The sequence below is a fragment of the Kitasatospora sp. NPDC017646 genome, from assembly GCF_044329365.1.
In the GTDB taxonomy this organism is placed as follows: Bacteria; Actinomycetota; Actinomycetes; order Streptomycetales; family Streptomycetaceae; genus Kitasatospora.
In genome coordinates, this window is record NZ_JBIRJC010000034.1 from 1 (window position 1) to 55782 (window position 55782).

Sequence of the window (55782 nt, forward strand, 5' to 3'; positions counted from 1 at the left end):
ACATTCCGAACCCGGAAGCTAAGCCTCACAGCGCCGATGGTACTGCAGGGGGGACCCTGTGGGAGAGTAGGACGCCGCCGAACAATCATTCAGAAAAGCCCCCGATCCATCGGATCGGGGGCTTTTCGCATTTCCGTTGACGTATCGTCGGTACATGGACGATCAGACAGCGGTCATTGCGAGCAACGTGCTCCGCCCCGAGCAGCGCGACGGCGCCCTGCGTGTTCTGGCGGAGGCCCAGGCGGTCGACGGCCGGGCCGCCGTGTCCGAGCAAGGCCGGCTCAGGCTGCGTAACGCCGAGACGCCCCGCCCCGGCGTCACCCACGTGATCGGGAGCGAGGGGGGCTCCGTCGTCGGCTACGGACAGCTCGAAGTCCCGGGGGCCCCGACCGCCGACCCCGCCGCCGAACTGGTGGTGGACCCGGCCGCACGCGGCCGTGGCCTGGCCCGTCCGCTGGTCGACGCGGTTCTGGCGCAGGCCCACCAGTCCGGCCGGGACGAGGTGGACTTCTGGGTGCACGGTGGCCACCCGGCGGCCCGGCACCTGGCTGAGGCGTACGGTGCCGAGCTGGTCCGGGAGCTGCGGCAGATGCGCCGCACCGGCGCGCAGACCGGGACCGTGCCCGTCCCCGAGGGCATCGAGCTCCGGACCTTCCGCCCGGGGGAGGACGACGCCGAGTGGCTGCGGCTGAACGCCCTGGCCTTCGCCCACCACCCGGAGCAGGGCTCCTGGACCGAGCAGGACCTGGCCGAGCGGATGGCCGAGCCCTGGTTCGACCCGGCGGGCTTCTTCCTCGCCACCCGGGGCGGCAAGGTGGTCGGCTTCCACTGGACGAAGGTGCACCCGGCCACCGCCACCGAGCCGGAGCTCGGCGAGGTGTACGTCGTCGGGGTGGACCCGGCCGAGCAGGGCAGCGGCCTCGGCCGCGCGCTGACCGCGGCGGGCCTGCGCCACCTGACCGGGGCAGGCGCCGGTGAGCGCGGACTGGCGACCGTCCTCCTCTACGTCGACGCCGACAACCCGGCCGCCGTGCGGGTGTACGAGCGACTGGGGTTCACCGTTCACGAGGTGGACCTCATGTACCGAGCCCAGTACCGGGCGGACCGGTCGGCCCAGGCCCCCGCCTAGACCTCCCCGCCCCCTCACCCACCCCCACACCCCACTTCCACACCCCCACTCGCACCCTTGCCGGGGACGACTCAGCCGTAACGGAACGGTCGCGGGTGAGGGGCGGAGGACGGCGCCGCCCCTTGCTCCGACCGACTCAGCTTTCCTCCTGGCCATGCGGTGTTTACCGTGGATTCAATTGCTGCCGCGAAGATCACAGGATGAAGTCCGTAGTGTCTCGCTCGTGCAGAGTCGACCGCCATTCGTCGGCCGGTCCTGTACGGACCGCGCCCGGTGGGTGGGCGCTGTCCCCGGGGGCGACCCGGGGCGAGGACGACGGCCCGCAGAGCCCATCGCGTCCGGACGCCGTCCTGCTGGAGGAGCTGGAACCCATGAGCATCCCCCGCCCCGTCCCTGCCCCGTCGGCGCCCACGGCCAGGATGTCCGGCGCGCTGGGCATCCCGCCGGAGCTGCCGGCCACGGACGAGCAGGAGTTCGAAGCACTGCCGCAGGGCCGCTTCCTGGACCGGGAGCGGAGCTGGCTCGCGTTCAACGAGCGGGTCCTTGAGCTGGCCGAGGACCCGGGGATCCCGCTGCTGGAACGGGCGAAGTTCCTGGCGATCTTCGCCAGCAACCTGGACGAGTTCTTCATGGTCCGGGTGGCCGGCCTCAAGCGCCGGATCGCCACCGGTGTCGCCCAGCGCAGCGCATCGGGTCTCCAGCCGCGCGAGGTGCTGGACCTGATCTGGACGCGCTCGCGCGAGCTGATGGCCCGCCATGCCGCCGCCTTCCAGCAGGAGGTGCTGCCGGACCTCGCCGCCGAGGGCATCGAGGTGGTCCGCTGGCCGGAGCTGGCCGAGAAGGAGCAGGCCCGGCTGCACACCCTGTTCCGGCAACAGATCTTCCCGGTGCTGACCCCGCTGGCGGTCGACCCGGCACACCCGTTCCCGTACATATCGGGGCTCTCGCTCAACCTGGCCGTGGTCGTCCGCAACCCGGTGTCCGGGCACAAGCACTTCGCCCGGGTGAAGGTGCCGCAGTCGCTGGCCCGCTTCCTGGAGGCCTCGCCCCAGCGGTACGTCCCGCTGGAGGACGTCATGGGCGCGCACCTGGAGGAGCTCTTCCCGGGGATGGAGGTGCTGGCCCACCACGCCTTCCGCGTCACCCGCAACGAGGACCTGGAGGTGGAGGAGGACGACACCGAGAACATCCTCAAGGCCCTGGAGAAGGAGCTGATGCGGCGGCGCTTCGGCCCGCCGGTCCGGCTGGAGGTCGAGGAGTCGATCGACCCCTACATCCTGGACCTGCTGGTGCGGGAGCTGAACATCACCGAGGCGGAGGTCTTCCCGCTGCCCGGCCCGCTGGACCTGACCGGGCTGTTCGGGATCGCCGACCTGGACCGGCCGGAGCTCAGGTACCCGAAGTTCGTGGCCGGTACGGCCCGCGGGCTGACCGACGTCGAGTCCGCATCCCAGCCGGACATCTTCGCCGCGATGCGCGAGCGCGACGTCCTGCTGCACCACCCGTACGACAGCTTCTCCACCTCGGTGCAGGCCTTCCTGGAGCAGGCCGCCGCCGACCCGGAGGTGCTGGCGATCAAGCAGACCCTGTACCGCACCTCGGGTGACTCGCCGATCGTGGACGCGCTGATCGACGCGGCCGAGTCCGGCAAGCAGGTGCTGGTGCTGGTCGAGATCAAGGCGCGCTTCGACGAGCAGGCCAACATCAAGTGGGCCCGCAAGCTGGAGGAGGCAGGCTGCCACGTGGTCTACGGCCTGATCGGGCTGAAGACCCACTGCAAGCTGTCGCTGGTGGTCCGTCAGGAGGGCGACACCCTGCGCCGCTACTCGCACGTCGGCACCGGCAACTACCACCCGAAGACGGCCCGGCTGTACGAGGACCTCGGTCTGCTCACCTCCGACCCGCAGGTCGGCGCCGATCTCTCGGACCTGTTCAACCGGCTGTCCGGCTACTCGCGCCGGGAGTCCTACCGCCGGCTGCTGACGGCCCCGCGCGGCCTGCGCGACGGGCTGGTCTCGCGGATCCACAACGAGATCGCCCACCACCAGGCGGGCCGACCCGCGTACGTGAAGATCAAGGTCAACTCGATCGTCGACGAGGCCGTGATCGACGCGCTCTACCGGGCCTCGCAGGCCGGGGTGCCGGTGGACGTCTGGGTGCGCGGGATCTGCGCGATCCGGCCGGGGGTGCCGGGGCTGAGCGAGAACATCCGGGTGCGCAGCATCCTGGGGCGCTTCCTGGAGCACTCCCGGATCTTCGTGTTCGGCAACAACGGCGATCCCGAAGTGTGGATCGGCAGCGCCGACATGATGCACCGCAACCTGGACCGCCGGATCGAGGCCCTGATGCGGATCACCGACCCGGCGCACCGCGCCGAGCTGTCCGGGCTGATCGACCTCGGGGTGTCGGACGAGACCGAGTCCTGGCACCTCGGGCCGGACGGCGCCTGGCAGCGCCGCTCGCAGGACGCCGAGGGACGGCCGCTGCGGCACGTCCAGGACCTGCTCATCGACTCGCGCCAGCGCCGCCGGGCCGCCACCCCGCGCTGACGCGCCCACTGATGCGAGCCGCCGGAGCGGTCGGGGCCCCGAGGGGACCCGCTCCGGCGGTCGGCCACCAGCCCCGGGGAAGGGCCCGGGGGAACGGGGATCAACCACGCCATGACCGATGCGCCGATGACGGTCCAGGCGGCCGCCACAGCGACCGCCGGGGACATCCTTTCCCGCCAACTCACCGCCCAGGCGGGTGCGTTCCTGCGCGCCCTGCCGCTCGCGGTGGGCGAGGTCGGCGCCAGACCGGGTTCGGCCGCGACCGTCCCGTCCAGCGGCACCGCCGACCTGCTGCGGGCGGTGCGCCGGATCGGCGGGCTGCTGCACACCTTCGGCGCCGTCTTCGAGCAGTCGTGGGCGCAGGAGTCGCGCACCGAACTGCGCTGGCTGCTCAACCTGTTGGCGCTGGAGCCCGGTTACGTCCGCCGCTCGGCCCGGCTGCTGGGCGCGGTGGACTCGCTGAGCGGCACGGACCCGGAGGGCACGGGCATGCTGGCCGGGCACGCGGGCGCCCCCAAGGCGCGGGCGCTGCTGGACCGGCAGTTGACCCTGGCGCGGACCAGGGCGCACTCCACCGTGTTGCAGGAGCTCCGTTCGGCCCGGTTGCACGCGCTGGCGGACCGGATGACCCTGCTGGTCGGTGAGGCGCCGCTGCTGGAGGCGGCGGGCGGCCGGGCGTCGGCCGTACTGCTGCCGCATGCGGCGGCCGCGTTCGGCGCGCTGGCCGTGAGCGCCCAGCAGCTGCCGCTGCAGCGTGCCGCGACGCCGTACGGCGGGGACGGGCTGCGCCGGCTGGGCCCGGTGCCCCCGGCGCGGGTCGCCTCGGCGGATGCCGACACCGCGCTGGCGGCCGACGACGCGCCCTGGTCCCGGCTGCGGATCCTGGTGAAGCGGGCCCGGTACGCCCTGGAGGTGTGCGGCCGCCCGTCCTCCGAACTGGACGAGCTGGACGCGGTGCTGGACCGCCACCAGGAGGCGGCGGACGCCGCCGTCACCGCCGCCACCGCTGCGCGCACCCCGAGGATCACCCCGGCGACCGCCTACGTGCTGGGCGTGGTGCATGCTGATCAGCGACTGGAGGTGGAGGCGGCGCGGTACGCCTTCGGCCGCCGGTGGCCCGACCTCCGGCCCGGCCTGGACGGCTGGCTGGAGATTCCCCCTGCCGAGGGCTGGGGGCATTCCCCCGCACCACGGACGGCCTGAATTGCACGATCGCCTGAACACCGGGCCGAGTCGCCCCAGCACCGGACAGGGTCACCTGAACGCCGGGCAGGGTCACCTGAACGCCGGGCAGGGCCGTCTGAACGCCGGGCCGGGTCACCCGATCACCGGACAGGGCCGCCCGGGCACCGGGCGGCCGGTGGACGCGGTCGCGACCGGGACGGGCCGTGCCCGGGTGGTCCTGGCGGCGGGCGCGGTGCTCTGGCTGCCCGGGCGGCCGAAGCCCAGCGGGCGGCTGGGCCGGCCGCGGATCGCGGTGATCCACCGGCCGAAGTACGACGACTGGAGCCTGCCGAAGGGCAAGCTCGACCCCGGCGAGGGCGTGGTCGAGGCGGCGCTGCGCGAGGTGGCGGAGGAGACCGGCTTCCACTGCCTGCTCGGCCCGGAACTGCCCGCCCAGCACTACCTGGCACAGGGCCGTCCGAAGGAGGTCCGGTACTGGGCGGCGGTGCCGACCACCGGGGCCTTCCGGCCGAACCGCGAGGTGGACCGCCTGGAGTGGCTGCCGGCGGCCAAGGCCCGGGCGCGGCTCACCCACGACCGCGACCGGTTGCTGGTCGACGCCCTGCTGGTGATCCTGGGGGCGAAGCCCGTACGGACGGGCGAGGAACCGAGGGCGCGGGAACGGCGGAAGTGATCTCCCTGCGCCCTCCCCGTGACGCAACCGTTACTACGTGACGTAGTTTCCTGTCATCCGTTCGAGGTTCACTCCCCGTTCACTTGCGACCGGCTGACGTGTCACTTACCCGGCCTAACTTCGGGACCACCGGAGGGCCGAACGGGCCCCGGACCACAGCAAAACCCGCGCTCGGCCGTGTCCGCACGGCCTGCGCGACGGGTAATGCCACAGAAAGGGACACCCCTGTGAAGCTCCAGCGGAACGGCCGCTCCAAGGCCCTCGCCATCGGTGCCATGGCGCTCGTCAGCTCGCTGTCGCTCGCCGCCTGCGGGTCGGACAACAACACCACCAACACGGCGTCCGGCTCCGGCGGCTCCTCCGCGGCCGGTGCCGCGATCAACTGTGGCAAGGCCGGCACCCTCCTCGGCGCGGGTTCGACCGCCCAGGCCCCCGCTATCGACGTGTGGAAGACCAACTTCGGCTCCTCCTGCTCCGGCACCACGGTCAACTACAGCGGCGGTGGCTCCGGTGCCGGCGTCCAGCAGTTCAACCAGGGCAAGGTCGCCTTCGCCGGCTCCGACTTCGCCCTCAAGCCCGCCGACGTCGACGCCTCCAAGGCCGTCTGCACCGGCGGCAAGGCGATCGACCTGCCGATGGTGGCCGGCCTGGTCTCGCTGGTCTACAACGTCGACAACGTCGACAACCTGGTCCTGGACGGCCCGACCGCCGCCAAGATCTTCGACTCGCAGATCACCAAGTGGAACGACCCGGCCATCGCCGCCCTGAACCCGGGCGCCAAGCTTCCGGACGCCGAGATCCAGACCTTCCACCGGTCGGACGACTCCGGCACCACCTTCAACCTGACCTCCTACTTCGCCAAGACCTCCGGCGGCGCCTGGAGCGCGGAGCCGAACAAGGCGTGGAAGGGCAAGGGCGGCCAGTCCGCGAACGGCAGCGCCGGCGTCTCCGCCCAGATCAAGCAGGTCAAGAACTCGATCGGCTACGCCGAGCTGTCCTACGCCCAGACCAACAACCTGAAGAGCGCCAAGATCGCCACCGGCGCCGCTCAGCCGGTCGAGGCGACCGCCGCCAACGCGGCGAACACCATCGCCTCCTCCACCGTGGCGGGCACCGACGGCGACCTCGCGCTCTCCCTGGACTACGGCACCAAGGCCGACAACGCCTACCCGATCGTCCTGGTGACCTACGAGATCGCCTGCGACAAGGGCAACAAGGCCGAGACCCTGGACACCCTGAAGTCCTTCCTGACCTACACCATCAGCGACGCCGCCCAGAAGTCGATCGGCGACAAGGGCTACGTCCCGATGCCGGCCGCGATCGGCGACAAGGTCAAGGCCGCCGTCGGCACCCTGGCCTGACCCGACAGGACCCCCGGTGGGACGGCCCCGTGAGCGAGGGGGGCAGGGGCCGTCCCACCGGAGCACGACCGAACAGCACCAACGTCCGGGGCACCGCCGCCATGGTGCCGTCCCCCCACCGGGGCGGCACCACCAGACCGGAGTAGACCAATGACTTCATCCTCCCCTGCCGCCCCGCGAGGCAGGGAACGCCGACCGCGCGACAGCCGCGTCGGCGACAAGATCTTCATGAACCTCGCCCGCGGCGCGGGCATCCTGCTGCTGGTCATCATGGCCGCGATCGCCGGCTTCCTGGCCTGGCGCTCGGGGATGGCCCTCAGCAACAACGACGGCAACTTCCTCACCACCTTCGAGTGGACGCCGGACGCCCCGAAGCCGGTCTTCGGCATCGCCGTCCTGGCCTTCGGCACCATCGTCAGCGCCCTGATCGCGATGGTGATCGCCGTCCCGGTGGCCATCGGGATCGCGCTGTTCATCTCGCACTACGCGCCGCGCCGGATCGCCCAGCCGTTCGCCTACCTGGTCGACCTGCTCGCCGCCGTCCCCAGCATCGTCTACGGCCTCTGGGGCGCGCTGTTCCTGGTCCCGCACATGGACGGGCTGACCAGCTGGCTCAACCAGTACCTGGGCTGGACGTACCTCTTCGACCAGACCAGGACCGGCACCCCGCGCAACCTGTTCACCGTCGGCATCCTGCTGGCGATCATGATCCTGCCGATCATCACCGCGGTCTCCCGCGAGGTGTTCCGGCAGGTGCCGCGGATGCACGAGGAGGCGGCGCTCGCGCTCGGCGCGACCCGCTGGGAGATGATCCGCACCGCGGTGCTGCCGTTCGGCCGCCCCGGCATCATCTCCGCCTCCATGCTCGGCCTCGGCCGGGCGCTCGGCGAGACCATCGCGGTCGCGGTGGTGCTGTCCGCCAACAGCGTCCTGTCGCTGCACATCCTCGACGCGGGCGGCGGCACCTTCGCGCAGAACATCGCGCTGAAGTTCGCCGAGGCCGGCAACAACGGCCGCGACGCGCTGATGGCCTCCGGCCTCGTCCTGTTCGTGATCACCCTGCTGGTGAACGGTGCCGCGCGACTGATCATCGCCCGCCGCAAGGAGTACTCGGGGGCCAACGCATGACCACCGTCACGACCGTCCCCGAGGACGCCCGGCAGGTGGGTCCGGGGCTGACCGCCAACCGGCTGCCCAAGTGGACCCCGCCGGCCGTCGCCGCCGGCTCGATCGCGGTCGGCTGCGGGATCGGTGCCGGCGCCGGGCTGCAGAGCCACCTCCAGTGGGGTCTGATCTCGGCCCTGCTGTTCCTGGTCGGCGGCTACCTGATCTCGGCCCAGGTCGAGGGCCGCCGCCAGGCCAAGGACCGGTTCGCCACCTCGGTGGTGTGGGTCGCCTTCATCCTGGCCGTCGTCCCGCTGGTCTCGCTGACCGTCTACACGGTCCAGCAGGGCATCGGCGTGGTGAACGGGAACTTCCTGAGCCACTCGATGAAGGGCGTGATCCAGTCGGGCCCCGGCGGCGGCATCTACCACGCGCTGCTCGGCACCCTGCAGCAGGTCGCCCTGGCGACCCTGATGGCCGCCCCGCTGGGCCTGCTGACCGCCGTCTACCTGGTCGAGTACGGACGCGGCCGGCTCGCCAAGGCCGTCACCTTCTTCGTCGACGTCATGACGGGCGTCCCGTCGATCGTCGCCGGTCTGTTCATCCTCTCGCTGTGGAACCTCGCCCTGGGCTTCAGCTACTCCGGCTTCTCGGGCAGCCTCGCGCTGGCGATCCTGATGATCCCGGTCGTGGTCCGGTCCACCGAGGAGATGCTCAAGCTCGTCCCGAACGAGCTGCGCGAGGCCTCGTACGCCCTCGGCGTGCCGAAGTGGAAGACCATCCTGCGGATCGTCCTCCCCACCGCGATCGGCGGCATCACCACCGGTGTGATGCTCGCGGTCGCCCGCATCACGGGCGAGACCGCCCCGGTGATGATGCTGGTGTTCGGCGCCGACTACATCAACAGCAACCCGTTCGACGGACCGCAGCAGTCCCTGCCGATGTACATCTGGCAGCAGTACTCGGTGGTCAACAACGACTTCGGCTACGCCCGCGCCTGGGGCGCCGCGCTGGTGCTGATCGCCTTCGTGATGGGGCTCAACCTCGTCGCCCGGGGCATCGCACGCTGGCGCTCGCCCAAGGGCGGACACTGAGCGACCGACTGACGTACGAAGACAGACGAGAGAAGCAACGATCATGGCCAAGCGCATCGACGTCAGCGGACTGTCGGCCTACTACGGCACCACCAAGGCCATCGAGGACATCTCGATGAGCATCGAACCCCGCTCGGTGACCGCCTTCATCGGCCCCTCCGGCTGCGGCAAGTCCACCTTTCTGCGCACCCTCAACCGGATGCACGAGGTGATCCCCGGCGCCCGGGTCGAGGGCAAGGTCCTCCTGGACGACGAGAACCTGTACGCCTCCAACGTGGACCCGGTCGCCGTGCGCCGCTCCATCGGCATGGTCTTCCAGCGCCCGAACCCGTTCCCGACCATGTCGATCTACGACAACGTGGTCGCCGGGCTCAAGCTCGCCGGCGTGAAGAAGAAGTCCGTCCTGGACGACGTGGTGGAGCGCTCGCTGAAGGGCGCCAACCTCTGGAAGGAGGTCCACAACCGGCTGAACAAGCCGGGGGCCGGCCTCTCCGGCGGTCAGCAGCAGCGACTGTGCATCGCCCGCGCCATCGCGGTCGAGCCCCAGGTCCTGCTGATGGACGAGCCCTGCTCCGCGCTCGACCCGATCTCCACCCTCGCCATCGAGGACCTGATCGGCGAGCTGAAGTCGCAGTTCACCATCGTCATCGTCACCCACAACATGCAGCAGGCGGCCCGCGTCAGCGACCGCACCGCCTTCTTCAACCTGGCCGGCGTCGGCCAGCCGGGCAAGCTGATCGAGCTGGACGACACCCAGCGGATCTTCTCCAACCCGTCGGTGCAGGCGACCGAGGACTACATCTCCGGCCGCTTCGGCTGAGGAGGAGCGTGGAGGACACGCCCCAGGCCGGACCCCAGCTGTCCCGCGGTGCTGCATGGCGGTGCCGCCGCGGGGCATGAGAAAGGGCCCGCCCCCGAGATGTGGGGGCGGGCCCTGTTCGCCGGTGCGTCGAGCTGCCGGGCTCAGCCCCAGAACAGGTGGACGAACCAGTACACCAGCGCTGCGACGACGGCGGCCGCCGGCATCGTGATGAACCAGCCGAGCACGATGTTCTTCGCGACGCCCCAGCGCACCGCGCGGATCCGCTTGGTGGCCCCCGCACCCATGATCGCCGCGGTGATCACGTGGGTGGTGGAGATCGGCGCCTTGAAGACGAACGACGTGATGTACATGACCGCCGAGGAGGTGGCCTCGGCCGCGAAGCCCTGCGGCGGGTCCAGCTCGATGATCTTCCGCCCGAGCGTCCGCATGATCCGCCAGCCGCCCGCGTAGGTGCCCAGCGAGAGCATGGTCGCGCAGGAGATCTTCACCCAGACCGGGATGTCCCCGGTGGTCTGGTGGCCGGAGATGGTGAGCGCCATCACCACGACGCCCATGGTCTTCTGGGCGTCCTGGAGGCCGTGCGCCAGCGCCATCGCGGCGGCCGAGGCGGTCTGGGCGACCCGGAAGTTGCGCTTGGCGCGGTGCGGGTTGGCCCGGCGGAAGATCCACAGGATCGCCAGCATCACGATGAAGCCGCCGATCAGGCCGACCACCGGCGAGACGATCATCGGGATGACGATCTTGTCGATGACCCCGCTCCAGATCACCCCGATCCCGCCGGCCAGCGCCGCGCCCACCATGCCGCCGAACAGCGCGTGCGAGGAGGAGGACGGCAGACCGAAGTACCAGGTGACCAGGTTCCAGGCGATCGCGCCGACCAGGGCGGCGAACAGGATCGCCATCCCCTGGTTGCCGGAGGGGGTCTCGATGATCCCCTTGGAGACGGTGTGCGCCACCCCGCTGCCCAGGAAGGCGCCCGCCAGGTTCATGACGGCGGCCATCGCGAGCGCGGCCCTCGGGGTCAGCGCCCGGGTGGAGACCGACGTGGCGATCGCGTTCGCCGAGTCGTGGAAGCCGTTGGTGTACGTGAAGAAGAACGCAACGCCGATGACGGCGATGAGTGCAGCCATGTCCACGAGGGTCAGGACTCCTTGACGGCGATGGTCTCCACCGTGTTGGCGACGTGCTCGAACGCGTCCGCCGCCTCCTCAAGGACGTCCACGACCTGCTTCAGCTTGAGCACCTCGATGGCGTCGTACTGGCCGGAGAAGAGGTGGGCGAGCAGCTTGCGGTGGATCTGGTCGGCCTGGTTCTCCAGCCGGTTGACCTCGATCCAGTACTCGGTGAGGTTGGACATGCTGCGCAGGTTCGGCATCGCCTCGGCGGTGAGCTCCGCAGCGCGCGCCAGCACCTCGATCTGCTGCTCGATGCCCTTCGGCAGCGTCTGGATGTCGTAGAGGACGACCAGGTCGACGGCCTCCTCCATGAAGTCCATGATGTCGTCCAGCGACGAGGCGAGGCTGTAGATGTCCTCGCGGTCGAAGGGCGTGATGAAGGAGGAGTTCAGCTGGTGGAAGACGGCATGGGTGGTGTCGTCCCCGGCGTGCTCGGCGGCGCGCATGCGCTCGACGATCTCCGCGCGGGCCGACACGTCTGATCCCAGCAGTTCCAGCAGGAGCTTCGATCCGACGACGAGGTTCTCCGCGGCGGCGGCGAACATGTCGTAGAAACTCGTCTCCTTCGGGGTCAGGCTAAAACGCACGGAAATCTCCGATGTGCGGGGTACGGACTGAACGATGCTAGGTGCAACCGAGCGCGATCGCGCAAACGGGGTGGTGGGCAGGGAGGCGGAACCTCCCCTTCCGTTCGGTTCCCGGACCGGCCGACCCGGACCACACGGCCATGTCGGACGTGATTCCCCAGTCTGACGGAACCTCGCCCCGATCGCCCCCGTGGTGCGTGCGGGGGGACCGGGGCGCCGCTCAGACGGGTGAGCCCCGCGACGACGCCCACCAGGCCGTTCGGCACATGCCGGGTGGGCCGTCGGAACACCACGGAAGGCCCCGGTGTTGGACACTGGTGGCCGACGCAGCCACCAGGCACTCAGACGAAGGCGGGCCGATGACCACGACGCAAGCGCGCACCGAGCCGGACCACGCGCCCGGGACCGACCCGCAGGCCGGCACCCCCGCCACCGCGGCGCACGGGAGCGGGCACGGCCCGCACGGCTACAGCGCGCAGAAGGACGCCCACCTCAAGCGGCTGCGCCGGATCGAGGGCCAGATCCGCGGCCTCCAGCGGATGGTCGACGAGGACGTCTACTGCATCGACGTGCTCACCCAGGTCTCGGCCAGCACCAAGGCCCTGCAGTCCTTCGCCCTCTCCCTGCTGGAGGAGCACCTGCGGCACTGCGTCGCCGCGGCCGCCGAACAGGGCGGCGTCGAGCTGGACGCCAAGGTGGCGGAGGCCTCGGCCGCGATCGGCCGGCTGCTGCGCAGCTGACCCCGGCCCGCACGGCCGGCCCAGGAGCGGCGGAGCCAGCACGGCCGGCCCCGGAGCGGCCGTCAGCCGTCGCCCTCCCGCTCGGCCCGGGCCGGGTCCACCCGGTCCAGCAGCACCTCGTCGATCCGCTCGGTCGGCAGCCGCTCACCGGTGCTGGCCGTCGCGGCGATCATCAGCTCGCCGGCCAGCTCGATCTCGTCGAGGGCCGCGTCGTCGTGGCCGCCGCTGCGGCCGCCCGTGGACGACACCACCTGCACCACCCCTTCAGTGCCTCGCCAGCCCGGGCGGCAGCCACCCGACGTCCAGCCTAGGCACTCCGGGGCCCGTCCACATGGCACGGACGGGCCATCTCGGCGCCGCCGAAACGGGTGGCCGTCGCTCCCCGCACGGCCACCCGCCCGGCGGCGCCCCGTCTCGCCCCGGCGGCCTACTTCGGGCTCTCCGAGGGCTTCATCTGGTAGATGTCCGAGGCCGGCGGCTCGGTCGCCTCGACCGGCTTGCCGAAGTCCGACAGCGAGGTGGTGGAGGTGACCTTCACCTGGTCCTTGGCCTCCTTCGACCCGGCCACCCCGGCGAAGGTGAACACCTCGACCACCTTGCGCAGCCGGCCCTGGTCGTCCAGCCAGGCGTCGTACGGGACCTCCTTGACGGTGAAGGTCTGCCCGCCCATCCGCAGACCGTCCCCGCCCCGGCCACCGGTGGCGTCGGCCGCCTTGGCCAGGTCCAGGGTGCCCCGGTAGTGGTGCAGCGGCGCGCCGTCCACGGTCTCGGTGCCGACCAGGTCGGCCTTCTGCACCCCGCGCAGCGCACCCGCCGCCGACGCCGGGTCGGTGGCACCGCTGCTCACCAGGTTGCCGTCCGGCAGCTGGCGCACGTCCAGCTTGACCCACTTGCCCTCGGGCACCTTGGCCCCGCTGTTCTGCAGGTAGACGGTGCCCGGCAGGACCACCTCGACGATCTTCCCGGTGGTCGCCGCGCCCGGTGGCACCTGCACCTCCAGCCGGCCGACCCGCTTCACGTAGTCGTAGCCGCCGCTCCCGTTGAAGGCGGCCTTCTTGTCGGCGGACTCGGTGACCAGCTCGGTGGCGGCGTGCGCGGAGCCGGTGCGGCCGGTGATGTCGGCGGCGTTGCGCACCGCCGTCAGCGGGTCGGCGGCCAACTGGTCGGCGACGGCCGACTGCTGGTCGGAGGAGCCGCCGCCGGGGTGGCCCGAGCAGCCGGCTGCTCCCGCGGCCAGGGCGGTGGCGAGCAGGGCGGCCCCGGCCGCCGAGCGCAGGTGCGGCCCCGGACGGCGCGCTGGCCGCCCGGTTCGCTGCTGGTCGGTCATCTTCATCCTCGCGACAACCCCCTCGGGCCCGACTGCCCCGCCGGACCCCTCCGGGTGGGCAGAGCTCTTTCCGGGCAAACGAGTTGAGCCGCGAAGGGTTACGGGAGCCGGGGAAGCGGGCGTCGCGCGCCGGCCGTCCGGAGCGTTACGGTGAACCACGTGCACAGTGAGCTGCCGGCCGTCCCCGGCACCACCCGGATGCCCGAGCACCGCGTCGCGGTCGGCGAACGCGGTTCCTTCGCCTTCGCGACCTGCAGCTGCGGCTGGTACTCCGCCGCCCGCCGCTCCCGCGACCTGGCCCGCCGTGAGGCGGCCGACCACGCCGCCGACCACGCCGCCGAGTACGGCGGCGAGCCGGCGGACAGACCCTAGACGCCTCGGCCCGTCCGGAGCCGGGCTGTCCCGGGTCAGGCCGCCAGGTCCGACTCCGGCGGCTGCTCCTCGGAGCGCACCGCCCCCCGCCCGCGCCGACGGCCGCGCTGGGCCGCGGCGCGGGCCGCACCGCCGCGCTCGGGCGCCCGGATCAGGGGGGCGACCGCCGTCCGGCTCAGCGCGTGGCAGAACGGGACCAGCACCGCCATCGCGATCGGCGCCAGCAGCAGCACCACGGCGACGGCGAGCGCGTAGCCGCCGATCACGTCGGTCGGGTAGTGGACGCCCATGAACATCCGGCAGAAGCCCTGCAGCAGGGCCAGGCCCCCGGCGATCCAGCCCAGCCTCCGGTTCACCAGGAACAGCGACACCGCGACGGCCATCGTCATGGTCGAGTGGTCGCTGACGAAGGAGTGGGTGCCGGCTTTGCCGTCCACCAGTACCAGCAGCCCGGGGTGGTCGACGAAGGGCCGCGGCCGGTCCACGATCGCGGCGATCGGCAGGTTGGCCAGCTCGGCGACGGCCACCGAGAGCGGTACCCAGAGCAGCCCGGCGATCGCCACCGGCGCGTCCGGGCGGCGTCTGGCCTGGAGCCAGCCCACCAGCCCGAGCATCGCGAGGCCGATCAGGATGCCGTACTCACCGATCCACGAGACCAGGTGGTCCAGCCAGTGCGGGGAGTGCTTGGCCAGACCGTTGACGGCGTAGAGCAGGCCGAGGTCGGGGTTGGTCGTGTCGGCAAGCGGCGTCGACACGCCGCACCTCCTTCTGGTCCGCTGCACCTGTGCGTTCCCGCCGGGGCCCTCCCGTCGCGGAACGCTGACGACGGGCCACCGGACCCAACGTCACCGTCGGGACACAGCGTTCCACGGAAACGCGGGGTTATGGAAACTTGACTCAGCGTCCACAGCCCGCACACAGATCGTCGGACGAGTCACCCGGTCCCGCCGGTTCCACCCGTGCCGTTGGGCCGTCCCGGTGCCGTGGGGGCGGGCGGGGCGGCGACCGCGGGCCGGGCGGTGGCGGCCGGGTCGGTCGACGCCGCGGTCGACGCCGCGGTCGGCGCCGTGGTGCCCGGGCGGCTCGGGGGGTTGACCGCGCCGTTGCCGTTGTTGTCGCGGGTCGGCAGCGCCTGGGCGCCGTCCGAGGTGACTCGGGTCGCCCCGATGTACTCCCGGGTGTCGATCTTGTCGTAGCGGATCACCGCCCCGGTGTGCGGAGCGTTGATCATGTAGCCGCCGCCGACGTAGATCCCCACGTGGTGGATGCTCCGCGGATCGCTCAGGTCCGTCGCGAAGAACACCAGGTCCCCCGGCCGCAGCTGATCACGTGACGGGTGCGGCCCGGCGTACCACTGGTCGTTGGCCACCCGGGGCAGATCGATGCCCACGGTGGCGAACGCGGCACGGGTGAGCCCGGAGCAGTCGAACTGCCCGTTCTGCGACGACAGGCCCTCACCGCCCCACAGGTACGGCGTGCCGAGCTTGGTCTGGGCGAAGTAGATCGCGGCCGCCGACTGCGCGGACACCTCCACCGGCGCGGTCGGCGCGGAGAAACTGCGGGCCATCGCCTGGATGTTCCGCACGTAGCCCTGGGTCTCCCTGTACGGCGGGATGCCCCTGTTCTTCGTCACCGCGTACGGGCCGGCGTTGTAGGCGGCCAGCAGGTTGGCCTGGGGGTCGCCCGGCACCCCGGCGACGTCCTTGGCCAGCGCGCAGTCGTACACCGCCGCCGTGGCGATCGCGTCGTACGGGTTCCAGACGTCCTTCTGGCCGTCCCCGTCACCGTCCGTGGCGTACACCGGCCAGGTGCCCGGCATGAACTGCGCCATTCCCTGCGCCCCGACGGAGGATTGGGCCCGTGGATCGAAACCGCTTTCCTGGTAGAGCTGCGCCGCGAGCATCGGCGGGGAGATCTCCGGGCACAGCGAGCCCCACTTCTGGAACGCGTCCTGATAGGCCGCCGGCACGGTCCCGGGAGAGAGGGCGGATCGATTCGCCGACTGCTGCGGCGTCCCACTTGCCGCATACGTCCCCATCGTCACCAGACCGAGGAATCCGAACGCGACAACTCCCGCCGCAGCGGAGGCCGTACCGGCCTTCCGGAGTACCATCAGCACCATCCCGACGAATCGTCAGTCGAAGTGTCCCGGAAGGCGTTGCTCACCGCAATCATCAGAGATACAAAGAGTGAGCGCTATCCTTCGTACGGGGGACATCCTCGCGTACGTGTCCGATGCCTCACGACCAATCCGCGAGAAGTAGCCAAGTCGACATCAGATCTGGCCAAGAATAGGCACCGACCCTTCGCGCGGGCGGGGTCAGGGCCCTTGAATTTGCCTGATCGGGCGGTGAGATGGAAATGAACCTGAGCAGCGTGCACACCTATGCGGTCGGCCACCTGGCCGAGGACCCCCCCAAGAAGCCGAGCATCGACACCATCATCGGCGGCATCGCCCCGGACTGGGGGCCGTTCGCGACCCTCGGGTCGGAGGCCCGGGTGATGGTCGAGGTCATCATGGCCCTCGCCATCATCCTCTGCCTCGGCATCGCGGCCTGGGGCGCGGCCAAACAGCGGATCGGTGCGACCGCGATGCGCGACAGCTTCGGCGCCGAACAGGGCAAGGGGCTGATCATCGCCGGGCTGACCGGCGTGTTCATCATTGGATCACTCGGCACTCTGTTCACCATTGTCTACGGCATGGCGATCTGACGATCGGACAGCATCCCCGGCCCGCCTGAGGGCAGGTTCCCCGCCCGAACCCCACCAGTGGCCGACCAGCCAGGACTCCACCCCCGTTCCCACCCTCCGTCCGCGCCCGCCCCCGGGCGGAGGGCCCCCGGAGCCGCCCCGGCTCCCCGCACCAGGAGGGCCGCCGTGCCGTTGTCCGACGACCAGCCGCACACCCGAACGCGGCTGCCGGTCGACGAACAGCCCTCCGTGCCGGCGACCCTCCGTCAGTCTCGGCCGCTGCGAACCCTGCTGACCGTGCTCGTGGTCGTCACCCTGCTCGTCGTCGCGATCTCCATCGCCAACCGCGGCAAGCCCGGCACCGGCAGCGGCGGCGGCAGCTCCGCCGACCACGCCGCGCCCAGCGCCGCCTCCGGCGCCGGCCCGGCCCCCAGCGGCGACCAGCCCGTCGGCACCACCGTCAACGGCATCGCCTCCGGCTTCCCGCACAGCGACCAGGGCGCCCAGTCCGCCGCCGCCAACTACGCGGTGGCGATCGGCTCCCCGGACATGTTCCGCACCGACAGCCGCCACACCATCATCGCCACCATCGCCGACCCGGGAGCGGCGGGGGCGCTCCAGAGCCGGCTGGACCAGGGCTTCGGCGGCGACACCGCCGCCCGCTACGGCCTCGACGCCCAGGGCCACGCACCCAAGGGCCTCACCTTCGTCAGCCGCACCATCCCGGCCGGCACCAAGTCGACGGGCTACAACGACGGGGACGCCAAGGTCGAGGTGTGGTGCACCGGCCTCACCGGCCTCGCCGGCGAACGCTCCGTCCAGCCGGTGACCGCCAACTGGTTCACCCTCGCGCTCTCACTCCACTGGACGGGGAGCGACTGGAAACTCACCGACTTCACCAGCAGGCAGGGCCCCGCGCCGATGCCCGGAGACCAGCAGGCCGCCACCGCCGAGGAGATCACCGGCGCCGTGCAGCAGTTCGGGGGGTTCCGCTATGCCCGTTGACCAGACCACACACCGTTCGACCGCACGCCGTGCGGGCACGGTGGCCGGCGTTTTGGCCGCCGTGCAGGTGATGACGATGCTGACGGCCCAGCGGGTGTTCGCCGAGCCGTCGCCGACTGCCACGCCCACCTGTCAGAAAGTCGATCTCCCGATCCCGGGCAGCGATGCCGGATGCGCTCCCAACGGAGCGGTCGTCATTCCCGGGAGCGGCACTGTGGGCACCGTGACCGACCCGCTCGGGTCGCTCGCCAAGGGCTGCGCCCAGGCGGCGGCCTGGGTGGTGCGGAAGTTGTCGGGGGCGATCGACGGGACGACGGCGGTCGACTTCACCAACCAGTCGTTCCTTCAGCAGTACGCCGTGGTGTTCGCCGTGTCGACGGTGATCACGCTGGTGCTGTGGCTGCTGGCGGTGACCAAGCGGGCGGTGCGGGGGGCGCCGTTGACGACGGCGATCTCGGAGGCGGTCGGCTTCCTGTGGCTGACCGTGGTGGCCTCCGCGTTCACGCCGCTGATCCTGTTCACCGTGGTGAGCGTGACGGACGGGCTGACGAAGGCGATCGCGGTCGGGACGAAGTCGGACACCGGGACGTACCTGAGCGGCTTCGCGGACACCCTGGAGAAGGGGGACGTCGGCGGCGGCCCGCTGATACTGGTGATCGTGTCACTGGTGGCGGTGCTGGCGGCGGCGGTGCTCTGGATCGAGCTGGTGATCCGGGCGGCGATGCTGTACGTGGGGGCGCTGCTGGGGACGGCGGTGTACGCGGGGCTGGTGGACCGGCAGTTGTGGAAGCACGTGCGTCGGTGGGCCGGGATGATGCTGGCGGTGGACCTGGCGAAGCCGATCATCGTGATCATCCTGGGCCTGGCGGGCGCGGTGGCGACCGGCGCCGGGGCCAACGACGACTTCGCCCGGGTGCTGTCCGGGCTGGCGATCCTGTTCCTGTCGATCTTCGCGAGCGCCGCGGTGTACCGCTTCGTGCCGACCTTCGGCGACGAGATGCTGAACATGCGTCGGGCCCGGGCCAGCGCGGTGCAGGCCGGTTCGGCGATGATCAGCGGCACCGCGAACCTGATGAAGCAGGGCATCACCACCCACGGCGACCGCGGTCCGCAGGCGGCCGGCGCGGGTGGCGGGGCGGGCGGGGGCTCGGTCGCGCCCGGCATCGCCGCGCACGCCGGCCGGACGCCGGCCCCACCGCCGCAGGCCGGGCCGCCGCAGGCCCCGGTTCCGATCCGCGACAGCAATCCAGCGAAGGGAGGGTGACGGGTAAGTGAGCAGCGAACCGCTCGGCCAGTACGGCGCCCAGTACGCCCAGCCGTACGTGCACCAGCGCCGCACCTACCTGATCGGCAAGGCCCGCCCGAACGCGCCGATCGGCCGGAACCGGGAGTCCGGCGAGATCCTGCTGATCATCTTCGGGGCTTTCGTCGGGATGCTCTGGGGCCTGTTGATGCCGGTCCTGCCACTGCGGATCGCCGGTCTGCTCGGCCTGCCCCTGCTGGCCATCGCGGCGGTCTACGTGCCGTACCGCAAGCGGACGTTCTACAAGTGGGTGGAGATCAACCGCACCTACCGCCGGACCGTCCGCAGCGGGCGCGGGGTGTGGCGCTCGGACGCGATGGACGCGGGCACCCGGATGGACGGCCGGGAGGTGGAGGTCGGGCCGCCGCCCGGGGTCGGGCGGCTGCGCTGGCTGACCGCGCCGTTCGGGCCGGACGAGGTCGGGGTGCTGATGCACCTGGAGCGGCGGACGGTGACGGCCGCGATCGAGATCGAGGGCCCGGGCGTCGGGCTGCGCGACTCGGAGGACCAGGAGGCGCTGGTCGACCGCTTCGGCACGCTGCTGAAGCACGTCGCCAACGGGGACGGCTTCGTGACCCGGCTGCAGATCCTGGCCCGCACCCTGCCGGCCGACCCGGACGCGCACGCCAAGGACGTGGAGCGGCGCGGCGACCACGACGCGCCGCGCTGGCTGCAGGAGTCGTACGACCAGTTGCAGTCGATGGTGTCGACCTCCTCGGAGCAGCACCGGGCGTACCTGGTGGCCTGCATGCACTACACCCGTGACCTGGCCGCCGAGGCGCACGCGATGGGCCGCAACGCCTACGAGAAGCGTGCGGCCGGGGGTCCGTCCCGGGACGACGACGGGCTGGCGGCGGTGATGGCCCGCGAGCTGACCGACATCTGCGCCCGGCTGGCCGAGGCGGACATCCGGGTGCGCCAGCCGCTGGGCCAGGCACGGCTGTCCTCGCTGCTGCACTCGATGTACGACCCGGACCACCCGATCGACCACATCCAGGCGATGTCCCGGCGCAACGCCTGGCCGGCCGAACTGGACGCGACCCACCCGCAGTACCTGACGGCGAAGACCCGCGAGTCGGCGACCCGGGAGCCGTGGTGCCACGCGACCGCGTGGGTCAAGGAGTGGCCGTTGACCCCGGTGGGCGTCAACTTCCTGGCGCCGCTGCTGGTGCACACCCCGGACGTGATCCGGACGGTCGCGGTGACGATGGACCTGGAGCCCACCGACGTCGCGATCGAGCGGATGCTGACCGAGAAGACCAACGACGAGGCGGAGGCCAGCCGCGCGGCCAAGATGAACCGCACGGTCGACCCGCGCGACCTGGCCCACACCGGCCGGGTGGACCAGCGCGGTGACGACCTGGCCTCCGGCGCGGCCGGGGTGAACCTGGTCGGCTACATCACGGTCTCCTCGCGCAATCCCGAGGCGCTGGCCCGCGACAAGCGGACCATCCGGGCGTCGGCCGGCAAGAGCTACCTCAAGCTGGAGTGGTGCGACCGCGAGCACCACCGGGCCTTCGTCAACACCCTGCCGTTCGCCACCGGCATCCGCCGCTGACCGCCGCGCCCGTCCACCCGCACCGCACCCGTCCACGTCCGCACCGCACTCGTCCGCCCCTACCGCTGGCACCAGGAGGCCTCCCATGGCGCTCGGCAACCTCACCGACGCGTTCACCAGCCTGTTGTTCGGCAAGGTGGAGACGACCAGGCTGCCGGTGCGCACCTCCACCGGCCAGGCGCAGGCGGTCTACCTGCCCACGGCCGCACCGGGGCTGGGCGACTCGGGCGTGATCATCGGGCGCGAGGTGTACAGCGGCAAGGGCTACGTGTACGACCCGTTCCAGCTGTACGGGCAGCAACTGCCGGCCCCGCACTGGCTGGTGCTGGGGGAGTCCGGCAACGGCAAGTCGGCACTGGAGAAGACCTATGTGCTGCGGCAGTTGAGGTTCCGCGACCGGCAGGTCGTGGTGCTCGACGCGCAGGGCGAGGACGGCGTCGGCGAGTGGAACCTGATCGCCGACGCGCTGGGCATAAAGCCGATCCGGCTGGACCCGATGGCGGCCCGGGACGGTGGGGTGAAGCTCAACCCGCTGGACCCGGCGATCACCCAGACCGGCCAGCTGTCGTTGCTGCGCACCATCATCGAGGTGGCGATGGGGCGCGGTCTGGAGGAGCGGGCGGGCTTCGCGCTGAAGGCCGCGCACGCCCACGTGGTGGCCTCGGTGAAGGACCGTCAGCCGGTGCTGAACGACATCATCGACACGCTGCGCAGCCCCGAGCTGTCCTCGGTGGAGTCGCTGGGCGTGGCGGTGGACGAGGTGCAGTCCTGGGGCCTGGACGTGGCGCTGGTGCTGGACCGGCTGGTCGACGGTGACCTGCGCGGCATGTTCGACGGCCCGACCACCGACGGCATCGACCTGGACGCGCCGCTGATCGTCTTCGACCTCTCGCACATCGACCGCAACTCGATCGCGATGCCGATCCTGATGGCGATCGTCGGGGTGTGGCTGGAGCACACCTGGATCCGGCCGGACCGGAAGAAGCGCATCTTCCTGGTCGAGGAGGCCTGGCACATCATCAACAGTCCCTTCGTGGCCCAGTTGTTCCAGCGGCTGCTGAAGTTCGGCCGCCGGCTCGGGCTGTCCTTCGTCGCGGTGGTGCACCACCTGTCGGACGTGGTGGACGGCGCGGCGGCGAAGGAGGCCTCGGCGATCCTCAAGATGGCCTCCACCCGGACGATCTACATGCAGAAGGCCGAGGAGGCGCGGGCCACCGGCCGGGTGCTGGGTCTGCCGCGCTGGGCGGTGGAGATCATCCCGACCCTGTCGCCGGGCATCGCGGTGTGGGACGTCAACGGCAACGTCCAGGTGGTCAAGCACATCATCACCGACACCGAGCGGCCGCTGGTGTACACCGACCGGGCGATGACCGAGGACGCCGTGGCCGAACGGGTGCGGGCAGAAAGGCAGTTGGCGGCGGAGCCGGGAGTTTGACCGGGACCGGCCAGGGCCTGACCGGAGGTCAGCCGGAGGGGAGAGCGTTCGTGTGCAGGCTGCCGGTCCCCGTCCGGGGGCGATGGTTCGTCAGCAGGTAATCCTCTCGTTACGTTCCACGTCCTGACAGCTACGCGCGTTGACCCTAGGCTGCACTCGCGCAACTCATCGCCCACGCGCCGGTGTCCTCCGCCGCCGCGTGGTCCTCCAAGGTGCAGGGGACCCCTCATGCTCACCGTCAGATCCCGACGGGCGGCGTTCGCCGTCGTCGCCGCCGCAGGTCTGTTCGGCACGGTGGCCGTGCCGACGGCCGCTCAGGCCGCCGACGCCAACGCCAAGCGTCACAAGACCGTCAACCTCCAGCTGCTGGCGATCAACGATTTCCACGGCAACCTGGAGCCCCCGGCCGGCTCCTCCGGCACGATCAAGGAGGTCGACCCGGCCACCGGCCAGGTGGTCTCCACCCCGGCCGGCGGCATCGAGTACCTGGCCACCGAACTGCGCGAGGCGCGGATCCCGGCCGACGACTCGATCACCGTCGCGGCTGGCGACATCGTCGGCGCCAGCCCCCTCACCTCGGCGCTGTTCCACGACGAGCCGACCATCGAGGCGATGGACAAGCTCGGCCTGGACGTCACCTCGGTCGGCAACCACGAGTTCGACCAGGGCGCGGCGGAGCTGCTGCGCAAGCAGGAGGGCGGCTGCCACCCGACCGACGGCTGCTACGAGCCCGGCCGGACCTTCAAGGGCGCCAACTTCAACTACCTGTCGGCGAACGTCACCGACGAGAAGACCGGCAAGACCCTGCTGCCCCCGTACTGGGTGACCAAGTCCCAGGGCGTGAAGATCGGCTTCATCGGCGTCACCCTGGAGGGCACGCCGAACATCGTGACCGCCGAGGGCATCAAGGGCCTGAAGTTCGCCAACGAGGTCACCACGATCAACAGGTACGCCGCCGAGCTGAAGGCCAAGGGCGTCAACTCGATCGTCGCGCTGATCCACGAGGGCGGCTACCCGGCCAGCAGCGTCTACAACTACGACTGCGGCCCGGCCGGCCAGGGCGTCTCCGGTCCGATCGTCGACATCGCGAGGAACATCGACCCGGCGGTCGGCGCCATCGTCACCGGCCACACCCACAACGCGTACGCCTGCGAGATCCCCGACCCCAACGGCGTGCCGCGCTCGGTCACCAGTGCCGCCTCCTTCGGGCGGCTGTTCACCGAGATCGACATGAAGCTGGACAAGACCACCGGCGAGATCGTCCGCCCCTCGGTCAAGGCGGAGAACCACGTGGTGCGCCGCACGGTCCCGAAGGCCCCGGACATGACGGCGCTGATCGACCACTACGCCAAGCTGGCCGCCCCGAAGGCCAACCGCCCGGTCGGTTACATCTCGGCGGACATCAACGGCCGTGGCAGCGGTGACCTGGAGAAGCCGCTCGGCGACGTGATCGCCGACGCCCAGCTGGAGGGGCTCGCCCCGGCCGACAAGGGCGGGGCACAGGTCGCCTTCATGAACCCGGGCGGTCTCCGCTCGGACCTGGTGTACAAGGCCTCGGGCAGTGAGGGCGACGGCGTGGTGACCTACGGCGAGGCGTTCACCGTCCAGCCGTTCACCAACATGATGCAGGTCAAGACGCTGACCGGCGCCCAGCTGATCCAGCTGCTGCAGCAGCAGGTGAGCGGCCTCAACGACGCGGCGCCGAAGGTCCTCCAGGCGTCCTCGAACCTCCACTACACCCTGGACATGCGCAAGACCGGCGCGGACCGGGTGGTGCTGGACTCGGTCCGGCTGAACGGCGCGCCGGTCGACCCGGCCGCCAAGTACCGGGTCGCGGCCAACGAGTTCCTGGCCGGCGGCGGCGACGGCTTCCCGGCCTTCGCGGCCGGCACCGACAAGCTCGTCGGCGCCTCCGACCTGGACGTCTTCACGGCCTACCTGGCGGCTCACAGCGCGGCGGGCTCGCCGCTGAAGCCGCCGGCGCAGGACCGGATCAAGGTCCTCGGCCCGGGCAGCGACATCGACTGACCGTGCGCCGGAGATGAGGACGGGCGGGGCGCTGTCGGGGCGCCCCGCCCGTTCCGTTACCCGCTGACCGTCACTCGGGGGCGAGGCCGCCGGGCAGTCGTACGGTGGCCAGCGCGCCCGGGCCGCCGTCCTCGGCCGGGCCGAGGGTGACCTCGCCGCCCGCCTCCCGGACGCTCTGCGCGACGATCGACAACCCCAGTCCGGAGCCGGGCAGTTGACGCGAGGAGGGGGAGCGCCAGAAGCGGTCGAAGACGTACTGGAGCTCGTCCGGTGGGATGCCGGGGCCGTGGTCGCGCACGGTCAGCACGCCCTGCCGGAGCCGGACCTCGATGGTGCCGCCGGGCGGGCTGTACTTGACCGCGTTGTCCAGCAGGTTGATCACGGCCCGCTCCAGGCCGGCCGCGTCGCCGTGTGCGTACCAGGGTTCGGTGCTCACCTCGAAGACCAGCCCGGGACCGCGGAGCTTGGCCCGCTCGACGGCCCGGTCGGCGATCTCGTGCAGCGCGACCACGGTGAGGTTGGGGCCGGTCTTCGGGGTGTCGGGGCGGGACAGCTGGAGCAGGTCGCCGATCAGCACGGTGAGCTCCTGCATCTGGGCCTTCATGTTGCCCAGCAGTTTGGTCTTGGTCGCCGGGGGCAGCGGGCGGCCGGTGGCGTCGCTGCGGATCAGCAGGTCGACGTTGGTGCGCAGCGAGGTGAGGGGCGTCCGCAGCTCGTGGCCCGCGTCGGCGATCAGCCGGGTCTGGCGCTCGCGGGAGTTGGCGAGGGCGGTGCTCATCGAGTTGAAGGAGGTGGACAGGCGGGCGATCTCGTCGTCACCGCGCACCGGGATGGTGGTGCCGACCTCCTCGGTCCGGGCGATGTGCTCGACGGCGCCGGTGAGTTGGTCGACGGGCTTGAGGGAGGAGTGGGCGACCAGGCGGCCGGCGACGGCGGCGAGGAGGATGCCGCCGAGGGAGACCGCACCGAGGAGGATGGCGAGGCCCTGGAGGGAGTCCTCGACGGACTGGGTGGGAGTCGCCACCATGACGACCGCAGGCACCGAGAACCTGTGGCTCACAGTCAGCCGGATCATTGCGGGGGTTCCGTCTGTGTACTTCCCGTCCCGGATGATCGACTGTCCGGACGCGAGCCGGAACGCTGCGGAGTCCTCCGGCTTGGTCACGATGGCCTTGGTCGCACCCGGGGGCAGACAAACTCCCGCTGACGAGAGGAACTGGGTGTCCCGGGGCACGGCACCGCTGATCTCCGGCATGATGCCGCCGCGCTGGTTCTCCAGCGCGTCCTCCGGGGTGGGATAGCAGATCAGCTTTCCGGGCAGTGCCGGGGGCGCGCTCACCAGATCCGATTTCACCTGGTCGTACAGCTGCTTGTGAACGATGAACCAGCACGCCAGTGCCGACATGGCGATGGCCACCGCCACCGCGGCCGCGCTCAGGAAGGTGAGGCGGCCGCGCAGCGAGCGCGATCGGAGCCAGTGCGCCAGCCGGCGCCGCCGGGGAACGCGTGGCGGCGTCAGAGGCGGGGGCGGAACTGTACTCACGCGCCGGCGCCGGCGGCCGGGCGAAGGGCGTAGCCGACGCCGCGCACGGTCTGGATGAGGCGCGGCATGCCGCCCTGCTCGGTCTTGCGGCGCAGGTACATCACGTACACGTCCAGGGAGTTGGAGGAGGGCTCGAAGTCGAAGCCCCAGACCGCCTTGAGGATCTGCTCGCGGGTGAGGACCTGCCGGGGGTGGGCGAGGAACATCTCCAGCAGCATGAACTCGGTGCGGGTGAGTTCGACGGGCTTGCCGCCGCGGGTGACCTCGCGGGTGGCGGTGTTCATCCGCAGGTCGCCGAAGGCGAGCACCTCGCTGTCGTCCTCGGCGGCGGCGCGGGCGGCGGCCTCCGCGGCGAGGGCGTTGCGGCGAAGCAGGGCACGGACGCGGGCGAGGAGTTCGTCGAGTTCGAAGGGCTTGGCGAGGTAGTCGTCGGCGCCGACGTCGAGGCCGGTGACGCGGTCGCCGACGGCGTCGCGGGCGGTGAGCATCAGGACGGGGACGGTGTCGCCGCGGGAGCGCATCCGGCGGACGGCGGTGAGGCCGTCCATCCGGGGCATCATGATGTCCAGCAGGACGAGGTCGGGCTTGTCGCGTTCGACGGCCTCCAGGGCCTCGTAGCCGTCGGTGGCGGTGGCGACCTCGTAGCCCTCGAAGGCGAGGCTGCTCTCCAGGGCGTCCCGGAGGGCGGGTTCGTCGTCGACCACGAGGAGCCGGGCGGAGGGGTGGCCGGCCTCGGCGGTGGTGCGGTCGTCGGCGGACGGGGTCATGGGCTGGTGCCCTTTCTCGTCGGGTGGAGGGCCTGCTGGGAGCAATTGTCCGCCTCGCGGACGCTTACCGGCTCTCAGTGATTGTGGCTCACAGGCTCTGGCCGGCTTCGAGCTTCGGCAGGACCTGCTTGATGTCGTTGATCGGGATGGCGAAGCCGAGGCCGACGCTGCCGGCCGTGCTGCTGCCGCCGCCGGCGGTGGAGCTGGCGCCGTTCGGGGCGTACATGGCCGAGTTGATGGCGATGACCTGGCCGTTGGCGTTGATCAGCGGGCCGCCGGAGTTGCCGGGGTTGAGAGCGGCGTCGGTCTGGAAGGCCTTGTAGGTGGTGGTGTCGGCGCCGCTCTGCTGCTGCGGGATGCTGCCGCGCAGGCCGGGCAGGTTGGGGAAGCCGAAGCCGCCGTTGCCGCTGGTGCTGCCCTCGTCGAGCTGGACGGTGACGTCGCGGTTCTGGGCGCTGATGATGCCGGAGGTGACGGTGCCGGTGAGGCCGTCGGGGTTGCCGATGGCGACGACGGGGTCGCCGACGGCCACGGTGGAGGAGTCTCCGAGGACGGCGGGGCTGAGGTTCTTGGCGCCGGTGGCGGTGATCACCGCGACGTCGAGCTTCTTGTCGGTGCCGGTGACGGTGGCGGGGGCGGTGGAGCCGTCCTTGAAGGTGACGGTGATCCGGCCGCTGCCGTCGGTCGCGGTGTCGATCACGTGGTAGTTGGTGAGGATCTGGCCGCTGTCGTTGAGGACGACGCCGGTGCCGGTGGCGGTGCCGTTGCCGCTCTTGACGGTGATCTGGACGACGCTGGGGGAGACGGCGGAGGCGATGGCGGGCACGTTGGCGGTGCCGTCGGTGCGCGCGGAGACCGGGCTGGCGATGGTGCCGACGCGGGTGTCGGAGGACTGCCGGTCGGCGGCGACGACCCCGCCGGTGACCCCGCCGATGACGGCGGCGATCGCGGCGACGGCGGTGACCAGGGCGAGCCGTCCGCGCAGCAGGCCGCGCCGGGCCCGGTGGCCGTGGACGTCGGGGCCCTGGGGCTCTGAGAGGTGCCCCAGCAGGGTGGGCGGCTCGGGCGGCATGGGCGGGGGAGGGGGCGGTCCGTCGTAGCTGCCGCCGGAGTGGTCCTCGCGCTGGTCGTACCCGGTGGGCCGGCCGTACCCGGTGCGCGGGTCGGTGCCACCGGCGCCGTGGCCGAGCACGGTGCCCTCGATCACGCGGGGCTGCTCGTACGGGCCGTACTGCTCGTCGGGGTGCTGCTGCTGTTCGCTCATGCCGACCAAGCTCCGCCTGGTGGATGAGGACCGGATGAGAAGCGGCTCAGAACGCCCCGAGAAGCGCGTTGGCTTCTCATAAAGCCTGGTCAGGCCACCTGTGGAGCGGAATCGGTCATTCCGCTCCGGCTGCTCCGTCCGGCTGTTCCGGCAGGGGCCGCCCGGGCGCGGCGCCGTCGCAGCCGCAGGAACGGCGGATGACCAGGCGGGACGGGAACTTGCGGACCCGCTCGGTGTCCGAGCCGGGCACCATCAGGGAGTCGTCCAGCACCAGGTCCACGGCGGCCCGGGCCATCGCGTCGCGGTCGGAGGCGACGGTGGTCAGCGGCGGGTCGGCGAGCGCGGCCTCGGGCACATCGTCGAAGCCGGCCACCGCGAGGTCCTCGGGGACGCGCAGGCCGACCTCGCGGGCCGCCCGCAGCACGCCGATGGCCTGGTCGTCGGTGGAACAGAAGACCGCCCGCGGCCGGTCCGGCCTGCGCAGCAGGTCGAGCGCGACGTCGTACGCGCCGTAGCGGTGGAAGGGCGCGTCGATCAGGTGCGGCGCGGTGGGGACGCCGTGGGCGTCCATGGCGCGCTGCCAGCCCTCGACGTGGTCGATGACCGGGTCGCCGGGGGCGGGGGACTCCACCGGGCCGCCGAAGCAGGCCACGTACGGGTGTCCGTGCACCTCCAGCAGGTGGCGGACGACGGCCTCGGCACCGCCGACGTCGTCGGTGACCACCGCGACGTCGTCGATCGCCTCGGGGCGGCGGTGCAGCAGCACCACCTTCGCCCCCTCCATCGCGGCGAACTCCTCGGCGGCGCGCTGGGACGGGCCCTGGCTGACCAGGATCAGGCCGGAGACCCGCATGCCGAGGAAGGCGCGGACGTAGTGGACCTCGCGGTCGTCGACGTAGTCGGAGTTGCCGATCAGCACGAGCTTGCCGCGCTCGGAGGCGGCCCGTTCGACGGCGTGGGCCATCTCGGCGAAGAAGGGCTGGCGGGCGTCGGGGACGACCATGCCGATCAGGTTGGTCCGCCGGGAGGCCATCGCCTGGGCGACGCTGTTCGGCCGGTAGCCGAGCTGCTCGATCGCCGCGAGGACCTTCTCCCGGGTCGCGGGCGCGACCGGGCGCGGCCCGTTGTTGATCACGTAGCTGACGACCGCGGTCGAGGTCCCAGCCAGTCGGGCTACATCGTCGCGCGTCACCTTGGCCACGGGGGGAGTCTACGCGTGTGGCCCCCGGGGCGGCAGTGGGACTTGGGCCACTTCGGGGGGCGCGCCGGGAGCAATCAGGACGAACCGGTCGGTGGACGGCCCGCCCGGGGCGTGTCTGACGATTCGCGCGCCCGGCGGGAGTCGTCAGACGCGCCCCGGCCCGGTCAGGCCTCCAGGGGGGCCGGGGGACGCTGGGAGAGGTCCGGGCGCTCGCCCTTCTCGGCCTTCTCCGGGACGACGAAGCGGTAGCCGACGTTGCGCACGGTGCCGATCAGCTGCTCGTTCTCGACGCCGAGTTTGGCGCGCAGCCGCCGGACGTGGACGTCCACCGTCCGGGTGCCGCCGAAGTAGTCGTAGCCCCAGACCTCCTGGAGCAGCTGGGCCCGGGTGAAGACCCGGCCGGGGTGCTGGGCGAGGTACTTGAGCAGCTCGAACTCCTTGAAGGTGAGGTCGAGCGCCCGGCCCTTGAGCTTGGCGGAGTAGGTGGCCTCGTCGACCGAGAGGTCGCCGTTGCGGATCTCCATCGGGCTGTCGTCGACGGCGACCTGGAGCCGGCCGAGCGCGAGCCGCAGCCGGGCCTCGACCTCGGCCGGGCCGGCGGTGTCCAGCAGGACGTCGTCGATGCCCCACTCGGCGGTCACGGCGGCCAGGCCGCCCTCGGTGACCACCAGGATCAGCGGGCAGCCGATGCCGGTGGAGCGCAGCAGCTGGCACAGGCTGCGGACCTGCGGCAGGTCGCGCCGTCCGTCGACCAGGATGACGTCCGCACCGGGGGTGTCCACCAGGGCCGATCCCTCGGCGGGTGCGACCCGGACGTTGTGCAGCAGCAGGCCGAGGGCCGGCAGCACTTCGGCGGACGGTTGCAGCGCGTTGGTCAGGAGGAGGAGAGAACTCATACCCGGTGGTCCCCTTTCCGGGTCGTCGCGGTCGCGTCCCGGCTGCCGCCGCAGCCGGAGGACGCAGGTGCTGAGGGGAGGGGGAAGGACGCCCGGGCGGCTTCGGGGGAGCGCACGGCGCACCGGGGGTCCCGCAACCCCTGGCGCACCGTTCCTGCCCTGCTCATCCCGCGAAACCCTCCGGTCTGTCCGGTCCCGGGTGGCGGCCCGGCGCCGGGTGGCGACACCCCGCCGGCCGGCACGTCCTTGTGCCGCGAGAGGCGGGGCGGTTCCTGCGGCGCGCCGGGGGTGGGCCGGCGAATCGCACGAACGTCCGTACTGGCGTCCTGAAAGCACAAAAGGACCCGGGGGCGACTCTGCCCGGATCCCTCTTGGTGCACGAGGATAGCCGACCGCCCCCCGCACCGGGAGTGGGCGAATCCGGCGGTTCGCCCAATCCGGGCGCGCGCCGGGTGAGCCTGGACACAGCTTCGAGCGCCGCCCAGGGCCCGTCCGGCCAGGCCGGTTGCCGCTCGGACCGGCGGACACGCCATCATGGGACGCACATCGGCGGCGCTGCCCGGGTCCATCGTTCGGGTGGTCGGGCGGGAACTCCGGTGGCGAGCCGGACCGGGCCACCGGGGCCGGGCGAGGACGAACGGAAGGGGTGGCCCGATGGGCGCGACCACCGAGCCCGCGAGCGGTGCCCGGGTGCGCGGGACGATCCGCTACTGGGCGGCGGCGAAGTCCGAGGCCGGGCTGGCCGAGGAGCCGTACGAGGCGGCGACCCTGGCGGAGGCGCTGACGGCGGCCAAGGAGCGGCACGCCGACCGGCCGAGGTTCATCCAGCTGCTCGGGCACTGCTCGTACCTGGTCGACGGCGCGCAGGTGGGCGGCCGGGACCACGGGACCGTGGCCCTGACCGAGGGCGGGACGGTCGAGGTCCTCCCGCCGTTCGCGGGAGGCTGAGCGGCGTGACGGACATGAACAACCCGAACCACGGCGGCGGCTACGGCAACTGGCCGCAGCAGCCCCAGCAGCCCTATCCGCATCCGCAGCAGCCACCGCGGCACGCGCCGCAGCACCCGTACGGCTATCCGGTGGACGACGAGGCGGCGACCACGCTGCTGCCGCCGGTGCCCGCGTTCGACGACGCCGACGCGACCACCCTGATGTCGCCGGTGCCCGCGTTCGAGGACGCCGAGGCGACCACCCTGCTGCCGCCCGTCCCGGCGCTGGACGACGCGGCGGCCACCACGCTGCTGCCGCCGGTGAGGGTCTCCGGTGCGATGCCGGTCGCCCCGCCGCAGCACCGCGGGCAGCCTCCGGTGCAGCAGCAGCCGCAGCCGCCGCAGCAGCCCTCGCGGGCGCGGCACGCGGCCCCGGCGCCGCAGCCCGCCCCGCGGCAGGCCGCGCCGCCCGTCGCCGGGATGCCCCCGGCCGGGATGCCCGCCGCCGCGCCGCCCGTCGACGGAGCGGGCTTCGACCCGCCGACCATGACGCTCAAGCGCCCGGACGCCCCAGCCGCCCCGCCGTACGGCTCCCTCCCGGCGCAGCCGACCCCGCTCGCGGCGCCGACCGCCGCCCCGGGCGGCCGGACCGGTTCGCCGATCATCGACCCGGGCCTCCAGCCGGCTCTGATCACCGCGGGCACGGCCGCGCTGCTGGCCGGTGGTGCCGCGCTGGGCCAGGTGGCGCTGGCCCTGGTGGTCGCGCTGCTGCAGCTGCTGACGGCGGCCGGCTGGTTCCGGCTGAACGGCATGTGGCCGGCCCGCCAGGGGATCCTGCTCGCCGCGCTGGCCGGGCTCACCGCGGACGCGGCCGTGCTGCTGGTGGACTCGAACGGCGACGCGGCGGCCGTGGTGGGCACCCTGGGCGGGTTCTTCCTGCTGGTCCTGGTGCTGCAGACGTTCCGTCCGTCGGATCCGAAGGAGCGGTTCTACGCGCTGACGGTGCTGGGATCGGCCACCGTGGTGACGGCGCTGTGCACCACGCTGCTGCTGGCCGAGTGGGTGCCGGCCGGGGTGGGCGCGGTGGCGCTGGCCACCCTGCTGGCGGCGGCTCCGCTGCCCGGCCCGAAGCAGCTGGGCCCGGTGCTGGGCCTGGTCGCGGCGGTGCTGCTGGGTCTGCTGGTGGGCGCGCCGGTGGCGCTGGGTGCGCTCGCCGGGCTGGGTGCGCTGATCGGCCGCCGGGTCGCGGCGTACGACTTCCCGTCCCGTTTCGTGCACATGACGGCGGGCGTGGCGCTTCCGCTGGCCGTGGCCGCGCCGCTGATCTGGATGGCCACCGACCTGCTGGCCGGCTGAGCCGGGTACGTCACGACCGCGTCCCGCCCCGGAACCACCTTCCGGGGCGGGACGTCGTACGGTCGTGCGGTAGGAGCCGCGTCCGGACGGCTCCGGACGTGACGGCGACCGGCGACGACGGGGGACACGATGCGCGGATGGCTGAAGGCGACGATCGGTCTGGCGGTGCTCGCCGGCCTGCTGGTGGGCGCGGACCGGATCGCGGTCGGCGTGGCCGAGGACGAAGCCGCCGACCGGCTGGTGAAGAGCGGCCAGATGAGCCAACGGCCGGACGTCACGATCGAGGGCTTCCCGTTCCTGACCCAGGTGGTCTCGAAGAAGCTGGACGACGTCCGGATCTCCTCGGACGGCCTGACCGTCCGGAACAACGGCCAGCAGGTGGGGCTGCACTCCTTCAAGGCCAGGCTCTCGGGCGTCGAGGTGAGCGACAGCCTGAACAGTGCCACGATGGACAGCGGTACCGGCAGCGGTGTGATCACCTACCAGGACCTCGCCCAGCTGCTGCCCCCGGCCTCCCAGCTGATGGGCGGTGCCCCGCTGCCGGGCGGCGCCAACTCCCGGCTGAGCCTGTCGTACGGCGGACCGGGCAAGGTCAAGGCCTCGCTGGGTCCGGTCTCGGTCGGTGAGGCCACCGTGCACAACGAGGGCAACACCGTCACGGTGGACGGCCTCAAGCTGAGCTCGCTGGCCGAGATGTTCGCCGGGCTCGCCAACCGGAAGGTCGAGCCGGCGAGCTTCACCCTGGACTCCATGCCGGCCGGCCTGAAGCTGGCCGCGAAGGACGGCGTGACGCCGCTGCCGGAGGGCCTCCAGCTGTCCTTCGAGGGCAAGGGCGTCAAGCTGCTGGGCTGACCCGGGGCCGTTCCGCCGTCGCTCCGGCTCCGCTCCCCTTCTTCTCCTCCTTCTCCGTCGCCGTTCCGCTCCGCGAGACGCGCTGTCCAGCGCGACCCGCGGAGCGGTGCCGTTTCCGCCCGTTGTGGGCCCCCGCCGGGCGTCCGGCCCGGGCCCGCCGGAGTGCGCGAAGGCTGAATCCCAGTATTCGACCGTTTCGATCTCGGTATTCGATACGCTGGTGACAGCAGGCCGCCGGTGTCCCTAGCATCGTCGGCATGAAGCGACAGACGGATCTCACGAAGCGGCGGGCGGTCGACCTGTGCCGCGTGGCCGCCTGTCTGTGTCGAATGCGCTGAGTCGGCGTCCTGGCAGGGCAGTTGAAGCCCGCCGCCGATCTCTCCGGTGACCTCGCCCGGCTCTTCGGGCCGGTGGTCGCCGCCGTACCCCGCACGTCCACGCCCGGTCGCCCCGGCTCGCTCCTCCGTCCCGTCATTCGGACGGGATTTCGGACGGGAGTCGGACCGCACCCGCTCGGGCACCCCTGCAGCACCTGCTGAGCAGCACCTTCCGCCAACCGCCCCCGGATGGAGAACATCACCATGAGCCGCAGCGACGTCCTGGTCGACGCCGACTGGGTCCAGGCCCACCTGGACGACCCGAAGGTCGTCATCGTCGAGGTCGACGAGGACACCTCCGCGTACGACAAGAACCACATCCGCAACGCCGTCCGGATCGACTGGAAGAAGGACCTCCAGGACCCGGTCCGCCGCGACTTCATCGACCAGGCCGGCTTCGAGGCGCTGCTCAGCGCCAAGGGCATCGCCAACGACGACACCGTCGTCCTCTACGGCGGCAACAACAACTGGTTCGCCTCCTACGCCTACTGGTACTTCAAGCTGTACGGCCACGGCGACGTCCGCCTGCTGGACGGCGGCCGCAAGAAGTGGGAGCTGGACTCCCGCGACCTGGTCGCCGAGGTCCCGGCCCGCCCGGCCACCCAGTACACCGCCCAGGCCGCCGACTCCTCGATCCGCGCCTTCCGCGACGACGTGGTCGCCGCCATCGGCAACCTCAACCTGGTCGACGTCCGCTCGCCCGACGAGTTCTCCGGCAAGCTGCTCGCCCCGGCGCACCTCCCGCAGGAGCAGTCGCAGCGCCCCGGCCACGTGCCGAGCGCCCGCAACATCCCGTGGGCGAAGAACGCCAACGACGACGGCACCTTCAAGAGCGACGAGGAGCTCAAGGCCCTGTACGAGGCCGAGGGCATCGACCTGGCGAAGGACACCATCGCCTACTGCCGCATCGGCGAGCGCTCCGCGCTCACCTGGTTCGTGCTGCACGAGCTGCTCGACCAGCAGAACGTCAAGAACTACGACGGTTCGTGGACCGAGTACGGCAGCCTGGTCGGCGTGCCGATCGAGCTCGGCAGCAACTGAGCCCCGGCTCGACCCGTAAGTCAGAAGGGAATACCAGACATGTGCGGTGCGAAGGCCGGCGGCCCGGACCTGGCAGGAGTTGACGTGGCGAACGAGACGATCATCCAGGGTTCGGTGACCCGCGACGGTGAGCCGGTCAACGGCTACGTCCGGCTGCTGGACGAGAACAACGAGTTCACGGCCGAGGTGCCCACCTCGGCGACCGGCCAGTTCCGGTTCTTCGCCCGCCCGGGCAAGTGGACCCTGCGGGCGCTCGTCCCGGGCCAGACCGTGGACCGTCAGGTGGTGGCCTCCCAGGGCACCGCCGTCGAGGTCGCGATCGCGGTCTGACCAGGACGGACGATCACACCGAGGGCCCCTGCCGCGCAGGGGCCCTCGGCCGTACCGTGGAAGACGTGCAGACGAGGCGCCGGCGGCGCTACTACTACGCCATGATGGGCGTGTGCGTGGGCCTGTTCGTCCTGGCCTGGGGCGTGGTGCGGTTCTTCTCGGTGGGAGCCGCGGTGGGCCTGTGCGTGGTCGCGATGGTCATCCCGCCGGCCGCCGCGGTGTTCGCCAACAAGCGGGATCCGGAGGACGACTGGTGGAACGACCCGCGCTGGGACGACCCGAAGTGGGACGACCCCGGCCACGACCGGGACCGCCCCGACCACGAGCCGCACGACAAGCGCGACAAGTCCGAGTAGGCGGGGCGGGTCAGTAGACGAGCGCCTGGACGCCGTCCGCCGTGATCTCGCTGACGAAGACCTGCGCGCCCGCGATCCGGACGCCCTCGACGGTGTCCTTCTGCTCGATCCCGCGCCGGGCCGCGCACTGGGTGCACAGCGTCACCGAGCCGGCCGCCAGGATCGACTCCAGCAGGTCCGGCAGCGGGGCGGCGTGCGGCAGCTCGAACTCCGCCGCCTTCCCCGGCAGGGCGAACCAGGAGGACTCCCCGGTCAGCCAGAGCGAGACCTCGATCCCGCTGGCGACGGCCACGGCCGCCACCGTGAAGGCCTGCGAGCACCGCTCCGGCGCGTCCGCCCCGGCGGTGACCTTGATGACGAGCTTCTTCGACATGGCGCCACCTTAGAGGGCGCGTGACCCCCGTCCGAGGTCATCCCGGAATCCCTTGGGGAAACCTTGGGCGGCGCCCGTGCGCGGGGCGCGAAACCCGACGTGGCGGGGCTCACCGCGACCGGCCGGAGCACGACGGATAGAGTGAGCCCGCAAAATCCACCACAACTGTCGCCGCCTGGGAGCCCCCCGTGTCCGGTCTGGAAATGTTCTTCGACGGTCTGCTGGCCCTCATGGCCGTGCTGATCACCTGGTTCGCCATCTTCTCGGTGATGAAGCTGTACCAGGGCCAGCGCTGACCCTGCCGTACGGTTGAGGCAGACCGCACCGACCACGACAGCGACCAGGAACATGATCGAGATCCCCTCTGACCTCCACAAGGACGTCGTCCCGCTCGCCTTCCTCCTCGGCACCTGGGAGGGCGCGGGCGTCTACGACTTCCCCGGCACGGAGAAGTGCAACTTCGGCCAGGAGATCGTGATCCGGCACGACGGCCGCCCCTTCCTGGAGTTCCGCTCCCGCACCTGGGTGCTGAACGAGGAGGGCGAGAAGGTCCGTCCGCTGGAGAACGAGCACGCGTTCTGGCGCATCACCAGCAACCACGACGGCACCACCGGCGCCCGCGGGATCGAGATCTCCTCCGTCCGTGACGACGGCACGGTCGAGATCTGGTACGGCGAGCTGGCCGACGGCAAGCCGCAGGTCGACGTCTCCACCGACGCGGTGGCCCGGATCGAGGGCTCCCCGGAGTACTCCGGCGGCAAACGGCTGTACGGCTTCGTCAACGGCGAACTGCTCTGGGTCGGCGAGAAGGCCGCTCCGAACGTGCCGCTGCGCCCGTACATGTCCGCGCAGCTGAAGAAGGTGCTCAGCCCGGCCCAGCTGATCAAGGACATCAACGACCTGCCCGACGACGGCATCGCCTTCTTCAAGTAGGCGTCGCACAGTCCGCGCACGAGGTAGGGACCGGCCCCCGGCCGGTCCCTACACTTGCCTCAGGACCCCCGACCTTGGCAGGGACAGAACCGTGGCGGACACCGGCACCACCGACTGGCAGCTCTCCGGCGACTGGAAGGCCGACCTGCGCGAGCGCGGCTACCGCCTCACGCCCCAGCGGCAGCTCGTGCTGGAGGCCGTGGACGTCCTCGACCACGCCACCCCCGACGACATCCTCTGCCACGTCCGCAAGACCGCCAGCGGCGTCAACATCTCCACCGTCTACCGGACCCTGGAGCTGCTGGAGGAGCTGGGCCTGGTCTCGCACGCCCACCTCGGCCACGGCGCCCCGACCTACCACCTGGCCGGCCGCCACCACCACCTGCACCTGGTCTGCCGGGACTGCGAGGAGGTCACCGAGACCGGCACCGAGATCGCCCAGCCGCTGATCGACCGGCTGCGCGAGGAGCACGGTTTCGACACCGACCTCAAGCACTTCGCCATCTTCGGCCGCTGCGCCGACTGCACGGCGAAGCAGGCGGACGGCCGGTCGTAAGCTGGCCGGTATGACCGGTGTGAAGAGTCCGCTGCTTGCCCTGCCCGGAGCCGTCCCCGCCGAGGGGGCCGACGAGGGCGTCGCCGCCCACTACGGCGACATCTTCCGCGAGCAACGGAACCTGTCCCAAGGCACCGGCTTCGTCGACCTCTCGCACCGCGGCGTGGTCACCGTCTCCGGCGCCGACCGCCTCTCCTGGCTGCACCTGCTGCTCACCCAGCACGTGAGCGGGCTGGAGCCGCAGCACGCCACCGAGGCGCTGGTGCTCTCCCCGAACGGGCACGTCGAGCACGCGCTCTACCTGGTGGACGACGGCACCACCACCTGGGCCCACGTCGAGCCGGGCACCCAGGGCGCGCTGGTCGCCTACCTGGAGAGCATGAAGTTCTTCTACCGGGTGGAGGTCGCCGACGCGACCGCCGACTACGCCGTGGTCCACCTGCCGGCCGGCTCCACCGGCTCCGTCGAGGGTGCCGCCGCCGTCCGCGAACTCCCTCACGGACGCGACCTGTTCGTGCCGCGCGCGGAACTGGCGGAGCTGGCCGCCGGGTACGGCCCGGCGGCCGGGGTCTGGGCGTACGAGGCGCTGCGGATCGAGGGCCACCGGCCCCGGCTCGGCTTCGAGACCGACCACCGGACCATCCCGCACGAGGTGGACTGGCTGAGCACCGCCGTCCACCTGCAGAAGGGCTGCTACCGCGGCCAGGAGACCGTCGCCCGGGTGCACAACCTGGGCCGCCCGCCGCGCCGGCTGGTCTTCCTGCACCTGGACGGCACCGAGGAGACGCTGCCCCCGCACGGCACCGAGGTGCGGCTGGCCTCCGACCCGGACGGGCGGTCGCTGGGCTTCGTGACCTCCTCGGCCAGGCACCACGAGCTGGGGCCGATCGCGCTGGCGATCGTCAAGCGGAACGTCCCGGTGGACGCGGTGCTGCTGGCCGGGACGGTTCCGGGCACCCAGGACGTGATCGTCCCGCAGTAACGCCTTCGGGCCTGCGGGGCCCTGGCCCCAGCCGTCAGACCTCGACGAGGACGGTGAACGGGCCGTCGTTCACCAGCGCCACCTGCATGTCGGCGCCGAACCGGCCCGTCTCCACCTTGGCGCCGAGCGCCCGCAGTTGGGCGACCACCTCGTCCACCAGCGGCTCGGCGACCGGACCGGGGGCGGCCGCGGTCCAGGTGGGGCGGCGGCCCTTGCGGGCGTCGCCGTAGAGGGTGAACTGGCTGATCACCAGCAGCGGGCCGCCGATGTCGGAGCAACTCTGCTCCACACCCTCCTCGTTGACCGGCAGGATCCTCAGCGTCCAGAGCTTGCGGGCCAGTTGCGCCGCCTTGGCCGGGGTGTCCTCATGGGTCACGCCGACCAGGACGCACAGCCCGGGCCCCTCGATCGCACCGACGGTCTCTCCGGCCACGGTCACCCGGGCCTCGGTCACTCGCTGCACCACTGCTCGCATGCCGCCATTGTGCCGGAGCGCGGTACGGCCCGGCGGGGGCTCCGGGGAATCGGCCCTGGACGCCCGGGCCGCGGGGCCGGAACGCGTCCGAGGAGGGACGGGAGGAGCGCACGAGAGGAGCGCGTACGAGGAGCGCACGCCAGGGGCGTGCATATGACTGACGCACGCCGTGCAGCGCGCGCCTGCGCAGGTTCGGGCGCTGCTCTTCCAGCGGAAAGCCCTGGTCATATCAGCCACCCCTGTTCGCCAGGGGGCCGTTCGGGTGCACGGGCGGTGCGCGCGCGCCGGGTGGGGTGGCACGCTGGGGGACCGTACGGAGGGCTCGGTGCGCCTGGAGGTCCGCCGCACCGGGCCGGGGTTCGGCCGGGCGGTCGAGCCGGTAGGACAGTCGTTCTGCCGGGATCGCCCGGTGGGTGGTCCCGGCCGGGGAGCGGAACCCCTTCGGGGCTCCCGGGCGTGCCAACGGACGGGACGCGCGAGCCCGTCGGGGGACGGGCCGGAGTGGCGGCAGGGACGGGGTGCCGCGAGCGGGCGGGCGGGATCGGACGACGGCAGGTGGGCTGGATGATGGACGCGAGCAGCGCGGCGTGGAACCGATCCGGGCAGGTGGCGCAGGCCCCCGGAGCCCCCTCCTGGGCGGTCGGCCCGGACGGCGAGCCCGACCTGGAGCGGCTGGGCCTGGACCAGCTGCGGGTCCTGCGCCGGGAGACCATGGAGCAGGAGGCCGACCTCTCCTACCTGCGGCGGCTGCTGCACGGGCGGATGGACATCCTGCGCGCCGAGCTCGACCGGCGCCCCGGCGGCGCCGCCCACCCCGCCCGGGCGGGCGGCGACGGGAGCGGAGCCCCGGTGGCCGGCGGGGAGCCCGGCGACCTGCTGGACCGGCTGCCGGCCATCCTGACCGACGCGCCCTCCACCGTGCGGCGCTCGGCCCGGCACGTCACCCTCGGCCCGCCGCGCACCCAGGAGTCGCAGCTGGAGGCGGACGCGCTGATGGGCGACGTCCAGCTCGCCGACCTCGCCGCCCACCCCGCCGAGGAGCTGCTGGCCGCCCTGGAACGGCTGCGCGCCCACGAGCGCGAGGTGTCCGGACGCCGCCAGCTGCTGCTGCGGACGGCCGACGGTTGCAATGCCGAGATCACCCGCAGGTACCGTGATGGGGAAGCACGGGTCGACGACCTGCTCTCGGAGAGGCCGCTCTGACCGGGTGAGTCGTCAGGGGCGGGTGGGGTCCGGCTTCCTCCCGGTCCGACCCTCGCCCCCGGAAGGCACCCCGATGTCCCAGTCCGCCACCCCGCCCGTGCTCGCCGAGGTCATACGCTCGGGCTTCACCGAGGGCCGCCACCACGGCTCCCTGGTCCTGCTCGCCGCCGACGGCTCGGTGGAGTTCGCGCTCGGCGACCCCGACGCGCCGGTCTTCCCCCGCTCGACGGCCAAGCCGTTCCAGGCGGTGGCCACGCTGCGGGCCGGGTTGGCGATCGAGGGCGAACTGCTGGCGCTGGCGGCCTCCAGCCACTCTGCCGAATCGTTTCACCTCGACGGTGTCCGGACCATCCTGGGCTCCGCCGGCCTCGACGAATCGGCCCTGCGCACCCCGGCCGACCTCCCGCTGGACGAGACCGAGGCGGAGCTGCTGCTCGGCGTCGGCGGGCGGCGCGCCCCGATCCTGATGGACTGCTCCGGCAAGCACGCCGGCTGGCTGGCCGCCTGCGTCGCCAACGGCTGGGACACCGGGAGCTACCTCGACCCGGCGCACCCGATCCAGGAGCTGGCCCGCGAGGCCCTTGCGGAGGGCACCGGCGAGACCCCCGTGCACACCGGCGTGGACGGCTGCGGCGCCCCGCTGCTGGCAGTCAGCCTGACCGGCCTGGCCCGCGGCTACCGCGGCCTGGTGCTGGCCGCCGCGGGGACCGCGCAGCGCCGGGTCGCCGACGCCATGCGCGCCCACCCCGAGTACGTGGCCGGCACCCGCCGGGCCGACACCTGGCTGATGCGGGCCGTCCCGGGCGCGCTGTCCAAGATGGGCGCCGAGGCCGTCCAGGTGGTCGCGCTGCCGGACGGGCGGGCGCTCGCCTTCAAGATCGACGACGGCGCGGAGCGGGCCCGCGGCCCGGTGCTGGCGGCCGCGCTGCGCCGGCTCGGCGTGACCGGCGCGGAGGACACCGTCGAGCGGATCGGCGCGGCCCCGCTGTTCGGCGGCGGCGCCCCGGTCGGCGAGGTGCGGGCGGCCTTCTAGGAGGTGCCGGACACGCCCCGGCGGCCCCGGCGTACCCCCGTCGGGGTGCGGGTCGCCCCGGGGCGGTGCACGGTGGACCGGGGGCCGTCGCACAGCTGAGGGAGTCCGCCATGACCGACCACGTGTACCGGGTGACCGAGATCGTCGGGTCCTCGACCGAGAGCGTCGACGCCGCGATACGCAACGGGGTGGAACGGGCCTCCCGGACGCTGCGCAACCTCGACTGGTTCGAGGTCTCGCAGGTCCGGGGCCACCTGGAGGACGGCCGGATCAAGCACTACCAGGTGTGCATCAAGGTCGGCTTCCGGCTGGAGGACTGAGCACTCCCGGAGACGGCAGGGGCCGGGGTCCGCGGACGAATCCGCGGACCCCGGCCCGACAACCCGTCCCGACCTGCCTCGGACTGCCCCGATCGGACGAGGAGCGAACGAGATCGGAACGACGGCTCAGTGGCCGCCCTGCTCCGCGAGGCGCTTGATCGAAGCGGTGACCTCGGCCTCGGCCTCGGCACGGCCGACCCAGTTGGCGCCCTCGACGGACTTGCCCGGCTCCAGGTCCTTGTAGACCTCGAAGAAGTGCTGGATCTCCAGGCGGTCGAACTCCGACACGTGGTGGATGTCGCGCAGGTGCTCCCAGCGCGGGTCGGTCGCCGGGACGCACAGCAGCTTGTCGTCGCCGCCGGCCTCGTCGGTCATGTGGAACATGCCGATGGCGCGGCACTTGATGAGGCAACCCGGGAAGGTCGGCTCGTCCAGGATGACCAGGGCGTCCAGCGGGTCGCCGTCCTCGCCGAGCGTGCCCTCGACGTAGCCGTAGTCGGCCGGGTAGCGGGTCGAGGTGAAGAGCATCCGGTCGAGCCGCAGACGGCCGGTCTCGTGGTCGACCTCGTACTTGTTGCGAGAGCCCTTCGGGATTTCGATAAGGACGTCGAACTCCAACGGTTCCTCCAAGGTAGGGACTGACAGAATCCAAGTGTCTCCTACGGGAGTGAGTGCTCGGGAAAGGGGCCGGTCGGTGGGAGCAGGGGGAGGGGCGGCGCGCCGTCGCGGGGGGACGGCCGCCGGACTGTTGGGAGCGGCCCTACTGGTCGCCGGAACGGCGCTGGGAGCGGGCGGTGCGCACGCGCAGCCGCCCACCGGCACACCCAGCGGCGGCGGTTCTCCGGCCGCGCCCCCGGCCACGGCGGTCGCGACGGCCGCGACGGGCGCCGTGCTGGCCACCGCCGAGAACGGCCCGGAGGCCGCCGTCCCCACCGCGCAGGGCCTCCAGCAGGCGCTGGCCCCCTACGTCTCCGACAAGAACCTCGGCACCGTGGCCATCGCCGTCGCGGACGCCGCCGGCGGCCAACTCCTGTACGGCTCCGGGGAGAACGTCCCGGCCACCCCCGCCTCCACCACCAAGTTGGCCACCACGGTCGCGGCCCTGTCCCTGATACCCGGCGACACCCGGCTCACCACCCGGGTGGTCCGCGGCGCGGACCCCGGCACCATCACCCTGGTCGGCGGCGGGGACCCGACGCTCACCGCGCTGCCCGCCGACCAGGTGCAACTCGGCGGCCGGCCCGTCGACGCCGACACCGCCCCCGCCTCGATGGAGGAACTCGCCCGGCAGACCGCCGCCGCCCTGAAGGCGGCCGGCACCGGCAGGGTCAAGCTCGACTACGACCTGTCGCTGTACACCGGCGACCCGCATCACCAGCCCCCCGACAACCAGAACATCGCCCTGGTCGTCCCGCTGATGGCGGACGAGGGCAGGGTGGACCCCAAGAGCGCCGAGGAGGCCCCGGACCGGGTCCTCGACCCGGCTGCCGCGGCCGCCGCGACCTTCGCCACGCTGCTCGCCGCCCAGGGCGTCACCGTCGACGGCAAGGCCAGGCCGGCCGACGCCCCGGCCGCCGCCGACGCCCCCGTCCTCGGCAAGGTCGACTCGCCGACGGTCGCCCGGCTCGTCGAGCGCCTGCTGACCAACTCCGACAACCAGCTCGCCGAGGCGATCGCCCGTCAGGTCGCCCTCGCCGCGCACCAGCCGGCCAGTTCGGAGGGGGCGGCGAGCGCCGTCACCCAGGAACTGGCCAAGCTCGGCGTGCCGATGACCGGAGTGGTCCTCAACGACGGCAGCGGCCTGAACAAGGGCAACCAGATCCCGCCCGCCGTCCTGGTCCGGATCCTCGCCCTGGCCGCCTCCGACCAGCACCCCGCCCTGCGCCCGGTCCTCACCGGCCTCCCGGTCGCCGGCTTCACCGGCACCCTCGGCAAGCGCTACGACTCCGGCTCCGGCGCCGCGGACGCGGCCGGCCTGGTCCGCGCCAAGACCGGCACCCTCAGCGGCGTCAACGCCCTCGCCGGCACCGTCGTCGACGCCGACGGCCGCCTCCTCACCTTCGCCGTCATGAGCCGCACCCCCTCCACCGTCCCGGTCGACACCACCCGCGCCGCCATGGACCGCATCGCCGCCCACCTCGCCTCCTGCGGCTGTCACTGACCCGCGCAGAGCCGCGGCCGCCGCCACGAGGGCGGCGGCCGCGCCGCAACGCCCTGCGCGGCAAGGCCGTTGACCCCTCGTTGCGGGCGGCCGACGTCCTCGCCGACCGTGGCGCCGCCCGGTGGGCCAGGTCGGTGCCGCGCGCGGGCGGGGAACGGGCGGCCGGGCGCATCCGCCGACGGCCCCGCCTGCCGCGGTGCCGCACCGTGTGCGTCGTCGGGGCCTCCGCCCGGCGTGGCACGGGCTCGCCGGGCGGCGCGGCGGCCACCGCGCTGGTCGGGACCCGGGGCGCCCGGCGCGGGTCCGGCGGCCGTCCTCCGTTGGGCACTCCGGCCGGGCCGCCGCCGGGCGGGGCGGGTGTTCCGGCTTTCCCCGGTGGTGCTCCCCGCGTCCTCGACCGCCGTCACCGGTGGCGGGTTCGAGGGGGGTCGGGGGCGGGCAGGGTGTTCATGGCGGGTGGCTGCCGTTGGTGGTGGGGAGCACGTACGGTGAGGACATGACGAGCGCGAGCGGCGGGGCTGACATGGTCGACTGGAATCTCGCGGTCGCAACGGCGACCAGGCTGGTGCGGCCGGGGCCGGAGGTGAGTCGGGCGGAGGCGGCGGCGGTGGTCGCCGAGCTGCGCCGGCACGCGCTGGAGGCCGAGGAGCACGTGCGGGCGTTCACCGGGATGCGGTCGAGCAGTCTGGCCGCGGCGACCGCCACGCCGGTGCTGGTGGTGGACCGTCCGGGCTGGGTGCGGGCGAACGTGGCGGGCTTCCGCACGGTCGTCCAGCCACTGGTGGAGAAGCTGCAGGCCCGGCGGGCGAACAGCGCGGCGGCCGGCGTGTTCGGTGCCGTGGGGGAGAAGGCGACCGGGATCGAGGTGGGGGCGCTGCTGGCGTTCCTGGCGACCAAGGTGCTGGGCCAGTACGAGACCTTCGCCCCGGCCGAGCCGTTGCTGGAGGCCCCGGACAGTCCGGCGGCGCTGTTCGACAAGCCGCGGCTGGGCCCGGAGGGCCCGGGGCCGGGCAGGCTGCTGCTGGTGGCGCCGAACATCGTGCACGTCGAGCGCGAGCTGGACGTCGACCCGTCGGACTTCCGGCTCTGGGTCTGCCTGCACGAGGAGACGCATCGGACGCAGTTCACCGCGGTGCCGTGGCTGCGCGACCACATCCAGTCCGAGGTGCAGTCCTTCCTGGCGGAGACGGACGTCGACCCGGGAGCGCTGCTGGAGCGGCTGCGCGACGCGGCGGGTTCGCTGGGGGCGGGGCTGCCGGGGGCGGGCAACCGGGAGGGCCGGGAGGGCGCCCCGGCGGGGAACCTGCTGGAGATCGTCCAGTCGCCCGCGCAGCGCGAGATCCTCGGCCGGCTGACGGCGGTGATGTCGCTGCTGGAGGGCCACGCGGACGTGGTGATGGACGGGGTCGGCCCGGCCGTGGTGCCGACGGTCGCGGAGATCCGGGAGAAGTTCCAGCAGCGCCGCGACCGCGGGGCGAACCGGCTCGACCTGGTGCTGCGCCGGCTGCTGGGCATGGACGCCAAGCTGCGGCAGTACCAGGACGGCGCGGTGTTCGTGCGGGCCGTGGTGGAGCAGGTCGGCATGGAGGGCTTCAACAGGGTGTGGACGTCCCCCAACACCCTGCCGACCAAGGACGAGATCCACGACCCGGCCGCCTGGGTCGCCCGGGTCGGCCGCTGAGAGGAGCTTCCGCGCCCGCCGGGCCCCGGGAGGCCCTGTGCGGCCCCGATCGGGGGATCCCGGCGCGCGGCGGGACCGCTGCCGGTCGGTGGCGGTCAAACCCGCTCGTACGAGTGGTCCAATCAGGCAGGTGGTGGGTGAAGATACGTTTCTCCATTCACCCGAACGTGGGACGGGGGTCGTACCGGTGGCGCGGGTGGCGTAGCGGGTCGCCACTTTCTGCCACCATCTGTGAGCGCCCGGTAACGAGGCGCTCATGCAGGCGCGCGGTCCCGGCCGCCCGCCGCAGTCCTGTCCCCCTCCCTCGAGGAGTCGTCCGCCGTGGGCCCTCACCCCGCCGTCGCCGCGATACGCCTGGCCGTTCGCCGCACGCTCACCGACCTCGCCGCCGAGGCCGGTACCACCTTCACCGCGCCCGTGCGCGAGCCCCGCGAGCGCCCGGCCGGGGCGCCGCTGGTGGGTGCCGCCGTCGGCACCACCCTGATCGGCAACGCCGCCCGCCATCCCTCCGGGCTGCCCCGCACCCCTGCCGCCCCCGGCTCGCCGCTGGTCCTGGTCGCCGTCAGCGGCGGCGCCGACTCGATGGCGCTCGCCATCGCCGCCGCCTTCGAGGCCCCCAAGATCGGCCTGCGGGTCGGCGCAGTCACCGTCGACCACGGCCTGCAGCCCGGTTCCGCCGACCGCGCCGCCCAGGTGGCCGAGCGACTGCGCTCGCTGGGCCTGGACCCGGTCGAGGCCGTTCCGGTGCTGGTCGGCCGCTCCGGTGGCCCGGAGGCCGCCGCCCGGGACGCCCGCTACGCCGCGCTGGACGAGGCCGCCGAGCGCCACGGCGCGATCGCGGTGCTGCTCGGCCACACCCGGGACGACCAGGCCGAGACCGTGCTGCTGGGCCTGGCCCGCGGCTCCGGCTCCCGTTCGCTGGCCGGGATGCCGGCCCAGAAGGGACGCTACCGCCGGCCGCTGCTGGAGCTGGACCGGGCGGCCACCCGGCAGGCCTGCTCCGCCCAGGCGATCCCGGTCTGGGACGACCCCCACAACTGTGATCCCGCTTACACCCGCTCCCGGGTCCGCCACGAGGTGCTGCCGGTGCTGGAGAAGCACCTGGGCGGCGGCGTGGTGGAGGCGCTGGCCCGCACCGCCCGGCTGTTCCGCGACGACGCCGACGCCCTCGACCAGTGGGCCTCCCTGGCCGAGCGCGACCTGCGCACGGGCGAGGGCGCCCTGGACGCCGTGAAACTGGCCGAACTGCCGCCCGCCGTGCGGCGCCGGGTGCTGCGCCGGGCCGCGCTGCGCGCGGGCTGCCCGGCCGGGGACCTGTTCGCCCGGCACCTGGAGACGGTGGACCTGCTGGTCACCGGATGGCGCGGCCAGGGACCGCTGCACCTACCCGGGGGCGTCGAGGCCACCCGCCGGTGTGGCACGCTGGTCTTTCGGCGGCAGGGCGACTGAGGGCGAGGCATGTCCAGGGGGAGCCGGCCGCCGGCCACACAGACCCCGAACGTTTGAGGACGTATCCCCGGTGGACCAGAACGACATGGGCGCTGACCTCGCGAAGGTGCTCATCAGCAAGGACGAGATCGACGCCAAGCTCCAGGAGCTGGCCGAGCGCATCGACCGGGACTACGCAGGCAAGGACCTGCTGATCGTCGGCGTCCTCAAGGGGGCCGTGATGGTCATGGCCGACCTCGCCCGGGCCCTGCACTCGCAGGTCACCATGGACTGGATGGCCGTCTCCTCGTACGGCATGGGCACCAAGTCCTCCGGTGTGGTGCGGATCCTGAAGGACCTGGACACCGACATCGCGGGCCGGGACGTCCTGATCGTCGAGGACATCATCGACTCGGGTCTGACGCTGTCCTGGCTGCTGGGCAACCTGGGCTCGCGCGGTCCGGCCTCGCTGGAGGTCTGCACCCTGCTCCGCAAGCCGGACGCGGCCAAGGTCGAGATCGACGTCAAGTACGTCGGCTTCGACATCCCGAACGAGTTCGTGGTGGGCTACGGCCTGGACTACGCGGAGAAGCTGCGTAACCTCCCCTTCATCGGCACCCTCGCCCCGCACGTCTACGGCGGCTGAGGGCCCGTTCGGGCTATGGGCGGGAACAGTTGGTCGTTCCCGCCCGTTGGACCGGGGGACAAAGAACGACGGCCGTGTCGCCGCGCTCCCGCCATCGGTGGGTCCGACTGCGGTACGGTCCAATAAACCGCTCTTCACATGAGCACCGATTCGGATGCGCCGCGGCCCACAGCCACCCGGCGCCGTTGAGTGGCAGGAGGGACGGGGCGGCAACGCCCCGCATGGATGGACGTCAAGCGATACTTCCGTGCGCCGATCATGTGGATCGTGCTGGCCGTCCTCGCCGTCATCGTACTGATGCAGGTCGTTTCGGACTCGAACGGCTACAAGACGGTGGACACCGGTCAGGTGGTCGCGGCGATCGACGCGCACAATGTCAAGTCCGCGCAGATCACCACTGGTGACTCGAACACGATCAAGATCCAGCTGAAGGACGGCGCCACGCTGTCCCCCGCCGGCACGGGCAAGGCCCCGTCCGGCAGCAAGTTCCAGGCCTCGTACATCGGTGACCAGGGCGTCGCGATCGCCGACAAGCTGCAGTCACAGATGAACGACAGGAGCAGCTCCCTCACCGAGGGCTACACCGTCAGCCCCGAGAAGCAGAGCACCTTCGTCAGCCTGCTGCTGTCGATGCTGCCGATCGTCATCATCGTCCTGGTCTTCCTGTTCCTGATGAACCAGATGCAGGGCGGCGGCTCGCGCGTCATGCAGTTCGGCAAGTCGAAGGCCAAGCTGCTCACCAAGGACACCCCCAAGACCACCTTCGCCGACGTCGCCGGCGCGGACGAGGCGGTCGAGGAGCTCCACGAGATCAAGGAGTTCCTCCAGGAGCCGGCCAAGTTCCAGGCCGTCGGCGCCAAGATCCCCAAGGGCGTGCTGCTCTACGGCCCGCCCGGTACCGGCAAGACCCTGCTGGCGCGCGCCGTCGCGGGCGAGGCCGGGGTGCCGTTCTACTCGATCTCCGGCTCCGACTTCGTCGAGATGTTCGTCGGTGTCGGCGCCAGCCGCGTCCGCGACCTGTTCGAGCAGGCCAAGGCGAACGCCCCGGCGATCGTCTTCGTCGACGAGATCGACGCCGTCGGCCGGCACCGTGGTGCGGGCCTCGGCGGTGGCCACGACGAGCGCGAGCAGACCCTCAACCAGCTGCTGGTCGAGATGGACGGCTTCGACGTCAAGGGCGGCGTGATCCTGATCGCCGCGACCAACCGCCCCGACATCCTGGACCCGGCGCTGCTGCGCCCGGGCCGCTTCGACCGCCAGATCGCGGTGGAGCGCCCCGACCTCCAGGGCCGTCTGGACATCCTCAAGGTGCACCAGAAGGGCAAGCCGATCGCGCCCGACGTCGACATGTCGGCCGTCGCCAAGCGCACCCCCGGCTTCACCGGCGCCGACCTGTCGAACGTGCTCAACGAGGCCGCGCTGCTGACCGCCCGCTCGGACAAGAAGCTGATCGACAACGGCATCCTGGACGAGGCGATCGACCGCGTCGTGGCCGGTCCGCAGAAGCGCACGCGGATCATGTCCGACAAGGAGAAGAAGATCACCGCGTACCACGAGGGCGGTCACGCCCTGGTCGCGGCGGCCTGCCAGTACAGCGACCCGGTGCACAAGATCACCATCCTGTCCCGCGGTCGGGCCCTCGGCTACACCATGGTGCTGCCGGACGAGGACAAGTACTCCACCACCCGCAACGAGATGCTCGACCAGCTGGCCTACATGCTGGGCGGCCGCGCGGCGGAGGAGCTGGTCTTCCACGACCCGACCACCGGCGCCTCGAACGACATCGAGAAGGCCACCGCCACGGCGCGGGCCATGGTCACCCAGTACGGCATGACCGAGCGCCTCGGTGCGATCAAGTTCGGCACCGACAACTCGGAGCCGTTCCTGGGCCGTGAGATGGGCCACCAGCGCGACTACTCGGAAGAAGTCGCCGGGCTGGTCGACGAAGAGGTCAAGAAGCTCATCGAGAGCGCGCACAACGAGGCCTGGGAGATCCTGGTCGAGAACCGCGACGTGCTCGACAACCTGGTCCTGGAGCTCCTGGAGAAGGAGACCCTGAACAAGGAGCAGATCGCCGAGATCTTCGCCCCGGTCGTCAAGCGCCCGGCCCGGCCGGCCTGGACGGGCTCCGCCCGTCGCACGCCGTCCACCCGGCCGCCGGTGCAGTCGCCGAAGGAGCTGGCGCTCACCAACGGCGCCGCCGTCTCCGACACCGCTCCGGTGGACATCGTGAAGCTCCCGCCGCTGCCGACCGGCGAGCCGCCGACCGAGGGCTGATCGGGCCCCCGCAGGGGACCCCCAGTGGGGAATGGATGCCGCGTCACCCGGGTTTGTACCCTGGAGGCGCGGCATCCGTGCTGTTCAGCCAGAGTCTTCCCACAAGTAAGCGAGGCCCGCATGATCGACCCGGTGACGCTCGACGGTCCGCCCGCCGTCGGGACCTTCGACCAGAAGCGGGCCGAGAACGCCATCCGCGAGCTGCTGCTCGCCGTCGGGGAGGACCCGGACCGCGAGGGTCTGCTGGAGACCCCGGCGCGGGTCGCGCGGGCCTACAAGGAGATATTCGCGGGTCTGTGGCAGGAGCCCGAGGACGTCCTGACCACCACCTTCGACCTCGGCCACGACGAGATGGTGCTGGTCAAGGACATCGAGCTGACCTCGGTCTGCGAGCACCACCTGGTGCCGTTCCGCGGCGTCGCGCACGTCGGCTACATCCCGTCCACCAGCGGCAAGATCACCGGGCTGTCGAAGCTCGCCCGGCTGGTCGACGTCTACGCCCGCCGCCCGCAGGTCCAGGAGCGGCTGACCAGCCAGGTGGCCGACGCGCTGATGCGGATCCTGGAGCCGCGCGGGGCGATCGTCGTGGTCGAGTGCGAGCACATGTGCATGTCGATGCGCGGCATCCGCAAGCCCGGCGCCAAGACCATCACCTCCTGCGTGCGCGGCCAGCTGCGCGACCCGGCCACCCGGGCCGAGGCGATGAGCCTCATCATCGGTCGGTAGGGGCTCGGTCGGCAGCGGCATCGTCCGGCAGTCCTTCGGCAGTCCGGCTACGACTCAGGGCACGTCGTGCTCCGCGTGCGGCGGAGCCGGGGTGCCCAGTGCGTTGCGGCGCTCCGGCATCCGCAGCATGACCATCCGGCGCCAGCCGAAGGCCCGGTCGTACAGGTAGAGGGCGTGCACCCCGAGGGTGACCACGGCCAGCTGCCAGCGCGACCAGCGCAGGATCCGCGCCATCCGGGCGGTGACCGCGAGCCCGACGTCCCGGTGGGTGCGGATCTCGCCGCGGGCGGTGGTCTCCAGGGTGTGCCGCACGTACGGCCCGTGGCCTTCGGCGGTCAGCCGCAGCAGCTCCTCGTGGCAGTACGCGAGGTGGTCGTCCTCGTCGGCGGAGATCATCCGCATCGCCCGGCCGAGCTCCGGGTTGTCCCCGTACACCCTGACCAGCTGGCGCATCTGCTCGGCGGCGCGCTGCTCGGTGACCCGGCTGTGCGCGAGGTAGGTGATGATCTCCCGGTCGCTCAGCGGGGCGTCGCCGTTCAGCCGCTCGTGGGAGAGGCCGACGCCCTGGCGCTCCAGCAGCATGCAGTAGTCGGCCTCGTCCGGGACGGGCACCTTGGGCAGGCCGCGCTGGTTCAGCAGCTGGGTGAAGATCCGGCCGTGCTTGCGCTCGTCCGCACCGTGCCGGGCGATCTTCGGTGCGAGCACCGGGTCCCGGGTGAGGGCGGCGATCCGCTCGTTCTCCCAACCGCCCTGGTCCTCGCCACCGGCCGCGATGCTGCAGAACAGCTGGTACGCCTGGTCGTTCCGGTAGATCTCGTCGAAGAGCGATCGGGTGCTCAGCACGGTGCCTCCTGCGCGGATCCGGGGCGGCGCCCGCCGGGAGGACCGGACGGGCGGTCGCGATACGTCCCCCCGAACCACCGGCCGGGCGGGGCCGACCGGCGGGTAATCACTCGGACGCCAGCTCGCCCGTCACCCCAGGTGGGAACCCAGCCACTCCAGCGAGGCGGGCAGTTCCCTGGTCCAGCTGTCGAAGTTGTGCCCGCCGTCGTCCAGGTACAGCGACTCCACCTTGAACTGGGGGTTGGCCGCCGCGACCTGGGTGGCCTGGTCGACGAACTGGACGGTCTGCGGGTAGTCCGACTCGTTGCGGGTGGAGACCACCAGCAGGTTGAGCGGCGGGGCCGGGAGGTTCTGCAGCCGCCAGCCGAGGTCGTGCTGCTGGGTCAGCGTCTTGTCGCCGTTGAAGAGGTCCCCGCCGGTGTACTGGTCCTGGCGCACCGTGAAGTCGCCGTGCAGGCTCGCCGCGCTGCCGAAGACGTTCGGGAAGCGCATCGCCAGCCGCAGCGCGCAGCTGCCCCCGGTGGAGTAGCCGAAGGTCGACCAGGAACCGGCCGTGCGGCCGACCCGGTAGGCGCTGCGGACGGCCTCGGGCACGTCCTTGGCGAACCAGGTCTCGGTGTGCGGACCCCCGGGGACGTCCACGCACTCGGTGTCCCGCGACGGGACCACCGCCGGGCGGGCCATCACCAGGACGCTCGGAGGCATCTTGCCGGAGCGCTGGAGGTCGATCGCGGTCTGGGCGAAGGGCAGCTCGTGCAGCAGATTGAGCGAGGTGCCCGGGAAGCCGGCCAGGCCCAGCACGACGGGGAAGCGGACCAGGGCGAACTTCGGGTCGAAGTACTCGGGCGGCAGGTAGACGAACATCTGGTCGGAGAAGCCGGTCTCCTTGCCGTTGACCCGCACCGACTCGACCTTGCCGACTTCCTCGGGCGCGCCCTTCGGCAGGTTGGTGATGGTCTCCAGCCCGCCCTCGTTGGTCGGCTGGACCAGCTGATCGGAGACGGGGGTGCCGCCCTTGTGGTTCTCGTTGCCGGTCAGCGCGAGTTTCGCGCCGCCGGGGTTGAGCAGGTCGTGCCAGGAGGTGTAGAACCCGAAGGAGTTGTTCACCGACAGCGCCAGGACCGCGAGGATCGAGACTTGAACGACTGTCAGAAGGCCGATCCGGCCGAGCACCGGGAGCGGGCGCTGTCTGGCCAGCCGTGGCCACACCCACAGGGTGGTGACCAGGGCTACGGCTCCGAGTGCGAGCAGCGAGTTCACCAGCGCTTCGCTGGTCAGTTCCATGCCGTCGGCCTTCCGGTGGGACACTGTCGGTGCAGGCTTCATCGTCTGGCGGTCCGTCAGGTCGGGCCACCGCAGCTAGGCTGTCCGGGCGCCCGGGCCGGTGCGGGAGGGCGGGGGGAGACCGGGGGCAACCGGCGCCCTAGAATGCGGCGTCCACCGTACGTAACGCGCACCGGAGGGTCCCGTCCCGCCACGCGGCGGCGGGTCCACGGCTCCCACCCCCGGCTCAACCCGCAGCGCGCCCACGGCCCCGGATTACCGTCCTTTTCCGGGTCCTTGGTGTGCGCATTGCCTGATGAAGGAATAGGCATGAAGGTCCATCACACGTGCTCCCCCGGAGTGAACGGACACCGCACCGCAGCCTCTACGCTGAGCTTCCATGAGCGTTCCCGTGTCCGTTGAGCCGAGCCCCGAGCAGCCGCCGCGCCGTCGGCGCGGCCTGCAGACGCTGCGCAACCAGGCGGCCGCCGTCCCGAGGGCCTGGCTCCCCGGTGCGGTCGGCTACGCCTGTCTGCTGATCGGGCTGGTGGACATCGCCAGCGCGGTGTTCCCCAAGCTGCGGCACACCAAGATGCACACCTTCGCCGGGCAGCTGCCGGGCGGCACCACCAGCCTGGCCGCGGTCGGCACGCTGATGGTCGGCATCCTGCTGGTGCCGGTGGCGCACGCGCTGCGCCGGCGCAAGCGGCGGGCCTGGCGGGCGGTCTGCGTGCTGCTGCCGGTCAGCGCCGCGCTGCACATCGTGCGCTGGCACCAGATCGGCCCCGCGGTCGTCTCGCTGCTGGTCCTCGCCGTGATGCTGGTGCACCAGCGCGAGTTCTACGCCAAGGCCGACCCGCGGACGCGCTGGGGCGCCCTGGTCAACCTGGTCGTCATGGGCGTGCTCAGCGTGCTGCTCGGCCTGCTGATCGTGAGCACCCGCACCCGGTACGAGGTCGGACACCCGGCCCTGCTGGAGCGGCTGCAGCATGTCGGGTACGGACTCTTCGGCTTCGAGGGGCCGGTCCGCTACACCAACGAGCGGATGTCGGACCTGGTCGCCTACCTGCTCGGCGGCCTCGGCCTGCTGACCGCCTTCACCACCGCCTACCTCGCGCTGCGGCCGGGCAAGCCCAAGCCGGAGCTCACCGCCGAGGACGAGGAGAAGGTCCGCGAGCTGCTCAAGCGGCACGGCGAGCGCGACTCGCTCGGCTACTTCGCGCTGCGCCGCGACAAGAGCGTGCTGTTCTCGCCCACCGGCAAGGCCGCGATCTCCTACCGGGTGGTCTCCGGCGTGATGCTCGCCTCCGGCGACCCGGTCGGCGACGTCGAGGCCTGGCCCGGCGCGATCAAGGTGTTCATGGCCGAGGCCCGGGAGCACGCCTGGGTGCCGGCCGTGATGGGCTGCAGCGAGGTCGGCGGCGAGGTCTGGACGCGTGAGGCGGGCCTGGACGCGCTGGAGCTGGGCGACGAGGCGATCGTCGACACCAGCACCTTCTCGCTCGCCGGCCGGGCCATGCGCAACGTCCGCCAGATGGTCAAGCGGATCGAGCGCAACGGCTACTCCTGCAAGGTGCGCCGGGTCTCCGAGCTCAGCGCCGAGGAGAAGTTCCGGATCGCCGACGCCGCCGCCCGCTGGCGCGGCACCGACACCGAGCGGGGCTTCTCGATGGCCCTGGGCCGCTTCGGCGACCCGCTGGACGACGACTGCGTGGTGGTCACCGCCCACAAGGCCCCGGAGGAGGGCGAGAGCGGCGACGACCTGAAGGCCGTGCTGCACTTCGTGCCCTGGGGGCCGGACGGCATCTCGCTGGAGCTGATGCGCCGCGACCGCGCCGCCGACCCCGGCCTGAACGAGCTGCTGATCGTCGCCGCCCTCCAGGAGGTCGGTGCCATGGGCATCCGCCGGGTGTCGCTCAACTTCGCGATGTTCCGCTCCGCCCTGGCCCGCGGCGAGCGGATCGGCGCCGGCCCGGTGCTGCGCGCCTGGCGCGGACTGCTGGTGTTCCTGTCGCGGTGGTTCCAGATCGAGTCGCTGTACAAGTTCAACGCCAAGTTCCAGCCGGAGTGGGAGCCGCGCTTCCTGGTCTTCCCGAGCACCCGGGACCTGCCCCGGATCGGCTTCGCCGCGATGCAGGCCGAGGCCTTCATCACCCTCGGCATGCCGCGCTTCGGCCGCAAGCGCCAGCGCGAGGGCCTGATGCCCGTCCCGTCGACCCGCGAGGTCGGCGAGGCCGCCTGAGGCACCTCGACACCGTCCGGGGCCCCCGCCGAGAATCCTCGGCGGGGGCCCCGTTCGATAATGGGCGCATGAGCGATTCGCCGTCCTTCTCCCTGCCGGCCGGACTGCCGCGGCTCGACCGCTGCGCCGTGATGGGCGTGGTCAACGTCACGCCCGACTCCTTCTCGGACGGCGGGATGTGGTTCGACCCCGCCAAGGCGATCGCGCACGGGCTGGCCCTGCGGGCCCGCGGCGCGGACCTGGTGGACGTCGGAGGCGAGTCCACCCGCCCCGGGACCCAGCGGGTGCCCGAGGAGGAGGAGCTGCGCCGGGTGCTGCCGGTGGTCCGCGAGCTGGCCGCCGCCGGGGTGGTGGTGTCCGTGGACACCATGCGGGCCTCGGTCGCCGAGCGGGCCGTCGAGGCCGGTGCCGCGATCGTCAACGACGTCTCCGGCGGCCTCGCCGACCCGGCGATGGCCCGGGTGGTCGCGGGGACCGGCGCGCCCTTCGTGGTCATGCACTGGCGCGGGCAGTCCGCCGACATGGACCGGCTGGCCGTCTACCAGGACGTCGTACGGGACGTGGTCGCCGAACTGACCGGGCGGATGGAGGCGCTGCTGGCCGCCGGGGTCAAGGAGGACCAGCTGGTCCTCGACCCGGGGCTCGGCTTCGCCAAGACCGCCGAGCACAACTGGGCGCTGCTCGGCCGGCTGGACGCGCTCACCGCGCTCGGCCGTCCCGTGCTCGTCGCGGCTTCGCGCAAGCGGTTCCTGGGTACGCTGCTCGCCGACCCGGAAACCGGGGAACTGCGCCCGGCCCGTGAGAGGGACGACGCGACCGCCGCGGTCTCGGTGCTCTCGGCCCAGGCCGGAGCCTGGGCGGTACGGGTGCACGACGTGTCCGGTACGGCGGACGCCGTCCGCGTGGTCGCGGCCTGGCAGCGCGCGGCGCGGCAGGGGTGAGGGAGGGTCTGTGACAGGTGACGGCAGGTTGAGCGGCGGGACGGCCGGAAGGGCCCGGGAAATGGACCTGGAGGCGGTGCTCGCGGCGAACCGGGCGTTCTACGAGGCGCTGGAGCGAGGGGACGTCGAGGCCGTCGAGGAGGCCTGGCTGGGGCCCGAGCACGCGGACGACAAGGGCGGCGTGGTCTGTGTGCACCCCGGCTGGCCGGTGTTGCGCGGGCGGGCGCAGGTGACCCGCTCGTACATGCTGATCATGATGAACACGGAGTACATCCAGTTCTTCCTGACCGATGTCGAGGCCGAGGTCCACGGCGATGTGGCCCTTGTCACGTGCACCGAGAACATCCTCTCCGGCGGTGAGGCGGAGGAGGAGGGCGAACTCGGGCCGCTGGTCGGAGGAAAGGTCGTGTCGAGCAATCTGTTCCGTCGTACCCCGGCCGGGTGGAAGCTCTGGTCGCACCACGGTTCACCCGTCCTGACCAGCGGCGACGAGGACGACGAGGACTGATTCCGGGGGCTGCGGGAAATCCCTGCCGGACGGTTGCCGGGGAATTTCCGAGTGGTCACCGAACGTTCACGTCAATCGCCATTCCGGTGCGCGTGGCGACGGTTCGTGCCGGGTAGGACGGTCAGGCGTTGTCCGCGCTC

General features: G+C 72.1%; 54 protein-coding genes and 1 rRNA gene. 39 read left to right on the forward strand and 16 right to left on the reverse strand.

All coding sequences use genetic code 11. The features are described 5' to 3' along the window. From rrf to pstB, 9 genes are all read left to right on the forward strand, one after another. A 5S ribosomal RNA gene (gene rrf, locus ACH4J0_RS33330) occupies positions 1-83 on the forward strand; the annotation flags it as partial. Positions 84-154: 71 nt separating this feature from the next. Then, complete coding sequence (gene mshD, locus ACH4J0_RS33335; protein WP_396244713.1) at positions 155-1129, forward strand: mycothiol synthase; 975 nt, start codon at positions 155-157, stop codon at positions 1127-1129. A 371-nt stretch (positions 1130-1500) separates the two neighbouring features. Further along, positions 1501-3678, forward strand: coding sequence for an RNA degradosome polyphosphate kinase (locus ACH4J0_RS33340; RefSeq protein WP_396244714.1), 2178 nt, complete (start codon positions 1501-1503; stop codon positions 3676-3678). 111 nt (positions 3679-3789) lie between these two features. Continuing rightward, entirely contained in the window at positions 3790-4881 is a 1092-nt protein-coding gene (locus tag ACH4J0_RS33345; RefSeq protein WP_396244715.1) for a CHAD domain-containing protein, read from the forward strand. A gap of 157 nt (positions 4882-5038) precedes the next feature. Next, a complete protein-coding gene (locus ACH4J0_RS33350) occupies positions 5039-5536 on the forward strand; it encodes an NUDIX hydrolase (RefSeq protein WP_396244784.1) in 498 nt (165 codons plus the stop codon). 227 nt (positions 5537-5763) lie between these two features. Next, positions 5764-6897 carry a phosphate ABC transporter substrate-binding protein PstS gene (pstS, locus tag ACH4J0_RS33355; protein ID WP_396244716.1) on the forward strand — a complete coding sequence of 378 codons (1134 nt, stop codon included), beginning with the start codon at positions 5764-5766 and terminating at the stop codon, positions 6895-6897. Between the two features lie 150 nt (positions 6898-7047). Then, positions 7048-8025: a phosphate ABC transporter permease subunit PstC gene (pstC, locus tag ACH4J0_RS33360; RefSeq protein ID WP_396244717.1), complete on the forward strand. Its 978-nt coding sequence runs from the start codon at positions 7048-7050 to the stop codon at positions 8023-8025. Then, positions 8022-9095, forward strand: a complete 1074-nt coding sequence (gene pstA, locus ACH4J0_RS33365; protein ID WP_396244718.1) for a phosphate ABC transporter permease PstA — start codon at positions 8022-8024, stop codon at positions 9093-9095. Before pstC ends, pstA begins: the two co-directional genes overlap by 4 nt. Before the next feature lie 43 nt (positions 9096-9138). After that, entirely contained in the window at positions 9139-9915 is a 777-nt protein-coding gene (pstB, locus tag ACH4J0_RS33370) for a phosphate ABC transporter ATP-binding protein PstB (protein WP_270145081.1), read from the forward strand. A gap of 143 nt (positions 9916-10058) precedes the next feature. Here the strand turns inward: pstB and ACH4J0_RS33375 are convergent, their stop codons facing one another. Continuing rightward, positions 10059-11054, reverse strand: coding sequence for an anion permease (locus tag ACH4J0_RS33375; RefSeq protein ID WP_396244719.1), 996 nt, complete (start codon positions 11052-11054; stop codon positions 10059-10061). 5 nt (positions 11055-11059) lie between these two features. After that, entirely contained in the window at positions 11060-11680 is a 621-nt protein-coding gene (locus tag ACH4J0_RS33380; protein ID WP_030059626.1) for a DUF47 domain-containing protein, read from the reverse strand. Between the two features lie 359 nt (positions 11681-12039). Here ACH4J0_RS33380 and ACH4J0_RS33385 point away from each other — a divergent pair, with 359 nt between their 5' ends. Further along, positions 12040-12420, forward strand: coding sequence for a metal-sensitive transcriptional regulator (locus ACH4J0_RS33385; protein WP_396244720.1), 381 nt, complete (start codon positions 12040-12042; stop codon positions 12418-12420). A gap of 62 nt (positions 12421-12482) precedes the next feature. Here ACH4J0_RS33385 and ACH4J0_RS33390 read toward each other — a convergent pair whose 3' ends face one another. Continuing rightward, a complete protein-coding gene (locus ACH4J0_RS33390; protein WP_396244721.1) occupies positions 12483-12671 on the reverse strand; it encodes a hypothetical protein in 189 nt (62 codons plus the stop codon). Between the two features lie 176 nt (positions 12672-12847). After that, positions 12848-13747: a hypothetical protein gene (locus ACH4J0_RS33395; protein ID WP_396244723.1), complete on the reverse strand. Its 900-nt coding sequence runs from the start codon at positions 13745-13747 to the stop codon at positions 12848-12850. Positions 13748-13906: 159 nt separating this feature from the next. Here ACH4J0_RS33395 and ACH4J0_RS33400 point away from each other — a divergent pair, with 159 nt between their 5' ends. Further along, complete coding sequence (locus ACH4J0_RS33400) at positions 13907-14119, forward strand: hypothetical protein (protein ID WP_396244725.1); 213 nt, start codon at positions 13907-13909, stop codon at positions 14117-14119. A gap of 35 nt (positions 14120-14154) precedes the next feature. Here the strand turns inward: ACH4J0_RS33400 and ACH4J0_RS33405 are convergent, their stop codons facing one another. Both ACH4J0_RS33405 and ACH4J0_RS33410 read right to left on the reverse strand, forming a co-directional pair. Beyond that, positions 14155-14874, reverse strand: coding sequence for a phosphatase PAP2 family protein (locus ACH4J0_RS33405; RefSeq protein WP_396244726.1), 720 nt, complete (start codon positions 14872-14874; stop codon positions 14155-14157). A 179-nt stretch (positions 14875-15053) separates the two neighbouring features. After that, positions 15054-16232 carry an NlpC/P60 family protein gene (locus ACH4J0_RS33410; protein ID WP_396244785.1) on the reverse strand — a complete coding sequence of 393 codons (1179 nt, stop codon included), beginning with the start codon at positions 16230-16232 and terminating at the stop codon, positions 15054-15056. A gap of 248 nt (positions 16233-16480) precedes the next feature. Between ACH4J0_RS33410 and ACH4J0_RS33415 the strand changes: the two genes are divergently transcribed. From ACH4J0_RS33415 to ACH4J0_RS33440, 6 genes are all read left to right on the forward strand, one after another. Next, positions 16481-16831 carry a hypothetical protein gene (locus ACH4J0_RS33415; RefSeq protein WP_046386924.1) on the forward strand — a complete coding sequence of 117 codons (351 nt, stop codon included), beginning with the start codon at positions 16481-16483 and terminating at the stop codon, positions 16829-16831. Between the two features lie 165 nt (positions 16832-16996). Beyond that, positions 16997-17815, forward strand: coding sequence for a hypothetical protein (locus ACH4J0_RS33420; RefSeq protein WP_396244727.1), 819 nt, complete (start codon positions 16997-16999; stop codon positions 17813-17815). Between the two features lie 214 nt (positions 17816-18029). Then, positions 18030-19079, forward strand: a complete 1050-nt coding sequence (locus tag ACH4J0_RS33425) for a hypothetical protein (RefSeq protein WP_396244728.1) — start codon at positions 18030-18032, stop codon at positions 19077-19079. A 7-nt stretch (positions 19080-19086) separates the two neighbouring features. Beyond that, complete coding sequence (locus ACH4J0_RS33430; protein ID WP_396244730.1) at positions 19087-20676, forward strand: SCO6880 family protein; 1590 nt, start codon at positions 19087-19089, stop codon at positions 20674-20676. An 85-nt stretch (positions 20677-20761) separates the two neighbouring features. Continuing rightward, positions 20762-22111 (forward strand): ATP-binding protein, encoded by a 1350-nt coding sequence (locus ACH4J0_RS33435; protein WP_396244731.1) that lies wholly within the window; start codon positions 20762-20764, stop codon positions 22109-22111. A gap of 228 nt (positions 22112-22339) precedes the next feature. Then, on the forward strand, positions 22340-24139 hold the full coding sequence (locus ACH4J0_RS33440) for a bifunctional metallophosphatase/5'-nucleotidase (RefSeq protein ID WP_396244732.1): 1800 nt from the start codon (positions 22340-22342) through the stop codon (positions 24137-24139). A 70-nt stretch (positions 24140-24209) separates the two neighbouring features. Here ACH4J0_RS33440 and ACH4J0_RS33445 read toward each other — a convergent pair whose 3' ends face one another. The 5 genes from ACH4J0_RS33445 to ACH4J0_RS33465 form a co-directional block, all read right to left on the reverse strand. Next, a complete protein-coding gene (locus ACH4J0_RS33445) occupies positions 24210-25682 on the reverse strand; it encodes a sensor histidine kinase (protein ID WP_396244733.1) in 1473 nt (490 codons plus the stop codon). Next, on the reverse strand, positions 25679-26449 hold the full coding sequence (locus ACH4J0_RS33450; RefSeq protein WP_396244734.1) for a response regulator transcription factor: 771 nt from the start codon (positions 26447-26449) through the stop codon (positions 25679-25681). Before ACH4J0_RS33450 ends, ACH4J0_RS33445 begins: the two co-directional genes overlap by 4 nt. Positions 26450-26537: 88 nt before the next feature. Continuing rightward, on the reverse strand, positions 26538-27713 hold the full coding sequence (locus tag ACH4J0_RS33455; RefSeq protein ID WP_396244736.1) for a S1C family serine protease: 1176 nt from the start codon (positions 27711-27713) through the stop codon (positions 26538-26540). A gap of 115 nt (positions 27714-27828) precedes the next feature. After that, positions 27829-28914: a LacI family DNA-binding transcriptional regulator gene (locus tag ACH4J0_RS33460; RefSeq protein ID WP_396244738.1), complete on the reverse strand. Its 1086-nt coding sequence runs from the start codon at positions 28912-28914 to the stop codon at positions 27829-27831. A 164-nt stretch (positions 28915-29078) separates the two neighbouring features. After that, entirely contained in the window at positions 29079-29810 is a 732-nt protein-coding gene (locus ACH4J0_RS33465; protein WP_396244739.1) for a winged-helix domain-containing protein, read from the reverse strand. 654 nt (positions 29811-30464) lie between these two features. Here ACH4J0_RS33465 and ACH4J0_RS33470 point away from each other — a divergent pair. From ACH4J0_RS33470 to ACH4J0_RS33500, 7 genes are all read left to right on the forward strand, one after another. Continuing rightward, entirely contained in the window at positions 30465-30758 is a 294-nt protein-coding gene (locus ACH4J0_RS33470) for a MoaD/ThiS family protein (RefSeq protein ID WP_396244740.1), read from the forward strand. A 5-nt stretch (positions 30759-30763) separates the two neighbouring features. Beyond that, complete coding sequence (locus ACH4J0_RS33475; RefSeq protein WP_396244742.1) at positions 30764-32095, forward strand: hypothetical protein; 1332 nt, start codon at positions 30764-30766, stop codon at positions 32093-32095. 129 nt (positions 32096-32224) lie between these two features. Beyond that, positions 32225-32947, forward strand: coding sequence for a DUF2993 domain-containing protein (locus ACH4J0_RS33480; RefSeq protein WP_396244743.1), 723 nt, complete (start codon positions 32225-32227; stop codon positions 32945-32947). A gap of 257 nt (positions 32948-33204) precedes the next feature. Beyond that, the gene (locus tag ACH4J0_RS33485) at positions 33205-33285 is read left to right on the forward strand and encodes an Ms5788A family Cys-rich leader peptide (RefSeq protein WP_350517234.1); all 81 of its coding nucleotides are present in this window, start codon (positions 33205-33207) and stop codon (positions 33283-33285) included. Between the two features lie 243 nt (positions 33286-33528). Further along, a complete protein-coding gene (locus ACH4J0_RS33490; RefSeq protein ID WP_396244744.1) occupies positions 33529-34365 on the forward strand; it encodes a sulfurtransferase in 837 nt (278 codons plus the stop codon). 39 nt (positions 34366-34404) lie between these two features. Further along, positions 34405-34695, forward strand: coding sequence for a DUF1416 domain-containing protein (locus ACH4J0_RS33495; protein WP_030288989.1), 291 nt, complete (start codon positions 34405-34407; stop codon positions 34693-34695). A gap of 101 nt (positions 34696-34796) precedes the next feature. Continuing rightward, entirely contained in the window at positions 34797-35051 is a 255-nt protein-coding gene (locus ACH4J0_RS33500; RefSeq protein WP_396244788.1) for a hypothetical protein, read from the forward strand. A gap of 10 nt (positions 35052-35061) precedes the next feature. Here ACH4J0_RS33500 and ACH4J0_RS33505 read toward each other — a convergent pair whose 3' ends face one another. Next, a complete protein-coding gene (locus ACH4J0_RS33505) occupies positions 35062-35424 on the reverse strand; it encodes a DsrE family protein (protein ID WP_396244745.1) in 363 nt (120 codons plus the stop codon). Between the two features lie 348 nt (positions 35425-35772). Between ACH4J0_RS33505 and ACH4J0_RS33510 the strand changes: the two genes are divergently transcribed. The 3 genes from ACH4J0_RS33510 to ACH4J0_RS33520 all read left to right on the forward strand — a co-directional run bounded on the left by ACH4J0_RS33510 (position 35773) and on the right by ACH4J0_RS33520 (position 37895). Next, entirely contained in the window at positions 35773-36357 is a 585-nt protein-coding gene (locus tag ACH4J0_RS33510) for an FABP family protein (protein WP_030288985.1), read from the forward strand. 91 nt (positions 36358-36448) lie between these two features. Next, the gene (locus tag ACH4J0_RS33515) at positions 36449-36913 is read left to right on the forward strand and encodes a Fur family transcriptional regulator (RefSeq protein WP_396244746.1); all 465 of its coding nucleotides are present in this window, start codon (positions 36449-36451) and stop codon (positions 36911-36913) included. A 19-nt stretch (positions 36914-36932) separates the two neighbouring features. After that, positions 36933-37895, forward strand: a complete 963-nt coding sequence (locus ACH4J0_RS33520) for a YgfZ/GcvT domain-containing protein (RefSeq protein WP_396244789.1) — start codon at positions 36933-36935, stop codon at positions 37893-37895. A 34-nt stretch (positions 37896-37929) separates the two neighbouring features. Here the strand turns inward: ACH4J0_RS33520 and dtd are convergent, their stop codons facing one another. Continuing rightward, the gene (gene dtd / locus ACH4J0_RS33525; protein WP_396244747.1) at positions 37930-38370 is read right to left on the reverse strand and encodes a D-aminoacyl-tRNA deacylase; all 441 of its coding nucleotides are present in this window, start codon (positions 38368-38370) and stop codon (positions 37930-37932) included. Positions 38371-38934: 564 nt separating this feature from the next. Between dtd and ACH4J0_RS33530 the strand changes: the two genes are divergently transcribed. The 3 genes from ACH4J0_RS33530 (at position 38935) to ACH4J0_RS33540 (ending at position 40926) form a co-directional block, all read left to right on the forward strand. Further along, positions 38935-39573, forward strand: a complete 639-nt coding sequence (locus ACH4J0_RS33530) for an ABC transporter substrate-binding protein (RefSeq protein WP_396244749.1) — start codon at positions 38935-38937, stop codon at positions 39571-39573. Between the two features lie 73 nt (positions 39574-39646). Continuing rightward, positions 39647-40606 (forward strand): asparaginase, encoded by a 960-nt coding sequence (locus ACH4J0_RS33535; RefSeq protein WP_396244751.1) that lies wholly within the window; start codon positions 39647-39649, stop codon positions 40604-40606. Positions 40607-40716: 110 nt separating this feature from the next. Continuing rightward, the gene (locus ACH4J0_RS33540) at positions 40717-40926 is read left to right on the forward strand and encodes a dodecin (protein WP_030288965.1); all 210 of its coding nucleotides are present in this window, start codon (positions 40717-40719) and stop codon (positions 40924-40926) included. Between the two features lie 126 nt (positions 40927-41052). Here the strand turns inward: ACH4J0_RS33540 and ACH4J0_RS33545 are convergent, their stop codons facing one another. Next, complete coding sequence (locus ACH4J0_RS33545; protein ID WP_030059594.1) at positions 41053-41544, reverse strand: inorganic diphosphatase; 492 nt, start codon at positions 41542-41544, stop codon at positions 41053-41055. Between the two features lie 130 nt (positions 41545-41674). Between ACH4J0_RS33545 and dacB the strand changes: the two genes are divergently transcribed. The 6 genes from dacB to folE all read left to right on the forward strand — a co-directional run bounded on the left by dacB (position 41675) and on the right by folE (position 49845). Continuing rightward, the gene (gene dacB, locus ACH4J0_RS33550) at positions 41675-43087 is read left to right on the forward strand and encodes a D-alanyl-D-alanine carboxypeptidase/D-alanyl-D-alanine-endopeptidase (RefSeq protein WP_396244752.1); all 1413 of its coding nucleotides are present in this window, start codon (positions 41675-41677) and stop codon (positions 43085-43087) included. A gap of 496 nt (positions 43088-43583) precedes the next feature. Next, positions 43584-44768 carry a zinc-dependent metalloprotease gene (locus tag ACH4J0_RS33555; RefSeq protein WP_396244754.1) on the forward strand — a complete coding sequence of 395 codons (1185 nt, stop codon included), beginning with the start codon at positions 43584-43586 and terminating at the stop codon, positions 44766-44768. Positions 44769-45089: 321 nt separating this feature from the next. Then, the gene (gene tilS / locus ACH4J0_RS33560) at positions 45090-46217 is read left to right on the forward strand and encodes a tRNA lysidine(34) synthetase TilS (protein ID WP_396244755.1); all 1128 of its coding nucleotides are present in this window, start codon (positions 45090-45092) and stop codon (positions 46215-46217) included. 70 nt (positions 46218-46287) lie between these two features. After that, positions 46288-46842 carry a hypoxanthine phosphoribosyltransferase gene (gene hpt / locus ACH4J0_RS33565; RefSeq protein WP_045692298.1) on the forward strand — a complete coding sequence of 185 codons (555 nt, stop codon included), beginning with the start codon at positions 46288-46290 and terminating at the stop codon, positions 46840-46842. A 225-nt stretch (positions 46843-47067) separates the two neighbouring features. Then, positions 47068-49119, forward strand: coding sequence for an ATP-dependent zinc metalloprotease FtsH (gene ftsH / locus ACH4J0_RS33570; RefSeq protein WP_396244757.1), 2052 nt, complete (start codon positions 47068-47070; stop codon positions 49117-49119). 120 nt (positions 49120-49239) lie between these two features. Further along, positions 49240-49845 carry a GTP cyclohydrolase I FolE gene (gene folE, locus ACH4J0_RS33575; RefSeq protein WP_030309924.1) on the forward strand — a complete coding sequence of 202 codons (606 nt, stop codon included), beginning with the start codon at positions 49240-49242 and terminating at the stop codon, positions 49843-49845. Positions 49846-49899: 54 nt separating this feature from the next. Here the strand turns inward: folE and ACH4J0_RS33580 are convergent, their stop codons facing one another. Together ACH4J0_RS33580 and ACH4J0_RS33585 are read right to left on the reverse strand one after the other, a co-directional pair. Then, positions 49900-50688: a ferritin-like domain-containing protein gene (locus ACH4J0_RS33580; RefSeq protein WP_396244758.1), complete on the reverse strand. Its 789-nt coding sequence runs from the start codon at positions 50686-50688 to the stop codon at positions 49900-49902. Between the two features lie 129 nt (positions 50689-50817). Beyond that, complete coding sequence (locus ACH4J0_RS33585) at positions 50818-51972, reverse strand: alpha/beta hydrolase (protein WP_396244760.1); 1155 nt, start codon at positions 51970-51972, stop codon at positions 50818-50820. Positions 51973-52351: 379 nt separating this feature from the next. Here ACH4J0_RS33585 and ACH4J0_RS33590 point away from each other — a divergent pair, with 379 nt between their 5' ends. The 3 genes from ACH4J0_RS33590 (at position 52352) to ACH4J0_RS33600 (ending at position 55642) form a co-directional block, all read left to right on the forward strand. Further along, complete coding sequence (locus ACH4J0_RS33590; RefSeq protein ID WP_396244762.1) at positions 52352-54193, forward strand: phosphatidylglycerol lysyltransferase domain-containing protein; 1842 nt, start codon at positions 52352-52354, stop codon at positions 54191-54193. A 68-nt stretch (positions 54194-54261) separates the two neighbouring features. Beyond that, positions 54262-55134, forward strand: coding sequence for a dihydropteroate synthase (folP, locus tag ACH4J0_RS33595; protein ID WP_396244763.1), 873 nt, complete (start codon positions 54262-54264; stop codon positions 55132-55134). Positions 55135-55195: 61 nt separating this feature from the next. Further along, the gene (locus ACH4J0_RS33600; protein ID WP_396244765.1) at positions 55196-55642 is read left to right on the forward strand and encodes a nuclear transport factor 2 family protein; all 447 of its coding nucleotides are present in this window, start codon (positions 55196-55198) and stop codon (positions 55640-55642) included. Positions 55643-55782: the final 140 nt, after the last annotated feature.

What these genes read in the sequence shown, in the direction of transcription:
- mshD (WP_396244713.1), top strand. Translation starts at nt 155, where the DNA reads ATGGACGATCAGACAGCGGTCATTGCGAGCAACGTGCTCCGCCCCGAG.
- ACH4J0_RS33340 (WP_396244714.1), top strand. Translation starts at nt 1,501, where the DNA reads ATGAGCATCCCCCGCCCCGTCCCTGCCCCGTCGGCGCCCACGGCCAGG.
- ACH4J0_RS33345 (WP_396244715.1), top strand. Translation starts at nt 3,790, where the DNA reads ATGACCGATGCGCCGATGACGGTCCAGGCGGCCGCCACAGCGACCGCC.
- pstC (WP_396244717.1), top strand. Translation starts at nt 7,048, where the DNA reads ATGACTTCATCCTCCCCTGCCGCCCCGCGAGGCAGGGAACGCCGACCG.
- pstA (WP_396244718.1), top strand. Translation starts at nt 8,022, where the DNA reads ATGACCACCGTCACGACCGTCCCCGAGGACGCCCGGCAGGTGGGTCCG.
- pstB (WP_270145081.1), top strand. Translation starts at nt 9,139, where the DNA reads ATGGCCAAGCGCATCGACGTCAGCGGACTGTCGGCCTACTACGGCACC.
- ACH4J0_RS33385 (WP_396244720.1), top strand. Translation starts at nt 12,040, where the DNA reads ATGACCACGACGCAAGCGCGCACCGAGCCGGACCACGCGCCCGGGACC.
- ACH4J0_RS33395 (WP_396244723.1), bottom strand. Translation starts at nt 13,747, where the DNA reads ATGACCGACCAGCAGCGAACCGGGCGGCCAGCGCGCCGTCCGGGGCCG.
- ACH4J0_RS33410 (WP_396244785.1), bottom strand. Translation starts at nt 16,232, where the DNA reads ATGGTACTCCGGAAGGCCGGTACGGCCTCCGCTGCGGCGGGAGTTGTC.
- ACH4J0_RS33415 (WP_046386924.1), top strand. Translation starts at nt 16,481, where the DNA reads ATGAACCTGAGCAGCGTGCACACCTATGCGGTCGGCCACCTGGCCGAG.
- ACH4J0_RS33435 (WP_396244731.1), top strand. Translation starts at nt 20,762, where the DNA reads ATGGCGCTCGGCAACCTCACCGACGCGTTCACCAGCCTGTTGTTCGGC.
- ACH4J0_RS33440 (WP_396244732.1), top strand. Translation starts at nt 22,340, where the DNA reads ATGCTCACCGTCAGATCCCGACGGGCGGCGTTCGCCGTCGTCGCCGCC.
- ACH4J0_RS33450 (WP_396244734.1), bottom strand. Translation starts at nt 26,449, where the DNA reads ATGACCCCGTCCGCCGACGACCGCACCACCGCCGAGGCCGGCCACCCC.
- ACH4J0_RS33455 (WP_396244736.1), bottom strand. Translation starts at nt 27,713, where the DNA reads ATGAGCGAACAGCAGCAGCACCCCGACGAGCAGTACGGCCCGTACGAG.
- ACH4J0_RS33465 (WP_396244739.1), bottom strand. Translation starts at nt 29,810, where the DNA reads ATGAGTTCTCTCCTCCTCCTGACCAACGCGCTGCAACCGTCCGCCGAA.
- ACH4J0_RS33470 (WP_396244740.1), top strand. Translation starts at nt 30,465, where the DNA reads ATGGGCGCGACCACCGAGCCCGCGAGCGGTGCCCGGGTGCGCGGGACG.
- ACH4J0_RS33480 (WP_396244743.1), top strand. Translation starts at nt 32,225, where the DNA reads ATGCGCGGATGGCTGAAGGCGACGATCGGTCTGGCGGTGCTCGCCGGC.
- ACH4J0_RS33485 (WP_350517234.1), top strand. Translation starts at nt 33,205, where the DNA reads ATGAAGCGACAGACGGATCTCACGAAGCGGCGGGCGGTCGACCTGTGC.
- ACH4J0_RS33490 (WP_396244744.1), top strand. Translation starts at nt 33,529, where the DNA reads ATGAGCCGCAGCGACGTCCTGGTCGACGCCGACTGGGTCCAGGCCCAC.
- ACH4J0_RS33495 (WP_030288989.1), top strand. Translation starts at nt 34,405, where the DNA reads ATGTGCGGTGCGAAGGCCGGCGGCCCGGACCTGGCAGGAGTTGACGTG.
- ACH4J0_RS33500 (WP_396244788.1), top strand. Translation starts at nt 34,797, where the DNA reads ATGATGGGCGTGTGCGTGGGCCTGTTCGTCCTGGCCTGGGGCGTGGTG.
- ACH4J0_RS33505 (WP_396244745.1), bottom strand. Translation starts at nt 35,424, where the DNA reads ATGTCGAAGAAGCTCGTCATCAAGGTCACCGCCGGGGCGGACGCGCCG.
- ACH4J0_RS33510 (WP_030288985.1), top strand. Translation starts at nt 35,773, where the DNA reads ATGATCGAGATCCCCTCTGACCTCCACAAGGACGTCGTCCCGCTCGCC.
- dtd (WP_396244747.1), bottom strand. Translation starts at nt 38,370, where the DNA reads ATGCGAGCAGTGGTGCAGCGAGTGACCGAGGCCCGGGTGACCGTGGCC.
- ACH4J0_RS33530 (WP_396244749.1), top strand. Translation starts at nt 38,935, where the DNA reads ATGATGGACGCGAGCAGCGCGGCGTGGAACCGATCCGGGCAGGTGGCG.
- ACH4J0_RS33535 (WP_396244751.1), top strand. Translation starts at nt 39,647, where the DNA reads ATGTCCCAGTCCGCCACCCCGCCCGTGCTCGCCGAGGTCATACGCTCG.
- ACH4J0_RS33540 (WP_030288965.1), top strand. Translation starts at nt 40,717, where the DNA reads ATGACCGACCACGTGTACCGGGTGACCGAGATCGTCGGGTCCTCGACC.
- ACH4J0_RS33555 (WP_396244754.1), top strand. Translation starts at nt 43,584, where the DNA reads ATGACGAGCGCGAGCGGCGGGGCTGACATGGTCGACTGGAATCTCGCG.
- ftsH (WP_396244757.1), top strand. Translation starts at nt 47,068, where the DNA reads ATGGACGTCAAGCGATACTTCCGTGCGCCGATCATGTGGATCGTGCTG.
- folE (WP_030309924.1), top strand. Translation starts at nt 49,240, where the DNA reads ATGATCGACCCGGTGACGCTCGACGGTCCGCCCGCCGTCGGGACCTTC.
- ACH4J0_RS33585 (WP_396244760.1), bottom strand. Translation starts at nt 51,972, where the DNA reads ATGGAACTGACCAGCGAAGCGCTGGTGAACTCGCTGCTCGCACTCGGA.
- ACH4J0_RS33590 (WP_396244762.1), top strand. Translation starts at nt 52,352, where the DNA reads ATGAGCGTTCCCGTGTCCGTTGAGCCGAGCCCCGAGCAGCCGCCGCGC.
- folP (WP_396244763.1), top strand. Translation starts at nt 54,262, where the DNA reads ATGAGCGATTCGCCGTCCTTCTCCCTGCCGGCCGGACTGCCGCGGCTC.
- ACH4J0_RS33600 (WP_396244765.1), top strand. Translation starts at nt 55,196, where the DNA reads ATGGACCTGGAGGCGGTGCTCGCGGCGAACCGGGCGTTCTACGAGGCG.